At 23.5% G+C, this 57,671-nt stretch carries 39 protein-coding genes, 7 tRNA genes, 2 rRNA genes, 2 other RNA genes and 1 pseudogene (1 of these 51 running past the window's edge); 26 read left to right on the top strand and 25 right to left on the bottom strand.

The features are described from left to right. The first annotated feature begins 215 nt into the window (after window positions 1-215). From mnmG to atpC, 9 genes are all read left to right on the top strand, one after another. Window positions 216-2,117, top strand: coding sequence for a tRNA uridine-5-carboxymethylaminomethyl(34) synthesis enzyme MnmG (gene mnmG, locus WEOB_RS00005; RefSeq protein WP_281263882.1), 1,902 nt, complete (start codon window positions 216-218; stop codon window positions 2,115-2,117). 309 nt (window positions 2,118-2,426) lie between these two features. Then, on the top strand, window positions 2,427-3,251 hold the full coding sequence (gene atpB, locus WEOB_RS00010; protein WP_281263883.1) for a F0F1 ATP synthase subunit A: 825 nt from the start codon (window positions 2,427-2,429) through the stop codon (window positions 3,249-3,251). 58 nt (window positions 3,252-3,309) lie between these two features. Next, window positions 3,310-3,549: a F0F1 ATP synthase subunit C gene (gene atpE / locus WEOB_RS00015; protein WP_281263884.1), complete on the top strand. Its 240-nt coding sequence runs from the start codon at window positions 3,310-3,312 to the stop codon at window positions 3,547-3,549. Between the two features lie 181 nt (window positions 3,550-3,730). Then, window positions 3,731-4,201, top strand: a complete 471-nt coding sequence (locus WEOB_RS00020; RefSeq protein WP_281263885.1) for a F0F1 ATP synthase subunit B — start codon at window positions 3,731-3,733, stop codon at window positions 4,199-4,201. Window positions 4,202-4,225: 24 nt separating this feature from the next. Next, window positions 4,226-4,759 (top strand): F0F1 ATP synthase subunit delta, encoded by a 534-nt coding sequence (locus WEOB_RS00025; RefSeq protein ID WP_281263886.1) that lies wholly within the window; start codon window positions 4,226-4,228, stop codon window positions 4,757-4,759. Between the two features lie 38 nt (window positions 4,760-4,797). Beyond that, a complete protein-coding gene (atpA, locus tag WEOB_RS00030; protein ID WP_281263887.1) occupies window positions 4,798-6,348 on the top strand; it encodes a F0F1 ATP synthase subunit alpha in 1,551 nt (516 codons plus the stop codon). A 42-nt stretch (window positions 6,349-6,390) separates the two neighbouring features. After that, a complete protein-coding gene (gene atpG, locus WEOB_RS00035) occupies window positions 6,391-7,257 on the top strand; it encodes an ATP synthase F1 subunit gamma (RefSeq protein WP_281263888.1) in 867 nt (288 codons plus the stop codon). Between the two features lie 38 nt (window positions 7,258-7,295). Next, window positions 7,296-8,672, top strand: a complete 1,377-nt coding sequence (atpD, locus tag WEOB_RS00040) for a F0F1 ATP synthase subunit beta (RefSeq protein ID WP_281263889.1) — start codon at window positions 7,296-7,298, stop codon at window positions 8,670-8,672. 30 nt (window positions 8,673-8,702) lie between these two features. Then, the gene (atpC, locus tag WEOB_RS00045) at window positions 8,703-8,957 is read left to right on the top strand and encodes an ATP synthase F1 subunit epsilon (protein ID WP_281263890.1); all 255 of its coding nucleotides are present in this window, start codon (window positions 8,703-8,705) and stop codon (window positions 8,955-8,957) included. Between the two features lie 843 nt (window positions 8,958-9,800). Here atpC and WEOB_RS00050 read toward each other — a convergent pair. From WEOB_RS00050 to WEOB_RS00060, 3 genes are all read right to left on the bottom strand, one after another. Beyond that, window positions 9,801-10,271: a PTS sugar transporter subunit IIA gene (locus tag WEOB_RS00050; RefSeq protein WP_281263891.1), complete on the bottom strand. Its 471-nt coding sequence runs from the start codon at window positions 10,269-10,271 to the stop codon at window positions 9,801-9,803. Between the two features lie 866 nt (window positions 10,272-11,137). Beyond that, window positions 11,138-11,210: transfer RNA gene (locus WEOB_RS00055), tRNA-Lys, on the bottom strand. Between the two features lie 48 nt (window positions 11,211-11,258). Beyond that, window positions 11,259-11,331: transfer RNA gene (locus WEOB_RS00060), tRNA-Val, on the bottom strand. 216 nt (window positions 11,332-11,547) lie between these two features. Here WEOB_RS00060 and gltX point away from each other — a divergent pair. After that, entirely contained in the window at window positions 11,548-12,957 is a 1,410-nt protein-coding gene (gene gltX / locus WEOB_RS00065) for a glutamate--tRNA ligase (protein ID WP_281263892.1), read from the top strand. A 58-nt stretch (window positions 12,958-13,015) separates the two neighbouring features. On the opposite strand, the gene WEOB_RS00070 is transcribed toward gltX, so the two are convergent. Continuing rightward, window positions 13,016-14,206 carry a NupC/NupG family nucleoside CNT transporter gene (locus WEOB_RS00070; RefSeq protein ID WP_281263893.1) on the bottom strand — a complete coding sequence of 397 codons (1,191 nt, stop codon included), beginning with the start codon at window positions 14,204-14,206 and terminating at the stop codon, window positions 13,016-13,018. Window positions 14,207-14,466: 260 nt separating this feature from the next. Between WEOB_RS00070 and WEOB_RS00075 the strand changes: the two genes are divergently transcribed. The 3 genes from WEOB_RS00075 to lgt all read left to right on the top strand — a co-directional run bounded on the left by WEOB_RS00075 (window position 14,467) and on the right by lgt (window position 18,062). Further along, window positions 14,467-15,699, top strand: coding sequence for an Nramp family divalent metal transporter (locus WEOB_RS00075; RefSeq protein WP_281263894.1), 1,233 nt, complete (start codon window positions 14,467-14,469; stop codon window positions 15,697-15,699). Window positions 15,700-16,247: 548 nt separating this feature from the next. Further along, window positions 16,248-16,742 carry an RNA pyrophosphohydrolase gene (locus WEOB_RS00080; RefSeq protein ID WP_281263895.1) on the top strand — a complete coding sequence of 165 codons (495 nt, stop codon included), beginning with the start codon at window positions 16,248-16,250 and terminating at the stop codon, window positions 16,740-16,742. Window positions 16,743-17,207: 465 nt separating this feature from the next. Next, the gene (gene lgt, locus WEOB_RS00085) at window positions 17,208-18,062 is read left to right on the top strand and encodes a prolipoprotein diacylglyceryl transferase (protein ID WP_281263896.1); all 855 of its coding nucleotides are present in this window, start codon (window positions 17,208-17,210) and stop codon (window positions 18,060-18,062) included. Window positions 18,063-18,197: 135 nt separating this feature from the next. On the opposite strand, the gene glk is transcribed toward lgt, so the two are convergent. From glk to rsmI, 3 genes and pseudogenes are all read right to left on the bottom strand, one after another. Beyond that, window positions 18,198-19,163, bottom strand: a complete 966-nt coding sequence (gene glk / locus WEOB_RS00090; protein WP_281263897.1) for a glucokinase — start codon at window positions 19,161-19,163, stop codon at window positions 18,198-18,200. 696 nt (window positions 19,164-19,859) lie between these two features. Continuing rightward, an RNA gene (rnpB, locus tag WEOB_RS00095) (RNase P RNA component class A) lies at window positions 19,860-20,246 on the bottom strand. A gap of 31 nt (window positions 20,247-20,277) precedes the next feature. Then, window positions 20,278-21,155, bottom strand: a pseudogene (rsmI, locus tag WEOB_RS00100) (16S rRNA (cytidine(1402)-2'-O)-methyltransferase). 1,372 nt (window positions 21,156-22,527) lie between these two features. Between rsmI and recB the strand changes: the two are divergent. Both recB and recD read left to right on the top strand, forming a co-directional pair. Continuing rightward, window positions 22,528-26,154 carry an exodeoxyribonuclease V subunit beta gene (recB, locus tag WEOB_RS00105; protein WP_281263898.1) on the top strand — a complete coding sequence of 1,209 codons (3,627 nt, stop codon included), beginning with the start codon at window positions 22,528-22,530 and terminating at the stop codon, window positions 26,152-26,154. Between the two features lie 95 nt (window positions 26,155-26,249). Beyond that, on the top strand, window positions 26,250-28,151 hold the full coding sequence (gene recD / locus WEOB_RS00110; protein ID WP_281263899.1) for an exodeoxyribonuclease V subunit alpha: 1,902 nt from the start codon (window positions 26,250-26,252) through the stop codon (window positions 28,149-28,151). 832 nt (window positions 28,152-28,983) lie between these two features. Here the strand turns inward: recD and WEOB_RS00115 are convergent. The 3 genes from WEOB_RS00115 to WEOB_RS00125 form a co-directional block, all read right to left on the bottom strand. Then, the gene (locus WEOB_RS00115) at window positions 28,984-30,000 is read right to left on the bottom strand and encodes an AI-2E family transporter (RefSeq protein WP_281263900.1); all 1,017 of its coding nucleotides are present in this window, start codon (window positions 29,998-30,000) and stop codon (window positions 28,984-28,986) included. A 1,169-nt stretch (window positions 30,001-31,169) separates the two neighbouring features. After that, entirely contained in the window at window positions 31,170-32,267 is a 1,098-nt protein-coding gene (gene fbaA / locus WEOB_RS00120) for a class II fructose-bisphosphate aldolase (RefSeq protein ID WP_281263901.1), read from the bottom strand. Between the two features lie 82 nt (window positions 32,268-32,349). Beyond that, the gene (locus tag WEOB_RS00125; protein ID WP_281263902.1) at window positions 32,350-33,546 is read right to left on the bottom strand and encodes a phosphoglycerate kinase; all 1,197 of its coding nucleotides are present in this window, start codon (window positions 33,544-33,546) and stop codon (window positions 32,350-32,352) included. Between the two features lie 902 nt (window positions 33,547-34,448). Between WEOB_RS00125 and recC the strand changes: the two genes are divergently transcribed. Beyond that, complete coding sequence (gene recC, locus WEOB_RS00130; RefSeq protein WP_281263903.1) at window positions 34,449-37,811, top strand: exodeoxyribonuclease V subunit gamma; 3,363 nt, start codon at window positions 34,449-34,451, stop codon at window positions 37,809-37,811. 75 nt (window positions 37,812-37,886) lie between these two features. On the opposite strand, the gene rpsI is transcribed toward recC, so the two are convergent. The 3 genes from rpsI to WEOB_RS00145 form a co-directional block, all read right to left on the bottom strand. Continuing rightward, window positions 37,887-38,279, bottom strand: a complete 393-nt coding sequence (gene rpsI / locus WEOB_RS00135) for a 30S ribosomal protein S9 (protein ID WP_281263904.1) — start codon at window positions 38,277-38,279, stop codon at window positions 37,887-37,889. A gap of 15 nt (window positions 38,280-38,294) precedes the next feature. Continuing rightward, a complete protein-coding gene (gene rplM, locus WEOB_RS00140; RefSeq protein ID WP_281263905.1) occupies window positions 38,295-38,726 on the bottom strand; it encodes a 50S ribosomal protein L13 in 432 nt (143 codons plus the stop codon). Window positions 38,727-38,846: 120 nt separating this feature from the next. After that, window positions 38,847-39,467, bottom strand: a complete 621-nt coding sequence (locus WEOB_RS00145; RefSeq protein WP_281263906.1) for a Fe-Mn family superoxide dismutase — start codon at window positions 39,465-39,467, stop codon at window positions 38,847-38,849. Between the two features lie 554 nt (window positions 39,468-40,021). Between WEOB_RS00145 and WEOB_RS00150 the strand changes: the two genes are divergently transcribed. Beyond that, window positions 40,022-40,093: transfer RNA gene (locus WEOB_RS00150), tRNA-Thr, on the top strand. 418 nt (window positions 40,094-40,511) lie between these two features. Here the strand turns inward: WEOB_RS00150 and WEOB_RS00155 are convergent. The 6 genes from WEOB_RS00155 to murB form a co-directional block, all read right to left on the bottom strand. Beyond that, a tRNA-Thr gene (locus WEOB_RS00155) sits at window positions 40,512-40,587 on the bottom strand. Window positions 40,588-40,607: 20 nt separating this feature from the next. After that, a tRNA-Gly gene (locus WEOB_RS00160) sits at window positions 40,608-40,682 on the bottom strand. Window positions 40,683-40,728: 46 nt separating this feature from the next. Beyond that, window positions 40,729-40,813 (bottom strand) — tRNA-Tyr (locus WEOB_RS00165). A gap of 31 nt (window positions 40,814-40,844) precedes the next feature. Next, window positions 40,845-40,917, bottom strand: a tRNA-Thr gene (locus tag WEOB_RS00170). 284 nt (window positions 40,918-41,201) lie between these two features. Next, window positions 41,202-41,789, bottom strand: a complete 588-nt coding sequence (locus tag WEOB_RS00175; RefSeq protein ID WP_281263907.1) for a biotin--[acetyl-CoA-carboxylase] ligase — start codon at window positions 41,787-41,789, stop codon at window positions 41,202-41,204. 85 nt (window positions 41,790-41,874) lie between these two features. Then, window positions 41,875-42,897, bottom strand: a complete 1,023-nt coding sequence (murB, locus tag WEOB_RS00180) for a UDP-N-acetylmuramate dehydrogenase (RefSeq protein ID WP_281263908.1) — start codon at window positions 42,895-42,897, stop codon at window positions 41,875-41,877. Between the two features lie 601 nt (window positions 42,898-43,498). Here murB and ung point away from each other — a divergent pair. Then, window positions 43,499-44,161 (top strand): uracil-DNA glycosylase, encoded by a 663-nt coding sequence (gene ung / locus WEOB_RS00185; RefSeq protein WP_281263909.1) that lies wholly within the window; start codon window positions 43,499-43,501, stop codon window positions 44,159-44,161. 11 nt (window positions 44,162-44,172) lie between these two features. On the opposite strand, the gene grpE is transcribed toward ung, so the two are convergent. Further along, on the bottom strand, window positions 44,173-44,772 hold the full coding sequence (grpE, locus tag WEOB_RS00190; RefSeq protein ID WP_281263910.1) for a nucleotide exchange factor GrpE: 600 nt from the start codon (window positions 44,770-44,772) through the stop codon (window positions 44,173-44,175). 475 nt (window positions 44,773-45,247) lie between these two features. Between grpE and smpB the strand changes: the two genes are divergently transcribed. Then, on the top strand, window positions 45,248-45,742 hold the full coding sequence (smpB, locus tag WEOB_RS00195) for an SsrA-binding protein SmpB (protein ID WP_281263911.1): 495 nt from the start codon (window positions 45,248-45,250) through the stop codon (window positions 45,740-45,742). A gap of 65 nt (window positions 45,743-45,807) precedes the next feature. Beyond that, window positions 45,808-46,201: a transfer-messenger RNA gene (ssrA, locus tag WEOB_RS00200) on the top strand. A 331-nt stretch (window positions 46,202-46,532) separates the two neighbouring features. Here the strand turns inward: ssrA and fmt are convergent. Together fmt and def are read right to left on the bottom strand one after the other, a co-directional pair. After that, window positions 46,533-47,489, bottom strand: a complete 957-nt coding sequence (gene fmt / locus WEOB_RS00205) for a methionyl-tRNA formyltransferase (protein ID WP_281263912.1) — start codon at window positions 47,487-47,489, stop codon at window positions 46,533-46,535. Window positions 47,490-47,574: 85 nt separating this feature from the next. Then, complete coding sequence (def, locus tag WEOB_RS00210; protein WP_281263913.1) at window positions 47,575-48,018, bottom strand: peptide deformylase; 444 nt, start codon at window positions 48,016-48,018, stop codon at window positions 47,575-47,577. A 670-nt stretch (window positions 48,019-48,688) separates the two neighbouring features. Between def and tsaC the strand changes: the two genes are divergently transcribed. From tsaC to rrf, 4 genes are all read left to right on the top strand, one after another. Next, window positions 48,689-49,252, top strand: coding sequence for an L-threonylcarbamoyladenylate synthase type 1 TsaC (gene tsaC, locus WEOB_RS00215; RefSeq protein ID WP_281263914.1), 564 nt, complete (start codon window positions 48,689-48,691; stop codon window positions 49,250-49,252). Window positions 49,253-49,336: 84 nt separating this feature from the next. Beyond that, window positions 49,337-50,161, top strand: coding sequence for a shikimate dehydrogenase (aroE, locus tag WEOB_RS00220; RefSeq protein WP_281263915.1), 825 nt, complete (start codon window positions 49,337-49,339; stop codon window positions 50,159-50,161). A gap of 767 nt (window positions 50,162-50,928) precedes the next feature. Next, window positions 50,929-53,940, top strand: a 23S ribosomal RNA gene (locus WEOB_RS00225). Between the two features lie 83 nt (window positions 53,941-54,023). Then, window positions 54,024-54,139: ribosomal RNA gene (gene rrf / locus WEOB_RS00230) — 5S ribosomal RNA — on the top strand. Between the two features lie 188 nt (window positions 54,140-54,327). On the opposite strand, the gene dut is transcribed toward rrf, so the two are convergent. Continuing rightward, window positions 54,328-54,789, bottom strand: coding sequence for a dUTP diphosphatase (gene dut / locus WEOB_RS00235; RefSeq protein WP_281263916.1), 462 nt, complete (start codon window positions 54,787-54,789; stop codon window positions 54,328-54,330). Between the two features lie 443 nt (window positions 54,790-55,232). Between dut and rpmB the strand changes: the two genes are divergently transcribed. Next, complete coding sequence (gene rpmB / locus WEOB_RS00240) at window positions 55,233-55,436, top strand: 50S ribosomal protein L28 (protein ID WP_281264056.1); 204 nt, start codon at window positions 55,233-55,235, stop codon at window positions 55,434-55,436. Between the two features lie 67 nt (window positions 55,437-55,503). Continuing rightward, on the top strand, window positions 55,504-55,659 hold the full coding sequence (rpmG, locus tag WEOB_RS00245; protein ID WP_281263917.1) for a 50S ribosomal protein L33: 156 nt from the start codon (window positions 55,504-55,506) through the stop codon (window positions 55,657-55,659). Between the two features lie 795 nt (window positions 55,660-56,454). Here rpmG and gloB read toward each other — a convergent pair. Together gloB and rnhA are read right to left on the bottom strand one after the other, a co-directional pair. Further along, window positions 56,455-57,261, bottom strand: a complete 807-nt coding sequence (gene gloB / locus WEOB_RS00250; RefSeq protein WP_281263918.1) for a hydroxyacylglutathione hydrolase — start codon at window positions 57,259-57,261, stop codon at window positions 56,455-56,457. A 189-nt stretch (window positions 57,262-57,450) separates the two neighbouring features. Further along, window positions 57,451-57,671, bottom strand: the end of a protein-coding gene (rnhA, locus tag WEOB_RS00255; protein ID WP_281264057.1) for a ribonuclease HI. The gene runs 247 nt beyond the window's last position; 221 of the gene's 468 nt are visible here — the last part of the coding sequence; the start codon falls outside the window, past its right edge; its stop codon occupies window positions 57,451-57,453.

Genomic DNA, 57,671 nt, shown 5'->3' on the forward strand with positions numbered 1-57,671 from the left:
TTTTTTTTTTTTTTTTTTTTTTTTTTTTTTTTTTTTTTAAAGAAGGGGAAAAGATTTTTTATAAAAATGTAAATATTATTAATTTATGTTCAATTCTATGAGGAAAAGGTAAAGTCAGAGATAGAATTCGAATTGAATTATGAAAATTAAAGTTTATATCTTAGATAAGAATATTTTTTATTTTTATTTCACAATCATTTTGGAGCATGTAATAGATGTTGTATTCTGAAAAATTTGATGTAATTGTTGTAGGAGGAGGGCATGCTGGTATTGAAGCTGCAGTGGCAGCTTCTAAAATTGGATGTCGTACTTTATTACTTACATATGATATTGATACAATTGGACATATGCCGTGTAATCCAGCAATTGGGGGTGTGGGGAAAAGTAATTTGGTTAAAGAAATTGATGCTATGGGTGGTATTATGGCTCATATCGCAGATATTGCAGGGATTCAATTTAAAGTGCTTAATTCTAGTAAAGGACCAGCTGTACGAGCAACCCGTGCACAAGTAGATAAAAAAATATACAAAAAAGCAGTTCTTTATGAGTTAGCAAAACAATCTAACTTGGTAATTTTGCAGCAATCAGTAATAGATTTAATAATTTCGGGTAATCAAATATCAGGTGTGATAACTCAAATAGGAATGAAATTTTTTTCTAGTTCGGTTGTTTTGACTATTGGTACTTTTTTAAATGAAAAAATTTACATTGGAATCCATCATTGTGAATTTATGCAAAAAAAAAATGTTTTCTCAAATTTTTTGTCAAATTATTTTCATAAATTACCATTTAAAATACGTAGGTTTAAAACTGGAACACCACCACGTATTTCTGCAAAAAGTATTGATTTTTCTAAATTAAAAATTGATTATGGAGATAATCCTACTCCAACTTTTTCTTTTTTAAATTCTGCAGATTTACATCCTAAACAAGTCCCTTGTCATATTACGTATACTAATAAAAACACTCATGATATAATCCAAAAAAATTTATATCGTAGTCCAATGTACTCTGGTATTATTCAAGGAATAGGTCCTCGTTATTGCCCATCTATAGAAGATAAAGTTGTTCGTTTTAAAGATAAAATTTCTCATCAGATTTTTTTGGAACCAGAAGGATTAAACAATGATGAAATTTATCCAAACGGTATTTCAACAAGCTTACCTTTTGATACACAAATTAGTATAATTCATTCTATAACTGGTTTAGAAAGTGCAAATATTATTCGTCCAGGTTATATTGTTGAATATGATTATATTGATCCCAGAGGTCTTAAACTAACTCTAGAAAGTAAATTTTTTCGAGGTTTATTTTTTGCTGGTCAGATTAACGGTACTAGTGGCTATGAAGAAGCAGCATCTCAAGGAATGCTAGCTGGAATAAATGCCGCTTGTTTATCTATGGGGAGAGATAGTTGGGTTCCTAGAAGAGATCAAGCATATTTAGGTGTATTAGTTGATGATTTGTGCTCTTTAGGAACAAAAGAGCCATATCGTATGCTTACTTCCCGAGCAGAATATCGTTTATCATTAAGAGAAGATAATGCTGATATTCGTTTAACAGAGATTGGTAGAAAATTAGGAACCGTAGATGATGTTCGGTGGAATTTTTTTTGTAATAAATTGGAAAATATTGAACGTGAACGACAAAGATTAAGAAATATTTGGATACGATGTGATATAAAAAATGAAGATTTTAAAAAACTTGGTTTTTTGTTAAAATCTTCCTTGAGTCATAGAAAAAAGATTAACGGAGAAGAATTGCTTCGTTTTCCTGAAATAAATTATGAATTTCTTACAAGTTTATTGCATTTTTCCCCTTCCGTTTCAGATAAACAAGTATCTGAGCAAATAGAAATAGATGCAAAATATTATGGCTATATTATTCGTCAAAAAAGAGAAATATTTCATTGTTCTCATAATGAAAATTTGCTTATTCCAAGTAACATAAATTTTTCTATGATACCAGGGCTATCTAACGAAGTTGTTTATAAATTAAATAAGTATAAACCAGATACTCTTGGTCAAGCTTCTCGTATTTCTGGTATAACACCTGTCGCTATTATTATTTTATTGACATGGTTAAAAAAAAAGAAAGATATTGGTTGCAATATTTAAATTTTTGGTTTAGAATTCCGTATTTGCATTTATCGTAATTTAAAATAGCTTTTATTTTTTATTTATATAATTTATTTTTAATTTTATATTTTTTATTTTTTAAATTTTAAGATTTTATATGTTTTATTATTTTTAAGTTTAGAGTTTTTTGATGTATTATTAAATATTTGAATTTTTAGATTTGGTTTTGTAATTTTTATACTATTTTAGGCTTTTTCTTATTTGATTTAAATAATTATCAAAAGTTGTGTTTTTATTTTATTTCAAAAAATAATGTTTTAATATTTTACAAGGATTATTTGAAGAGTTATGTTTGTATTTGAAGAAATTTGTAATTTAAAAAGTTATATTAATAATCATTTGAATCATCTAAGATTTAATGTTTGTACTCTAAGGTTTTCTGAACCTGCTTCTTTTTTTTCATTTGAAGTTGTTAATATTGATTCTATGCTTTTTTCTATAATTGCTGGAGTTGTATTTTTTGTAACTTTTTATAATTTTTCTAGCAAAATTTGTTCGAAAAGTGTTCCTGGAAAGTTGCATATTTTTATTGAGTTAGTGGTAGAATTTGTTGATAAAAATGTAAAAGAAATGTTTCATGGAAAAAATAAGTTAATTGCTCCGTTATCTTTAACAATTTTTGTTTGGATGTTTTTAATGAATTGTATAAGTTTGTTACCTATTGATCTTTTTCCTTTTTTTGTTGAAAATATTTTTAAATTTCCTTCATTTCATATATTACCTTCTTCTGATGTTAATATTACTTTGTCAATGGCTCTAGGTGTATTTTTTCTTATTTTATTTTACACAATAAAAGAAAGAGGAGTTTTACATTTTGTTTTTTCTTTGTTATTTAAGCCATTTAATAATTTTATTTTTATTCCTATTAATTTTATTCTAGAAATTGTTAGTTTATTATCTAAACCAATTTCTTTATCTCTTCGTTTATTTGGAAATATGTATTCTGGAGAATTAATCTTTATTTTAATATCTGGATTGTTACCTTGGTGGTTGCAATGGATTTTGAGTGTTCCTTGGGCTATGTTTCATATTTTTGTTATAGTATTACAATCTTTCATTTTTATGGTTTTAACTATTATATATCTTTCTATGACATTAATTTCGAAAAAATGAATATACGAAAATTTTATTAAATAAAAATTTTAAAGATATATTATTTGGAGGATTTTATATGGAAAATGTAAACACAGATGTTTTATATATAGCTGCTGCTTTAATTATGGGTTTGTCAGCTATAGGGGCTTCTATTGGTATTGGAATGTTAGGAGGAAAATTTTTAGAAGGTGCAGCTAGACAACCAGAGTTGATTCCTGAATTACGTACACAGTTTTTTATTGTTATGGGATTAGTGGATGCTGTTCCTATGATTGCAGTATCTATTGGTTTATATATGGTATTTGCTATTTCATGAATTTTGATAAAAATTTATAATATTATGATAAAGTTGAAAAAATGGAAAATACATTTTAAATTGTATGTTTACTTTAACATGATAACCTTAATAAGTTGAGTATATATTTTGATTGATTTAATGAAATTTTTTAAAGTTTTATTTAAATTTATAAGCGTATTTTTTTATTAGGAAAATGCATATGAGTATTAATTCTACAATTTTTGGTCAAATTATTTCATTTATTATATTTGTTTTTTTATGTATGAAATATGTTTGGCCTCCTTTAATATCAATGATTGAAGATAGGAAAAAAAAAATTTCTGATGATTTAACTTCTATTAAATTAGCTAAAATGAAATTAAAAATTTCTAAGGAAAAAATAAAAAAAGAAATTATTAATGCTAAATTGGAAGCTAAATTGATTATTGAAAATGCTAGTCAGTATAAATTAAAATTATTAAATGCTGCTGTATTTGAAGCAAAAATAAAAAAAAATAGAATAATTGAAGAAGCATATTCTAAAATTAATTTAAGAAAAAAATATGTAGAAAAAGAATTACGTAAAAAAATAATAACATTAGTTATGTTAGCTTCAGAAAAAGTTATTCAATGCTCTATGGATACAGATAAAGATAATAAAATTGTAAATAAAATCATTTCTACATTATGAATATTGTAAGTGTTTTGAAATAACATGCATAATATAACGATAGCCGCTCCTTATGCAAAAGCAGTATTTGAACTTTCTGTTGAACAAAATAATGTAAAAGAATGGCAATTTATGTTGGAGTTTTCTTCTCAAATTAGCCAAAATGCAAATATTCGTTTTTTGTTGTTTCCGAATTTTATGTCGTCAAAACGATTGACAGATATTTTCCTTGATATGTGTGGTTCTAATCTTAATATATTTGGTAAAAATTTTATACGAGTTATGGCTGAAAATAATAGATTATTACTTTTACCTTATGTTTTAAAAAAATTTATTTTTTTCCGATTAAAATATGAAAATATTAAAAAAGTAAAAGTTATTTCTGCCTTTCCTTTAACAGAAAGACAAAAAAGAAATATTACACTTTTTATGAAAAAAAAATTATTATCTAAAATTTTATTAAATTGTAAAATAGATAAATCAATTATTTCTGGTATCATTATTCAATGGGAAGATTTTTTTATAGATTATAGTGTATTTAATCGCATTAAATGTTTAGAAAGTTTTTTACAATATTAAAGTCTAGTTTTATTTTCGTTAAGGAGTATAAATTTTATATGGAACTAAGTGCTATTGAAATTAGTGAAATAATTAAAAGTAAAATTTCTAAATTTAATATTGATTCAGATGTTTGTAATAAAGGAATTATTGTATCAGTTAGTGATGGAATAATTCGTATTCATGGTTTAACTAAAGTTATGCAAAGTGAGATGATTTTGTTACCTAATAATTGTTTTGCTTTAGCTTTAAATTTGGAACGAGATTTTGTTGGTGCGGTTGTTATGGGTTCATATTTAGACTTAAAAGAGGGAATGACAGTGAAGTGTACTGGTAGAGTTTTGGAGGTTCCTGTTGGTAATAAATTTCTTGGCCGGGTGGTTAATACCCTAGGTATTCCTATAGATGGAAAAGGATTAATAGAACATGATAGTTTTTCTATTGTTGAAAACACATCTCCTAATGTTATTGAAAGGAAAAATATTAATCAACCTTTACACACAGGATATAAAACTATTGATATTATGGTTCCTATTGGTCTGGGACAAAGAGAGTTAATTATCGGGGATAGACAAACGGGAAAGTCTTCTTTGGCAATTGATATTATTATTAATCAAAAAAATACTGGTGTTAAATGTATTTATGTTTCTATTGGACAAAAAGCTTCTTCTGTTATTCATAATATAAATAAATTGCGTGAAAACGATGCATTAAGAAATACCATTGTAATGGTTGCTTCTTCTTCTGAATCTGCTGTTTTACAATATTTAGCACCATACTCAGGTTGCGCAATGGGAGAATATTTTCGTAATAAAGGAGAAGATGCATTAATTGTATATGATGATCTTTCTAAACAAACTGTATCATATCGACAAATTTCTTTGCTTTTACGTAGACCACCTGGGCGTGAAGCTTATCCTGGGGATGTTTTTTATTTACATTCTCGTTTATTAGAAAGAGCTTCTCGTGTTAATGAAAAGTATGTAGAGAAATTTACTAACGGAAAAATAAAAAATAAAACTGGTTCATTAACTGCTATTCCTATAATTGAAACTCAATCTGGAGATATTTCTTCATTTGTCCCTACAAATATTATTTCTATTACTGACGGACAAATTTTTTTAGAATCCAGTTTGTTTAATTCTGGTATTTTTCCTGCTATTAATCCTGGTATATCTGTTTCTCGTGTTGGTAATTCTGCTCAAACTCATATTATGAAAAAATTTTCTAAGGGAGTACGTACTTCATTAGCACAATATAGAGAGATAGAATCATTTTCTCAATTTTCTTCTGATTTAGATGATGTTACAAAAAATCAGCTTATTCGCGGTAAAAAAATTATTGAATTATTGAAACAAGAACAATATTCTCCTATGTCTATATCTCAACAAGCTATAGTGTTATTTGTATTAGAAAATGGATATTTAGATGATGTTGATTTAGTGAACATTAAATATTTTGAAAAAAAATTAGTAGAATACGCTTGTTGTGAATATAATCAATTTATGCAGAAAATTGATAAAAACGGAATATATAATAGTGATATTGATAAAATGTTTAAATTAATTTGTGATACTTTTAAAGAAAAAATTTTTAATAATTTTTTTTAATAAATTATTTATTAACTAAGATATAAGAAGATAAAATTCAAGATGACAAAAAGAGAAATATATAATAAAATTTCTGTGTTTAAGCGTGTAAAAAAAGTCACTAAGGTTATGGAGATGGTTTCTGCATCTAAAATGAAAAAATTGCAGAAATTTGTTAAAATTATTACTCCATATGAAAAAAAAATATGCGAAATTGTTCAACGTATGTTGTTAAATAATACGTTGAACCATTCCTATATGATTACAAAAAAAGTGAAATGTGTTGGGTATTTCGTTTTTTTTACTGATCATGGTTTAGTTGGTAGTTTTAATATTAATTTGTTTAGAAAATTAATATTTGATGTGGTGAATTGGAATAAAAAGGGTGTAATGGTAGAATTATTATTATTTGGGAATAAATGTGCATCTTTTTTTAAAAATATTGATGGAGTACGTATAATTTCTAAAGTTGTTGATATAGGAAATAAACCTAAATTATCCAAATTAAATTCTTCGATACAAATTATGTTATCTAGATATGAAAAAGGAAAATTAAATAAAATATATATTGTTAGTAATAGATTTATTAGTGTTGTTTTACAAAATCCAAGTATTATACAAATTTTACCTATATGTGATGTGTTCGATAAAAATTGCATAAAAAAATATTCGTTTTTGCATTATTTATATGAACCAAATTTTGAAATTTTATTTAATGTTTTATTATTTAAATATATAGAAACAAAAGTTTATTTTAGCATGATTGAACATTTAATATGTGAACAAGCTTCTCGTATGGTTGCTATGAAAACCGCAACAGATAACGGGGATAATTTATTGAAAGAATTAAAGTTAATTTATAATAAAATTAGACAGAATTCTGTTACGACAGAAATTTCCGAAATTATTGCAGGTGCTTCTTTAGTGTAAATGTAATTTAAATTTTATTTAAATAAAAGGATGTTATTATGGTTGTTGGAAAAATAGTACAAATTATAGGAAGTGTGATTGATGTTGAATTCCAACAAGATTCTGTTCCAAATATTTTTAACGCGCTAGAAGTGCAAAGTAATGTTAAATTGATATTAGAAGTAGAACAACATATTGGAGGTGGTGTAGTCCGTTGTATTTCTATGGGCCCCACAGATGGGTTATGCCGCGGATTATCAGTAATAGATCTCGATCGTATGATTGAAGTTCCAGTAGGAAAAGCTATTTTAGGTCGTGTTATGAATGTATTAGGGGAACCAATTGATATGAAGGGGAAGTTATGTGAAAAAGAAAGATGGCCCATACATAGATTTCCTCCTAAATTTGAAAATTTAAGTAGTTCACAAGATATTTTAGAAACTGGTATTAAAGTTATTGATTTAATTTGCCCGTTTATTAAGGGGGGGAAAGTTGGTTTGTTTGGAGGAGCTGGTGTAGGAAAAACTGTAAATATGATGGAATTAATTAGAAATATTGCAGTAAAACATTCTGGGTATTCTGTTTTTGCTGGTGTAGGGGAAAGAACACGTGAAGGGAATGATTTTTACTATGAAATGATTTCTTCTAAAGTTATTGATAAAGTTGCGTTAGTATATGGACAAATGAATGAACCTCCTGGAAATAGATTTCGAGTTGCATTATCTGCTTTAACTATGGCAGAAAAATTTAGGGATGACGGTCAAAATGTTTTATTATTTATAGATAATATTTATCGTTATACTTTAGCTGGTACTGAAGTATCTGCTATTTTGGGTCGTATACCTTCTGCAGTAGGATATCAACCTACATTATCGGAAGAAATGGGGATTTTGCAAGAGAGAATTGTTTCTACTCGAAATGGTTCTATTACCTCGGTACAAGCAGTGTATGTTCCTGCTGATGATTTAACTGATCCTTCTCCTGTTACAACATTTACACATCTTGATGCAGCAATAGTTTTGAGTAGAAATATTGCTTCTGTTGGAATTTACCCAGCTGTTGATCCTTTGGAATCTAGTAGTCGTAATTTAAATTTAGAGATAGTTGGTAGAGATCATTACGATGTAGCGAAAAAAGTACAGTCTATTCTACAACGTTATCGAGAATTAAAAGATATAATAGCAATTTTGGGAATGGATGAATTATCTGAAGAAGATAAAATGATTGTTTCTCGTGCTAGAAAAATTCAACAATTTTTTTCTCAACCCTTTTTTGTTTCAGAAGTTTTTACATCTATTTCTGGAAAATATGTATCGTTAAATGATACAATTCGGGGTTTTAAATGTATTATTGATGGTGAATATGATGATTTTCCTGAACAATCATTTTATATGATAGGCTCTATTGATGAATTAAAGAAAAATACCAAAGTGTAAAATGTTAAATTTATTTAAGAAAATAATATAATGCGAACTTTTTTTTTAAATATCATAAGTCTTGAAAAAAGAATTTATTTTGGATTTGTACAAAAGATTCAAGTTACAGGTTTTTATGGAAATTTAGAAATTTTTCCTAGACATGTTTCTTTTCTTACTCTTGTTAAATCTGGAAAAGTATTTTTTGTCCAAAAAAATGGTGATAAAAAATATATTTATCTAACTGGTGGAATATTGGAAGTGTATAATGATGTTGTTACAATTTTATCTGAAGTTTCTATTTAATAAAAATAATTAATAAAGAGAAATTTGTAAGATTTAAAAGAATAAAGCGATATTTAAAAAATTTAATTAAATGAATATTAATTTATTTTTTATTAAATTACTTGTAATATTAGGATTAATTTGTAAATTTTTAAAAATATTAAAGTTGATTTTTATTGATAGATTTTATCAAAAAAGATAGTGTTGATTTTATTATCAAATTAACAATAGTGTTTTATAAAATTTTATATGAATAACTTGCAAAAGAGAAGTAAATTTTTATATTATGGATTATTTTAATTTTAATATTTTATGTGTATATTGTAAGAAATTTTATGTAAATTATTTCGTAGAATATGTATTATGATTTATAAAGATGTCATAAATTAAATTTTATTAAGTTTTAGACTTGTATAATAAAATTAAAACGGGAGTAAAATGTTTAACTGAAACAATTTTATAATTTAAGATGATATAAATATAAGGTTTTTTTGTATAAATTTATTATATATTAAATTTAATTATTAATAGATGAAGGTTTGTATCATTTATTTTGAATTTATTATGTGTTAAATAAATTTTTTTATTATTAATAACAATTAATTTATGTGTTTATAGGTAAGCAAATATATTATTTTAAGTATTGTTTGTTTTGTAGAATTTATTTTAAATATATTTCGATTAAATATTTTTTTGAATAAAATAAATTTAAATATTTTATTATAAAAATATTTTTTGTATAAAATGTGGTTTTTAGAGTTTTTATTTTTAGAGTTTAAATAAATTTGTTTTAATTTTTTAAATGTTTTATATTTTTTTATTAGTATCAATATTATTTAATTATGTAAGTTTTGTTTATAAATTCTATTTTTCAGTGATTATTTTGTATAATCTTTCGTTGTTATGTGTGCATCGCAAAAGACGATACAGTTTTTTGTTACTTAAATGTTGTGCAATTAATGATAACTTGTATAAGTTTCTATTAAGTGTTTTTTTTGAAATTAATATTGAAAATAATAAATCTACGGGTTGATTGTCAATAGAATCAAAAAAAATTGGTTGTATAAGTCTAATAAACACCCCTATTGTTTCTTGTGGTATGTTAATTTGTATAGTTCCATGCGGAATGGCTATTCCGTTTCCTATTCCTGTGCTCCCCATTTTTTCTCTGGTTACAACAGCATTATATATAATTTTTGGTGTTATTTTTAATTTTTTTGCTGCTATTTCACTAATAATTTCTAGTGCTTTTTTTTTATTTTGACAGTATACATTACCTCTCGTACATTCAATACTTAGAATTGAATCAATTTTTGTGAATTTGTTTTTTTTCATAATTTATGAATACATAAAAAATTTTTTGGAATTTTGTAAAATATTGTATTTAATATGTAACATATAATTTATAATATTGATTTTTGTATAATTTAGATTTTAGATAATGTCATTATTTGTTAATTTTGTTGTGAATTTACATTTGAAGATGAAAAAATTTTTTATTAAAAATTGAATAACAATTTGTTTCTGAAAATAGTTTTTGCAATTTAGTTTACATAATAAATATTGTCTTAAAATATATTGTATAATTAGAATTATACTTTATATAATAGGATTATAAATATAATATTAAGAGTAAAGCGTATTTTTACAAAAGAGAAGTTATTCTAGCATATAAATTTATTTTTTTCTATATTAAATTTTATTTTTAAGAAAATTCATTTCTTCTTATGAAAAAATTTAATTTAATGTTTGTATGTATTAAGTTTATTTTTATATTATTAATTTAAATTTTTTACATATACAAATTTTTATTTAAGATAATTTATATTTTATATATAAGATGTTTATTTTATTAAATAAAATTATTTTTTGTTTATTTAAACAACATATTTAACTATTTGATAATAGTTTCATATGATTGTATATTTTAATTTATGATATGCGTAATTATTTTTTTAATTTAATATTTTTATTATGTAAAATTTTATATATTTTTATAAATTAGGTTTTGTTAAAAGTAAAATAAAATTTAGAAAAATTTTAAGAGAATGGATTATTTTCGAAAAGTTGCTTGAATATTTATTTTATTTGAATTTAAAAATTAATTTCTAAGCTTAATTTAATCATTAGTTTACATATTTTATATAATTTATTGTAAAAATTTAGAAAAATTTATACAAAATTTTTTTAAGTTTATGTTTTGGGTCGTGCAGGACTTGAACCTGCGACCAATTGATTAAAAGTCAACTGCTCTACCTACTGAGCTAACGACCCAAAATTATTTGTTAATTTTGTTATCATTAATTATATATAAAATACTTATAGGTGATGACGGAATTGAACCGTCTCCCTCCTCCTTGTAAAAGAGGCGCTCTCCCGATTGAGCTAATCACCTAATAATTATTATAAATGACTTATTTAACGAGTCAATAAGTTCTTTATAAATATATATATTTTGTAACTGTTATAAAATATTTTTTTAAATAAGATTTAATTATTTTAATTTATTTAAGCTAAATCATGTTTATGATATTATAATGATAGAAGTGAAAATTTTATATTAAATTTGTGTATTCTTAATATTAAAGAAAATAAGGATATAAGTATAATTATGAATGTTAAGACTCGTTTTTCTCCTAGTCCTACTGGATTTTTGCATTTAGGTAATATTCGAACCGCGCTTTATTCATGGTTATTTGCTAAAAATAAAAACGGAAAGTTTATATTACGAATAGATGATTCTGATTGTAAACGTGTAAAAAAAGAAGCAATAGAAAATATTATGGAAAGTTTAATATGGTTAAATTTACGTTGGGATGATAGACCTTATTTTCAAAGTGAACGTTTTGATCGTTATAATTTTATTTTGGATAAAATGATATTAGATGGTTATGCATATAAATGTTATTGTTCGCGTAATCGTTTAGATGAATTGAGAAAGAATCAATTATTAAAAAAAGAAAAACCACGTTATGATGGTTATTGTCGTTATAATATGAATAAAAGAAAAAAAGTTGTTGAAAATAATTCATTATTTGTTGTACGTTTTTGTAATCCAATTAAAGGAAAAGTTGTTTTTTATGATTTAATTCGAGGAATTATTCAATTTAATAATCAAGAATTAGACGATTTTATTATCAAAAGAAGTGATGGATCATTAACGTATAATTTTTGTTCTGTTATTGATGATATTGATATGAGTATTACACATGTTTTCAGAGGTGAAGAACATATTAATAATACTCCAAAACAAATTAATATTTTTCATTCTTTAAATGCATCAATTCCAAAATATGTTCATTTATCCACAGTATTTGGTGATAATAAAAAGAAACTTTCAAAACGTTGTCATTCTATGCAAATTATGCAGTTTCGTGATGATGGTTTTTTACCAGAAGCGTTATTAAATTATCTTATTCGTTTGGGCTGGTCACATAAAAATCAAGAGATATTTAGTATAGAAGAAATGATACAATTGTTTGATATAAATTGTATTAATAAGTCTTCTAGTATTTTAAATAAAAAAAAGCTTTTGTGGTTAAACAAATATTATATTAGAACTCTTCCAGCAGAAAAAGTTGTTACATATTTAAAATGGTGTATGGATAAACAAAATATTTCTGTTAAAAATTATCCCAAAATAGTAGATTTAGTAAATATTTTTTGTGATCGATTTTATACATTAAAAGATATGGCAATTAATTTTCGTTATTTTTACCAAGATACTGAATATATCAATTCTAATTTAATTAAAAAATATTTATCTAAAACTACAAAAAAATCATTGAAAATAGTATCTGAAAAATTAAATTGTATTAAAAAATGGACAAAAGAAGAAATTAGTTTAGCTTTAAATGAAACAGCAAAAGAATTAAATGTTAAAATTAATGAAATTAATATGCCTGTTCGCGTAGCAATTACTTCAATGGAATGTTCTCCAAATATTTCATTAATTATTTATATTATTGGTAGGAAAAATTCTGTTAAAAGAATTAATATGGTTTTAGAGCTCATACAATGAATATTATTTTAAATTAAATTTAAAAAAATTTTATTTTAAAAATTAATTTGTAGAATGTTTAGGTTGAATAAATCAATCCCGTAATAGCAGAAGAAAGTACACTAACCAAAGTAGAGCTATAAATAAGTTTAAATCCATATTTTGATACTATTTCTCCTTGTTTTTTATTTAATGCTTTTATAGCTCCTGAAATTATTCCTATTGATGAAAAGTTAGAAAATGAAACTAAAAATACTGATAAGATTGCTATAGAACGAGGTGATAGATTATGGGATATTTTTTGCAAATCAATCATTGCTATAAATTCATTTGATATTAATTTTGTTGCCATTATAGAACTTACTTGGAAAATTTCTGTTTTAGGTATTCCTAGGGACCAAGCAATGGGAAAAAAAATATATCCTAATATATTTTGAAAACTGATACCAAATATTGTATTAAAAATTGTGTTTATTGCAGATATTAATGGAATAAATGCGATTAACATTGCTGCTACAATCATTGTTATTTTACACCCTATTAAAATATGTTCTCCTATTATTTCAAAGAAACTTTTTTTTGTACATATATTATATATTGTTAATGATTCTTTTTTGTATGTTTCATATGGATTTAGTAATGATAGTATAACAAATGTACTGAACATATTGAGTATTAATGCAGTTATTACATATTTTGGGGATAAAATTGACATATAAGAATTGATAATGGACATAGAAGTAGTAGACATAGCTGTTGCGGATATGGTAAATATTTGTTTTTTTGTTATTTTTGTAATTTTATCTTTATAAATAATAAAATTTTCTGATTGTCCTAACATTAATGTACTGATAGCGTTAAAAGATTCTAATTTTCCCATTCCATTAATTTTTGATAAAATAGTTCCTATAATAAAAATCAAAAATGGAAGTAAACGAATGTATTGAAGAATTCCAATTATAGAAGAAATAAAGATAATTGGACAGAGTATATTTAAAAAGAAAAATGCTAAATTTTGTTTGTTCATATTTCCAAATATAAATTCTGTTCCTTCAGAAGAAAATTCTAATAATTTGTCGAAGAAAGAAGAAAAAAATTTTATAGAAATTAATCCTGTTTTTGAGTTTAAAAGAAAATTAGCTAACAGAATTTCTACAAATAATGTTTGAATAATGAAACGAATTCTAATTTTTTTATAATTTTTATTTGCTAACATTGATAGAATTATTATAAGTGTAAGTGATAATATGAAATGAAAAATATGAAACATAAATTTCCTCTTTATTGAATAAGTTGTAAATTTGTTTTTGTAAAAAATATTGTTTAGAGTTATATGACATAATTTTTAAATAAAATTTAATAGGTATTTTACGTAGTAAAATTCATAAAGAAATGATATCTTAGATTAAAATTAATAGATACTATAAAATTTAATATGTTTAATTGTTAATATTTGTTTTTAGGTTTTTTAGGATTAATTATATTTAAAATTTTTTAATTTAGAAATTATTTAATAGATAGGATTATTATATGGTAAATGAACAATTAACAAATAATTTTAATAAAATAAAAAAAAGAATAAAGTTTTCTTTACTTGGACCAGCTTTTATTGCAGCTATTGGTTATATTGATCCTGGAAATTTTGCTACTAATATTCAAGCTGGAGCGAATTTTGGTTATAAATTATTGTGGGTGGTAACTTGGGCAAATATTATGGCAACAATTATTCAATTATTATCTGCTAAATTGGGAATTGCTACTGGTAAAAATTTAGCTGAACATATACGAGATTGTTTTCCTAAACCAATAGTTTGGATATATTGGGTGCAAGCGGAAATTATTGCAATGGCAACTGATTTAGCAGAATTTATTGGAGCTGCTATCGGATTTAAAATGTTATTAGGGGTGTCATTAATGCAGGGAGCAATTATTACTGGTATTTTTACTTTTTTAATTTTAATGTTGCAAAATTATGGACAAAAGCCTTTAGAATTAGTTGTAGGAAGTTTGTTATTATTTGTTGCTTTAGCTTATATTATAGAGTTGTGTTATTCGAAGCCTGATTTATATAAATTAAGTATTGGTATTATTTTTCCTATACTTCCTAATAATGAAGCAATATTTTTAGCTTCTGGTATTTTAGGAGCGACAATTATGCCGCATGTGATTTATTTACATTCTTTTTTAACACAAAAAAATAGCGGAACACGTGGAGAACAATATGCATCTACAAAATTAGATGTTGCTATTGCTATGACAATAGCAAGCTTTGTTAATTTGGCTATGATGGCAACGGCTGCTTCTACGTTTCATTTTAATGGACACACTAATATTGCTGATTTAGATGAAGCTTATTTAACATTGTCTCCATTGTTAAATCATACCGCTGCAACAGTATTTGGATTAAGTTTGATAGCTTCAGGTCTTTCTTCTACAGTTGTTGGAACTATGGCCGGGCAAGTGGTTATGCAAGGGTTTATTCGATTTTATATTCCTCTTTTTTTAAGACGAATAATTACAATACTTCCATCTTTTATAGTAATTTTACTTGGTTTAAATCCAACTCGTATTCTTATTATGAGTCAAATGCTTCTTAGTTTTGGTATTGCTTTAGTTTTAATTCCATTACTTATGTTTACTAGTAATCGTTTTTTAATGAAAGAAATGGTAAATACTACGACAATTAAAATATTAGGCTGGACTATTGTTGTAATTGTAATTAAATTAAATATTTATTTATTGATTAAAACTGCTTTGGAATGAAAGTAATTTTGGTTATTTAAATATTTATATAGTTTATTTTAAATAAAATATTTTTATATTTATCTATGTTTTATTAAGTTAATTTTTGTTAAAATAACGATTAAGGATGAATTTAGATTTTATTATTTTGATTTATATGTATGTATAAATTGTCTATATTAAATTTTATAAGTTTATATAAAATATGTTTTGAACAATTTTGTTATTGAAATTAACTTAACATAAGTTAATTTCGATTTTTTATAAATTATTAAAAATTTTTATTAATGAGTTTAGTAAAATTATTTTTAAGAATTTATAGATGAGTAAGTATTTTATAGAAATGTTTTTTAATACAGTATATTTGTAGGAATTTTTTATATTTTATTTAAAATATTACAAATTAATTTTATTTTAGATATTAATATTTGGATACAATAATATTGAATTTAAATTGTGAATTATTTTTTTTGATATTGATTTGTTAATAGTTATATTTTTAGTTTTATATAAAAGAATTAAATTTAGAATCGGGTATTTTGTATAATTAATGTAGTGAAGAGTATATTATGATTCAAAAAAAATTTGATGGATATCGCGCTAATGTTGGTATGGTGATTAGAAATTTAAGTGGAAAGGTATTATTGGCTAAAAGATGTAAAAAAAATTCTTGGCAGTTTCCCCAAGGGGGTATTAATAACCAAGAAACTGTTTGTGAAGCGATGTATAGGGAATTGTTTGAGGAGGTTGGATTGAAAGAAAAAGATGTTTGTATATTGATGCAGACAAAACATTGGTTACGTTATGATATTCCAAAAGAATTTATGAAATCAAATAATAATTTTATGATGTATATTGGACAAAAACAAAAATGGTTTTTTTTACAACTTGTTGTTTCGGACAAAAATATTAATATTAAATGTAATAATTTTATAGAATTTGATAAATGGCGTTGGGTTAGTTTTTGGTATCCGATTAGAAAAATTATTTTTTTCAAAAGAAATGTTTACAGAAAAGTTTTAAAAAAATTTTCTAGATTTTATATAAATAATTTTGTTGAATAATTTAAATTTATTGATTTGTTTTTTGGTATTTTATTTAAAAATTTACAATATTTGGTTAAAATGTATATAGAAGGAAAAATTTTGTATATAAATATTGTTTAGTGTATTGATGTTACTTTATTTAAATAAGTTTATTAAAATAGTTGTTTAAATTTTAAGATTTTTTTTGAAAGTATTTTTGGAGATTAAGGTTTTTGGATATTTGTTTTATTATTTTGAATATTTTGAATATAAGAAATTGATTTTTATAAATATTTTTATGTTTAATAATTATATAAATTGTATAAAATTTATGTAATATTTAATTTTAATTTGTATATTTTTTTGAATTATATAAATAACATATGTTTGTTTAAATGAAATTTTCATTTTAGAATTACAAATTAAGTATTTATATGTATTTTACATACTGTTTTATAGTGTGAATATTATTCAATTTGATATAATTTTAATTTTGGTATTATAATGTATTATTTTATTTTTCCGTTATTTGATCCAGTATTTTTTTCTTTTTACGATATATCTTTTCGTTGGTATAGTTTAATGTATTTGATTAGTTTTATTTTTACTCAATGGTTAGTAAAAAAACGGATTAAATATTTTTTTTATAGTACAAAATTTTCTAAAGAAAAAATTACAAATTTAATTTATATTTGTTTTATAGGTATGGTTGTAGGGGGTCGTATTGGTTATGTATTGTTTTATAATTTTTCATTTTTTTGTTCTAACCCTTCATATATTTTTAAAATATGGAATGGAGGTATGTCATTTCATGGCGGTTTGTTGGGTGTTATTGTTGTAATATTTTGTTTTTCTTTTAGAAAAAAATGTTGTTTTTTTTATTTTACCGATTTACTATCTCCTATAGTACCATTTGGTTTAGGGGTGGGAAGATTAGGTAATTTTATTAATGGGGAGTTATGGGGTAAGGTTAGTATTAATAATTCATTAGCAATGTTTTTTCCAAGTTCTCTAAATTCTGATATTAAATTTTTGTATTTACACCCTGAGTTAAATGAATTTTTTAAATATTATGGTATGTTTCCGAGACATCCTTCTCAGTTATATGAATTATTTTTTGAAGGAGTATTGTTGTTTATTATATTAAATATTTTTATCAGGAAAATTAGACCTGTAGGAAGTGTTTCTGGTTTGTTTTTAATTATTTATGGTGTTTTTCGTATATTTGTTGAGTTTTATAGAGAACCTGATTATTTATATAATGATTTTAGCATGGGGCAAATTTTGTCTTTTCCTATGGTTTTTTTTGGAGTAATAATTATGATTTGGTCATATTATCCATTAAGAAGAATTTTATAAAATTAAATATTATTTTTATAAATATTTTGTTTAATTTATAAAGTAATTTTTGTTTTTGAGAAATAACATCTGTAGTTAAATACTTAATTTTAATAGAATTTTTATTTTTATTTTTTGAAAATAATGTAAAAAATTTTATATTTTATATCCCATAATTTGTCGTATATGAGTACCTGCTCCTAATAAGCCGGGTTGTTTATGTTTGATTAAATATACGGGAATATTTTCTAGATATTTTTTAAAACGTCCCTTGTCCTCGAACGCGCGCCTAAAATTAGATTTATAAAAAAATTTTAGAAATTTTGGAATAATCCCTCCAGCTATATACACGCCTCCAAAAGTACCCATATTTAAAGCTAGATTCCCCCCAAATCTTCCCATTAATGTACAAAATAAAGTTAATGTTCGTATGCTGTCAAAGCATGTTTTTTGTATTGCTTTATACGTAATTTGTTTTGGTAAAAGATTTATTGGTGATCTTCCTTCAGATTTTACAATAGCTTTGTAAATATTTACTAATCCTGGACCAGATAAAACACGTTCTGCTGAAACTCGTCCGAATTCTTCTCGTAATATAGAAAGAATATTGTCTTCTTCTTTGCTACTTGAAGCAAAATCTACATGTCCTCCTTCTCCTGGAATACTAACCCATTTATTATTAATATTTATTAAATGACTAACTCCTAACCCTGTTCCTGCTCCATAAATTGCTATAGGTTTTCCTTTTATTGCATTATTTCCACCAAATTGAATGATATCTTGTTTATTTAACATAGGTATAGCCATAGATATTGCGGTAAAGTCATTTATGATTTCTAGTATGTCCAATTTAAGATTGGATTTCATATTTTTAATAGAAAATTTCCATGAATGATTAGTCATAGCTATCCAATCTTCTGTAATTGGACAAGCAATTGCAATACACGCCATTTTTATTTTTATTTTTTGATTTTTTAAATAATTAAAAATGGTTTCTTCTGGGTTCTTATAATCTTTTCCAGAATAAATAGAAATTTTATAAATATTTCCAGTATATATATTGCACAGTGCTAGTCTGATATTAGTTCCTCCAATATCTCCTACTAGAACATAAGTTTTCATTTTTCGCTCCACTTATTATGTATTAAATATATTTGTGAAATTTTATAAGAAGATTTTATTTAAATTTGTATTTATTTTAATATATTGTTGTGAGTATAAGTGGTGTTTATATTGATATTTTAAATATAATTTTTATGTAAGTTTAATATAAAATATTATTTATTTAACTAATTATTTGTATTAATTATTATTTTTATATTTTAGATTGATTTTATTAATCCTGTAAATATGTTTTTAATTTTATTAATTTAAATTTATATTTAGTTATGTAAAATTTTGATACAAAATTTTTGTAAAATTATTTTTGTTTATTTAGTAATGATTTTATTGTTTATTATACTTTATTGTAGTTAAAATTCAAATTAATATAGTTATCATATAATAAAGAATTAAAAGATTAATTTTAGAATTTGGTATATTTATTGTTTTTTTGCAAATATTTTGGTTAAATTTGGAATTTTTTCAACATATATGTGTGTTGTATAACATATTGATTTTATAGAGAAATTTGTAGATTAATTTTTAATTATGTTTTGATATATTTTAATGTTTAGTTTTTCTTGATTTATACAAAATCGAAAAAATTTTCATATGCTTTATAAAATTGATAATAAGTGAACTTATTTGATTATTTGTTTAAATAATTAAAATTTTTTATTATATTTAAACAAATTTATTAGAATTTGAATATAAAAATTTTAGAGTTAGCTGTTAAGCCGGGTTCTGTCAAGGACAGTCATTAATCTAAGATTAATATTCGCATATTAATTCCAGCGGCTTACCTAGGATATTGATTTGGACTTTAAAATATTGTTCCTGATTTAGCCTTGCTCCAGGTGGAGTTTACATTGCTACGTTCTGTTTCCAGAAGTACGGTGTGCTTTTACCACGCCTTTTCACCCTTACCTGTAATTATTTTATTAAAATAATATTTTGGCGGTTTATTTTCTGTTGCACTTGTCGTAAGTTTACACTTCCCAGATGTTATCTGGCACCATCGCCCTGTGGAGCCCGGACTTTCCTCTCTTTATTTTTCGTGTAGTTTATTTTTCAAAAAAAAGAGCGACTGTCTTAGCTAACTCTTTAAAATATGTATATTTGGATTTTATATATGTTATGAATGTATAAAGTTTATAAATTTTTTATAAAGTATGTTTTTTTTTATATTAAAAATTTTTCCTGCTAGTCTTGTGGATTTGTTTAAAGATAATTCTTTCTTTAGAATAGAAATTGCACGTAGTGCTTTGGATAGAATCTTTTCTTCTTCTTCTTTTTTTTCTGTATTATATCCCTCTAATAATAAAACTATTTCTCCTTTTTGTAAATCTTTATTTTTTTTTACTCGTTTTAGTAATGTTTTTATGGGTTCTTTGTAAAATTTTTCCCAAATTTTAGTTAATTCTTTTGCTAATATGATATTACGATTTGGCCCAAAAACAAACATTATATCTTTTAATGTTTTTAATAAACGATGACATGATTCATATAAAATTAAAGTTCTGGATTCTTTTTTTAATTTTATTAAATATTGTATTCTTAATGTTTTTTTTCTAGGTAAGAATCCTTCGTAGCAAAAATTGTGTGACGGTAGCCCAGAAGCAGAGAGTGCTGCTATGGCTGCACAAGCTCCTGGTAATGGTGAAACGGTAATTTTATTTTTGTAGCATTGGTTTACTAGATAATATCCAGGGTCATTAATAAGAGGAGTTCCAGAATTTGAAACTAAAGCTACATTTTTTCCTGAATTAAGTTTTTTTATTAATTTATGAGCTTTTTTTTTTCATTATAATTATGTAAGGGAAATAATTTTTTTTTTTTTATAGAAAAGTATTTTAATAATATATTTGTATGTTTAGTATTTTCAGCGGCAATAATATCAACGGTTTTTAATATGAATATAGCTCTATTGGTAATGTCTTGAAAATTTCCAATAGGTGTAGCTACTACATATAATGTAGATTTTGGGTTTTGTAATTTGGCATTTTTTTTCATAATTTTTATATTTTATAAATTATATGTAAAATTGAATTTATTATGATAATAGTATTATATTACTAGAATGTTAAATTTTATATATTTGATTAAGTTTATTTGTAAATAAAAGGGTAATTTGAATCAGTATTATATTATTTTGAGAATATTATTTAAATATTTATTAATCATGAATATAATGTTAGAGATTATATCTCATATAGATAATCTTATTTATTAAAATTTTTTGTTTATGTTTTGTATTTAATATTATTATGAAATATTTTATAAATATATGTGATTAGATACAAGATTTATTTAAAAAAATCAAAAAATTTATTAATATTTATGTTTTTGAATATAAAATAAAGGATTTTAAAATATAATTGGTATTTTATAAAAGTTTAAGTGTTTATTTATTATTTTGAATTTAATACAATTAATATTGTTTTTTAATATTACATGATAAATAGATATTATTTAAATAAAGAAAATAATAATTTTATGTTATATGGTTTATATTTGTTGTATATTAACGATATAACATAGATGTTTTTTAAATGTTAATTTAATAATATTAGAAATAATAATATTTAAGTTTATTTTATTTATAATTAAGAATATAAATAAATTATTTTATTTTTGTTTTTAACGATTTTGAATTTTATTAATTGCATATTTTTTAATTATATATTGATTTTTTAGTTTTATTTTTATGTTTTTAAAAAAATTTGTAGTGATTTATTTGAATATTAATAAAATTAAATTGGTTTATAAAATTTTTTATATATGTTTTTGAGAAAAATTTTTATTTTATTTTAAATTTATAAAAATTAGTTTTATTATTTTGTATGAAATTTTTGATTTATTCAAATTAAAATTTATTTTGTGTATTTTATTATTTATGGTTTAAATTTATTATTAAGATGTATTTTATATATTATATGAATAAAATTAGTTTATATTATATAAAAGATTGTGGATTTAAATTTTTAAATATTTGATTTTATAAAAATTTTTTAATTTTGTGCAATTATTTTGTAGAGTGATTTTATAAAATTTGATATTGTTAGTAATGTTTTATATCAAATAAAGTGTTTATTTTTTAAAAATATGAATATATTTTATTGTAGTTTGTTTTTTATCAAATTTATATTATGTAAATGTAATTTATTGTTTAATGATTTAATTAATTTTATTTATATTTTCTTTATGAAAAAGTGAAGTTGTACAATTTATGTTTTAATATATTCAAATAACATAATAAAATATGTTTTGATTTTATGGGTATGTTGAAATTGAAATATATGTATCTTATGGATAATGTTAATGATAAAGATTGTATGAATGAGTTTTAATATTTGAATTGAAATTTTAATGTAGAGGATTCAATATGTTAAAATTAATTACTAAAAAAGTATTTAATCCATGTAAGTTACGTTTAAGAAAAGGAGTATTTTTAGTAGAAGCATCTGCTGGAACTGGGAAAACTTTTTCAATATCAATTTTATATTTACGTTTGTTAATTGGACAGTGTGATAAAAAAAATCTTTATAAGAATTTTTTGGAAGTAGAAAAAATTTTAATTTTAACATTTTCCGAATCAGATATTAAAGAGTTTCGTTATCGTCTAAAAAAAGAGATTCGTTGTTTTAGGATAGCATGTATTCGAGGATATAGTTCTAATAAATTGTTTTCTGAATTATTAAAACAGATAATTAATATTGACTTAGTTATATTACGCTTATTACAAGCAGAAAATAATATGAATAATTCTTCTATTTTTACTATTTATAGTTTTTTTTGGAATATTTTAAAAGCTAATCCAATTGAATCAAATATATTATTAAAACAAAAATTACTTTTAGATGAACGTTATTTACATAAAAAAGCGGTTGTTAATTTTTGGCGTCGTTATTTTTATCCATTGAATACAAATTTAATAAAGATTATACAAAAATATTGGAAAGATCCTAATATGTTATTTATAGATTTGAAACCTTATTTAATTGGCAAGTTACCTATTATATGCTATTTTTCTAATATAACTGAATCATTTGAAGAAAGATATAAATTAATAATTTCATTTATTAATAAATTTAAAAAACAGTGGTTTAAAGCTTCTGTTAATATTTGCGATATATTTAAATATTATTGTTTTAATAAAATGAAATATACTGAAAAAAATTTTTTATTTTGGTTAAAAAAAATTGATACTTGGACACGTACAAAAACAATAGATTATGAAATTCCTAAAGAATTAAAATATTTTAGAAGTATGATATTAAAAAAAAATGTATATATTGAAAAAATAAACTTTTATAAAATACCATTTTATTTTTTATTTAAAAATTTATCAAGATTATATCATAAAATTTTTTCGTTTCGTGAATTAATATTAGTTTTAGCTTTAAAAGAAGTGCGTAATGAAATTAAAAAAGAAAAAGATATACGCAGACAGTTAGGGTATAATGATTTAATTCTAAAGTTAGATTGTCTTTTAAATTCTAAGTATAAAAAAAAGTTGGTTGATTTTATACAATTTCATTATCCAGTAGTTATTATTGATGGATTTCAAGATATAGATTTAGAACAATATAATATTTTGTATAAAATATATTGTAAAAATATTTTTTATGGTTGTATATTGTTTTTTTTTTCTGATTTTAAACAATCTATGTATTTCATTTATACTTCTAATATATTTACTTATATGCGTATTAGAAAAGAAATTTGTTTTAGATATACATTAGATATTAATTATCGTTCTTCTTTAAATTTGATTTGTGCAATTAACCAATTATTTTGTTCTTTTCCTGTTCCGTTTGTTTTTAAAGATATTTCTTTTTTTCCATTGAAATCTTGTGTATATAAAAATAATTTTCGATTTTTTATAAACAAACAAATGCAACCAGCAGTACATTTTTTTTTTAAATCTGGTTGTGCTATTACAAGTGATGAATATTTAAAGGTTATGTCGTATCATTTTTCTAAGAAAATTTACGATTTATTTATTTCTTGTATTAAGGAAGAATCATATTTAACAGATTATTTTGGTAATAGATTATTAAAATTATCTGATATTGTTATATTAGTGCGAAATTCAAATGAAGCTAAAATTATTTATGATTCTTTACAGAGATTTATGGTTCCGGTTATTTTTTTTTCTAATTTTAATAATAGTGTTTTTGAGACAATGGAAGCTAAGGATATATTGTGGATTTTACAAGCAATATTAACTCCTGAGGATCATACAATATTTTATCGCGCGTTATTTACTGACATATTAGGTTATAGTACAGTTTTTATTAGAAATATACGTGATAATAAAAATAATAAAGAAAAATTAATTGAAAAATTTATTTTTTATCGTTCTATTTGGAAAAAACGTGGTGTTTCTTTTATGTTGCATACGATGTTGATTCATCATGGTATGATTAAGAATTTGCTTTCCTTAGTTGATGGGAGACAAAGATTTATTAATGTTATGCATATAATGGAATTATTACAAAATGTTTCTAGAAATTTTGATAATCAGCAAGCATTGATTCGTTGGTTAACTGCACAAATCGCAAACCCAGATTCTGGTTTAAAGAACCAAAAAGTTAGATTATATCAATATGATAATAACGCAGTAAAAATTATGACAATATATAAATCCAGAGGATTAGAATTTCCTTTGGTTTTTTTACCATTTATTGCAAATTTTCGTTTAAGAAAATATTTTTTTTTTCATGATAGAAAAACTTATGAAAGAAAGTTAGATTTTCGTTGTGTTAATGAAAAAAATTTTTGTTTTTCAGACGAAGAAAGATTAGCGGAAGATATAAGATTATTATATGTAGCAATAACTCGTTCTATATACTATTGTTGTATTGGTATTTCGCCAATATTTCATAGTAGTTTATATAATAATTATAATGATGTAAGTAATGTTCATTTAAGCGCTATAGGGTTTTTGATACAAAAGGGTAAATATGGGGATTTTGATTTTCTTCACAAAAGTTTAATGTTATTAGAAAAAGAATCTAATAAAAATATAACTTTTTCATATGTTAGATTGATATCTAATAAGAGATTTTTTGGATTGAGAAAAGATTTTTTATTTTCTGTTGGAAAAAAATTTACTTTTTTAGGGGAAAATAAAAATATTAATGTTTTAAATAAAATTTCAGAATTGAATTATAATAAATGGTTTATAACAAATTATTCTAATTTGATTTGTAATGATCGTTTACATGTGAAAAATAATTTACAAAAATTGAATTTACATTTTTGTATAAAAAACGATGATAAAGAAAAATCCAAAAAATTATTAAATTCATTTACTTTTCCAAAAGGAAGATTATCAGGGATATTTTTACATGATGTTTTTGAGTGTTTAGATTTTACTTGTTCTTTAAATAAAGAGTGGTTGTGTAAAAAAATGATTAGATATAATATTGATATGATTTGGCTTCCTATATTAATAAAATGGATAAAAGATATTATTTATTACCCTTTAGATGGAAAATCATTATCTTTATCTTCTATATCTTCAGATGTAAAAAAATCTGAATTGGAATTTTATTTATCTGTTAAAAATATAGTTAAATCTTCTGATTTTGATGATATTTGTAAACGTTATGATATTTTGTCTAATCGTCGTCCAAAAATTGATTTTTTTCATATTCATGGTATGTTAAATGGATCTATTGATTTAGTGTTTTTTTGGAATAATCGTTATTATTTATTGGATTATAAATCAATTTGGTTAGGAAATGAATATGTTGATTATAATACTAAGAACATGGAGGAAGCTATGATTAATCATAAGTTTGATTTGCAATATCAAATATATTCTATAGCTTTACATCGATTTTTGAAAATAAAATTATTAAATTACGATTATATTCATAATTTTGGAGGAATATATTATTTGTTTTTGCGAGGTATGAATAGGAAGTTTATGGGTTGTGGTGTATATTATTGTTGTCCAAATATAAATTTAATTGATAAATTAGATAATTTGTTTTGTTAGAATATAATAAAGTGTATAAGTTTACATTTTATGTAGAATAATATTAGTTTTTGCATTTTTATGTTTAAATTTTATTAAAATGTAATGATATTACAATGGAAAAATTTTTTTTTGCGGCAGAAGAATTAGGTTTGTGTCGTTCGTTAGATATTTTTTTTGCTAAAATGTTAACAAAATATTTATGTTCCACAAAAAAAGAAAAAAACGCGTTAATGTTGGCTTCTTTTTGCGTCAGTATGTATCAGGGTAAAGGCCATGTTTGTTTTCCTATACGTTTTTTAACACCTGAGTATATTTTTGAAGGGGATTTTTTGGATTTATCGGAAAAAATGTGGAAAAAATCTGGGGTTTTTTCTATCAAAGAATGGAAGACGGTATTGTTTTCATCCTCTATAGTTAGTAATGGAATGGATATTATAACTCCCCTAATTTTAGATAATGAAAAACTTTATTTATATCGTATTTGGAAAAATGAATGTATGGTTGCTGATTTTTTCAGTCAGTCAAATGTTATGTTTGATTTTAAAAAGAAAGTTGAGTTATCAATTTTATTAAATAAGTATTTTCCTCAAAACGATGTTTGTGTAAAATTTGTTGATTGGCAAAAAGTTGCAGCAGCAGTTGCAGTTACTCATAGAGTATCGTTAATATGTGGTGGACCTGGAACTGGAAAAACTGCAATAATTGCAAAGTTATTAATGATATTGTTATATTTTTTTTCTCCATTACGAATTGTAATGTCAGCTCCTACAGCAAAAGCTGCATTAAAAATGGGTGAATCTCTTTATTATTTTATACATACTTTAAATTTGGATAATGAACAAAAAAAATTTTTTCCGAATATTGGAATAACTTTACATTCTTTATTTAATATGAAAAGAATTTTTCATGAAAAATTGTTTTATAGTAATATTAACTTTGTAGATATTGATGTTTTAATTATTGATGAAATTTCTATGATTGATTTAAATATGATGAGTATTATTATTTCTTCTTTATCATCAAAAATAAGAGTAATTTTTTTAGGAGATAGATATCAATTACCTGCAATAGGTATAGGATCTGTGTTAAAAGATATTTGTCAAATCTATAATTTTGGTTATAGTTTCAAAAGAAGTAAAGAATTATGTGAATTAACGGGTTTTGATATATCTTGTAATAAAAAAAAAAGGTATTTTGGTTTTTCTGATAGTATTTGTTTTTTACAAAGAAATTATCGATTTGATGAATCTTCTGGTATTGCTAAATTAGCAAATTATATTAAAAATGGGGATTATTCTACTGTTTTGATGTTGTTAAAAAATAATGCATTAAAGAATGTTCATTATTGTTTTATGGAAAATTTAAATATATATGAAAATATGCTAAATTTTTCTATAAGTGTTTATAAAGAGTATTTGTTTCGAATTCATAAATTTGATGACCCAAAGATTATTTTAACTTTATTTAATAAAATTCGTTTATTATGTGTATTAAAAAAAGGTCCGTTTGGAATGTTTGATTTGAATATGCATCTTGAACAACTTTTATGTAAACTAGGATTTATTTCATATCAAAAATATGGCTTATGTGATAATTATATAGGAAGACCAATTATGATTTTAAAAAATACACCTCTTTTAGGATTATATAATGGGGATATTGGAATAGTATTGTCTAAATCTTTAGAAAAAGAAGATTTTGAGGTGTATTTTCTTTTATCTAATAAAAAAATAAAAAAAGTTAGTTATAGTATTTTACCAAAACATGAGACAGCTTTTGTTACAACAGTACATAAATCACAAGGATTAGAATTTGATAATGTTATATTAGTTTTACCTAATTTTGTTACACCGTTATTAACACGAGAATTATTGTATACTGCTGTTACTCGTTCTAAAAAATGTTTAACTATATATGGGACTAATAATATTTTGCGGTATGCTATTCGAAGAAAAACAGTTAGAATTAGTGGTCTTATTGAAAGAATTAAAAAAAACATTAGTTTTTTTCGTTAGATTAAAAAATTAAATTTAAGTTATCATATGTAGTAATAAAAAATAATTTGTTTTTTATTATTTTTAATAATGTGTTTTGTTTTGGATTTTTTGTGTTTTATATTAAGTTTATTACGTTTTGTTTTTGTTTAGTTTTGATATTAATAAGTTTTTATAAAAAATTTTATAAGTATTAAAGAATTGGGTATAGTTTTAATATGTTTATGATTTTTTTATGTTTTAGTATATTAGTAATTTGAATTATTTTGCATTATATTTGAATTAATTTAATATAGTATTTATTTGATTATTAATTTTTATTTTTATTTTTTGTATTTTATTTTTTTTATTTTTCACTTTGTATTTATGAAGATTAAGAGTGTTTATTTGTATTTTATATATGAATGTTACAATAAATTTGTATATTTATGTTAATTTAATTAGTTGTATTTTGTATTAAATAATTATTTTTTAAATAAAATGTTTTATATTTTTTAATTTAATAGTTATTTTGATATAATAAAATAAATTATTAATTTTAATTGTATAAATTAATAAGAAAATCTAAAATATTTTAGAATGGATGTTTTATATAGTTAAATAAATGGTATTTATTGTAAAATTTGTTAATTTGAGTAATATCAAAATTTGAAAAATATTATGAATTTTTTATTAAAGCATATTTTATAATTTCTGTGATAAAATTATATTTTATTGTTTTAAAATTCTAAATGTATTAGAAATTATTTCTTTTTATGAAAAATAATTTTATATAATTTATGAGTGATATTTTATAAAGTAAATTATTTTTTTTATATTATTTATTATATAACATATAGTTGTTTTGGTTTTATTAAATTAAATTTTGTTTTTTTAATTCTATTTTTAAATAAGCATAGTAAATTGGTGCTATTATTAACCCTTCTAAACCAAATATAGCGTCGAATAATAACATTATAAATAATAATTCCCATGATTTAGCTTGTATTTGATTTCCAATAATTTTTGCGTTTAAAAAATATTCTAATTTATGAATTAACACTAAATATAAAATCATGGTCCCTGCTGTATTAAGAGAAATTGATAGTGCTGATATGGTAATAATGAAATTTGAGATTAAATTTCCGATTATTGGAAGAAGTCCAAATATAAATGTAAGTGTGATGAGTGTTTTTTTGTAAGGTAAATATGTTTTAAATAAGGGGAATATTATTAAAATAATCATTGATGTTAAAATGGTATTTATTAATGATATTGTGGTTTGGGCAAAGACGATATTTTTAAATGCTACAGATAAATAGTATAAACGTTGCAGTAATTGTTTAATAAAATATGTTTTTTTTTTAGAAGGTTTATTAAGTGTAATAATTATGCCGATAATTAATCCAATAAAAGTCATAATTAATTCGTGTAAAAATACACTTCCCATATTTTTAATAGTTATTAAATTAGATTCAATTAAATTAAGAATTTGATTTTTTAGTTCTATTTCATTTTCAGGAAAAAAAGGAAAAAGAAAGTTTGGAATGTGGGTTTTTATATTAGTAAAAATATTATTTATTTTTGCAGAAATATTATTTTCATGTTGAATATCTGTTTGTAAAAAGTGTATGACATTTATTATTCCTATCGTCATAGTGGAAACAATTGTTGAAAAAATAAAAATTATGATTATTAATTTTGTATATCTAGTATTAACAAAAAATTTAAAATAGAATGTAATAGAATTAATAATTTCATAAATTAAAAAACCGGAAATAAAGCAAGATAATAAATGTAACGGGATGATTAATATCATAGATGAAAACATTATAAGATAGGAAATAATTTTTAATTGTTTGTGTGATATAAATATTTTTTGTTTTTTCATTTTTTTCTGAAATTATATGTGAGATATTGATAATGGTGTTTATTAAAAAGTTTTAATATAATTAAAATATATTGTGAATACTTAAATTAAGTAGTAAGTATTTAATTTAATTAAAACTATTTTATATTTGTAGAATTTTTATATATGTTATATATTTTGTTTATTATATATGATATTGGTATAAAATTTGTTTTTATGTATTTTTAAAATTGAATTTTAATTAAACAAATTTTGAGTAATGTTTAATGTATTTTTTAAAATATTTGGAAAGGGTTTTAATAAAATAAAATTGTAAGTGTATTTTAAAATTATTTTGCTATATATTTTGAAAATGAAAGTGTTTTTATGGGGAAATATAAAATATTAGATTTTTTTGTTTTTTATTTTTATAATTTTTAATTTGTTTGATTGTAAAAATTAGATTATATTTATAATATGTGAGAAAATGTTGTTTTGTTTTATATAAAAATGAAATTAAATAAATATTTAAAATAAAATTTTGCTGTATATTTTTTTACATTATGGAGAATTTTTTTATTAATGAAAAATTTATAAAAATTTATTAAAATTTATAGTATATTATAAAATATATTTTCATAGTATTATAATAAAATTTTGTAATATTTTTCGAATTTTGTTTTTATGTATTTTTAAAATTATGAATTTAATTTTTGTTATAAATTATATTTTGGTATGAAGTATCGTTGTTATTTAATATTTTGAATTTAAAGTTATATAAAACATGTATTTTATATTTTAAATGTATTTTTATAGATTTTCATTTGTTGATTTAATTTAATTTGGGTTAGTGATTTTTTTTGTGTTTCATTGTTGATTAAATTTTAAGAATGATTTTTATAAATATATTATGAAATTGTAAAAAAGATTTTTACTTTAGATAACATTGTTATGTTTTTGAGAGCTTATTGATTTTAACGAATAATTTGAAATTGTAAAAATTTTTCGAAAATTTATGATATTGTGTTTGTTATATAGTTTTTACAAACAGTTTTTATGTGGATAAATCATTTTTTTAATTTTGTAATTTTGTAATAAAAATTTTTATTTTAATATGTAATGTAATTTTTTACAAAATAATTGATTTAACTATTTTTATTTTTTATATTTGTAATATTTAAGTAGTATAAGTGTAATTTTTATAAAGAAATTTAATATTTATTAATAACATTCATAGAATTTATAGAATTTGTTTCTTTAAATGCTATATTTAATCTATTTATTATAGAAAGTTGACTAAATCTTATCCAAGTACGAGGATCGTAGAATTTTTTATTCGGTTTGTTTGCATCTAAATCATTTCCTATTTGTTTTTTTAAAAAATTTTTGTTATTTTTATAATAGTTAAGTATTCCTTGCCAAGTTGCCCATTGTATGTCAGTATCAATATTCATTTTGACAACTCCATAACTTATTGCTTCTTGGATTTCTTGAATGGTAGAACCTGAACTTCCATGAAATACAAAGTTTACAGATTTGTTTGGTAATTTTAGCATTTTAGAAATATGTTTTTGTGATTTTTTTAAAATTTTTGGTAATAATTTTATATTTTTATTATTATAAACTCCATGTACATTTCCAAAAGAAGCAGCGATAGTAAAATGTTGATTAATTTTATTTAGTTTTTTATACGCGTAAATTACGTCTTCTGGATTAGTGTATAATTCAGATTGATTTATTTTCGTGTTATCTATTCCATCTTCTTCTCCTCCTGTGCATCCTAGTTCTATCTCTAAAGCTATATTTATTTTTTTCATTTTTTTGAAATATTTTTTGCTAATTTTTATATTATTCTCTAATGTTTCGCTTGATAAATCAAGCATATGTGATGAAAATAATGGTTTTCCGGAATTTTTGAAGTGTTTTTTGCTTTTTTGTAATAAACCATCAATCCAAGGTAAATTTTCTTTTGTACAATGATCAGTATGTATGATAACTGGGATATTGTAATATTTTGCAATGTTGTGTATATGTAATGCCCCAGAAACAGCTCCTATTATAGAAGGAGTGTGTGTTTTTGAAATATTTAACCCTTTTCCAGCTATAAATGAAGAGCCTCCATGGGAAAATTGTATAATAATAGGGGAATTTGCTTTGCATGAAGCTTCTAATACAGCGTTTATGGAATCTGTTCCTATGCAATTAATAGCGGGAATGGCAAAATTGTTTTTTTTTGCGATACAAAATAATTTTTGAATATCTTTTCCAAAAATAACTCCTGATGAAATTTTATTTATAATTTTGTTCATATTGTTTATCCTAAATTAATGTTAGCTTTAATGCTAAATTAGTAGTTTTTTATTTTATATAGAGTTAATTATTTAATAGTTTTTAAATATCATTTTTATGTAGTTTTTTGTACTTTAGAGAAAGTTCATGTATTGTTGGAAGTATATTTCCAGTAAGAAATTCAAGAAATGCACCTCCACCTGTAGACATGTATGATATGTTTTTAGTAATATTAAACATTTCGATAGCAGATAATGTATCTCCCCCACCTGCTATGGAAAATGCATTCTTATTATTTGCGATAGCTTGACATAATTTTTTTGTTCCTTTTTGATAATCAATGTGTTCAAATAATCCTATTGGTCCATTCCATATTATAGTTTTTGCATTTTTTATGATATTTTCTAATTGAATTATTGATTGGTTTCCTATATCAAGAATTTTTTCATTGTTTTGAATATTATGAATAGATTTTTGTATTTTATTTATTGTGATTTCTTTTTTGTTTTTAGATACACTAACATCCATTGGAATAACAATATTATTATTTTTTAATAATTTTTTAGCATCATGAATAGAATTTTTTTCATATATTGATATTCCAATATTGTACCCGTGCGCCGCTATGCATGTATTAGCAATTCCCCCTCCTACAATTAATTTATCAACTTTTTTTGATAAAAAGTGTAATAAATTTAATTTTGTAGAGATTTTTGATCCTCCAACAACAGCGATAATTGGTTTTTTAGGATTGTAAATTGCTTTTTTTAAATAATTTAATTCTTTACATAAAAGTGGTCCAGCACAAGAAATAGGAGCAAATTTGATAATTCCATATGTGGAACTGTGTTTTCTGTGCGCCGCGCCAAATGCATCCATGACGAATATATCGCATAATGATGCGTATTTTTTAGATAAGGAATCGTCGTTTTTTTTTTCTCCTTTGTTGAAACGAACATTTTCTAATATGATTAATTCACCTTCATTTAGTTTTATTGATTGATTTAAATAATTCTTAATTAAATGTATTGAAATATTAGGAAGGTTATTTTTAAACCATGCTACAATTGGTTTTAATGAGTAATTTTTATCTTCTTTTCCTTCTTTTGGAGATCCTAAATGCGCTAATAAGAGTACTTTTGCTTTTTTTTCTAACGCTATTTTAATTGTTGGCAATGCTGCGCGAATTCTAATATCGGATGTTATTTTGCCTTTTGGATTCATTGGAACATTTAAATCAGAACGAATTAAAACACGTTTTTTTGACAGATTTAAATCTTTCATTTTTATTATTTTCATGGTAAGTCTCAAATTATAAAAGGTTTTTTAGTAATATTAATAATTTTAATTTAATATTGTTTAGGTGATATGGAAGATACGTTTAGTTTAACATTATTGTGTTAATTATTGTAAATAATTTTATGTTACAGGGTTTTTTCTGTGTGATTTTATATTAAGTTTTGTATTGATTTTTTATGTTTTAATATTTATGTGAGTATATATTATATATTTTATAAAATATAATTTATATTATCATGTTATTTGTTTGATATTTATAATATAAATTTATGTTATCGTGTTGTAGATTAATTAAAATTGAAAATATATTTTTAATATTGAAAATAAGATTTTTAAGAATTTGTGAGCTTGTTTATATTTTATAAAATGTTTTAATCGTTTTGATATATGAATATTAGAATACGTTATTTATTTTGATTATTATTTGTTTATCGATTGTTGGTTTATTTTAAATTTTATCATATATTAAATTTGTGTGTTGAGAAATATTATTTTTGAATAAATTTCATGCGATGTAATAATTGATAATGTATTATATAAATATTGTTTTAATTAAAATTAATATATTTTATAATTAAAATATTTTTTAATAGAATATGAAATTATTTTTTTGAAATTTATATAATAAAAAGATTTTGTTTTAATAATTTAAATGTAATTTAATTTTAGATTATGTTTTATGTTTTTGAATAAAATTATATCTTATATAGTTTAATAAATTAGGAATTTTTGTTAAATGAAAATTTTATATTCTTGAATAAGTTAAATGATGTATTTATTAGGATTTTATGTTGTTTGCAATGTTTTTTAATTTTAAGTTATTTAAATTAATGGTGTGCATTTTAAATTTAAAAAATTTAATGTATTTTGTAACTTTAATTTTAAATTAGGTATTATGAAGAATGTTTTTTGTATATAGAGTTAATAAATTAGATATATTTTTGAATATTGTAATAGAAATTATAAAAAATGATTTATCGTGTAATTTTTTTCAGTCTGAAATTTTTTTAATAGAAGATAATAAAACGGAAAAATGGGTTAAATTAATGTTATCCAAATATTTTGGTGTTTTTGGTAATATTAAGTGTTATTCAGCAAATGATTTTGTTTGGAAATTATGTTCTTATATTTTTTCTGAAAATGTTATTTCTTATCGTTCTTTTTCATATACAATGTTAACTTGGAAAATTATGAAGATATTATCGTGTTTATTTGAAAAAAAGGAACATTCTATATTTAGTACATATTTATGTATGAATCAAGATGAATATAAATGTTTTCAGTTTTCTAAAAAAATGGCTTTATTATTTAATAAATATATGATATTTAGACCTGATTGGTTAGTAGTTTGGGAAAAAGGTGAATTAGTTGATGGGATAAGTAGTATTTATCAAAATTGGCAAGCTTTATTATGGAGAGAAGTAATTAAAATAACAAAAAGTCTTGGGGATTCGGTATTTCATATTGCTAATTTTTATAAAAAGTTTACTTCAGTTTTAGGAAAAAAGTTTAAAAAATCTTCTAAAATTCCGAAAAGAATTTTTGTTTTTGGAATTCCCTCTGGGTTAATTTTATCATATTTGCGTGATATTAGTTATTATATTGATATTCATTTACTATTTATTGATCCATGTGTTTGTGTTGAGTTTGAAGATTTTGGTAGAGAATTTTTTGATTTTGATAATATATGTTGTGATTGTTTTTATTTTGATCATCAGAAAATACAATATAGTTTATTAAAATATGATTTTTATACAAAAAGAAAATTAAAAAATTTTTTTTTATTTTCATGGAAAAAGCTAAGAAAAGAATGTCTAACTTTGTTGTTTTCAACATTACGTCATTTTCATAAAATAGATTTGTTGCAGGAATTAGAGGATAATACTAGTATTCTTTCTATCATTAAAAATGATATATTTATTGATCAAAATTATAGTGAAGAAAAGTTTTTTAAGAATAATGAAAAAGTTAAATCTGATAACATAAAAAAACGTATTTTATCTAGAAAAGATCATTCGTTCAATTTGCATATTTGTTATAATATACAAAAAGAAATAGAAGTTTTATACAATACATTGTTGAATATGATGTTAAATGATTCAAAATTACGACCTGAAGATATATTGGTAATGGCACCTGATATTAATTTATATATTTCTGAAATCGAAAAAATTTTTAACAATGTTGATTCACAATATTGTATTCCTTATTCTATATCCGATCAAAAAATTGAGTATGCGCATTCAATATTTTTTGCATTTTTAAAATTATTAAGATTGCCAAACAGTGAATGTATTGCTGAAAGTGTTTTAGAATTGTTAGAGTTGTCGTGTATAGCAGATAATTTTTCCATTAAATTAGATGATATTGATTTAATTCGTCATTGGGTTTTCGAATCTGGGATTCGGTGGGGAATTAATAATGATATTTATAATGAATTAATGTTACCTGTTTTTAATAAAAATACGTGGGAGTTTGGTTTAAATAGAATGTTGTTAGGTTATTCTATAGATAATATTCAATGTAGTTGGGATGGTATTTATCCATATTCCCAATGTAGAGGGGAAGATTTAGAGTTGATTGGTTGTTTGTCAAAATTTATATTTAAATTAAATTATTGGCGTAAGTATTTGTTTCGTAAAAGAATGTTAGAAGAGTGGGAAAGTTTTTTTTTTAAAATAACACATGATTTTTTTTGTTTTAACTCTGATGTAGAAAAATATTTTATTGTATTAAAAGGGTATTGGAATGATATATTATATTCTGGTTTAATAGTAAAATATAACAAACCAATATCGATAGAATTGATATATGATGAATTAGTGAATCGGTTAAATGATGGTAAAGTGTATCAGAAGTTCTTGGGTGGAGGTATTAATTTTTGTTCGTTATTTTCTAATTTTTCGTTTTCTTTTAAAGTTATTTATTTGATTGGTATTAATGAAATAATGTATCCCAAAAAATCATTGTTGGTTAATTTTGATTTAATGAAAGGTAATATGAGGTGTGGTGATTTTTTTGAAAAAAAAAGTGATCGTTATTTTTTTTTAAATTTAATTTTAGGGGCGGAAAAATTTTTGTATATTAGTTGTACGGAAAATTTTTATGGTGTATCTTATTCTTATCCTTCTGTGATAGTTAATGAATTACTTGAATATATTTCTTATAATTTTTGTCTTTCTGGTGATGAAAATGTAGATGAGAAAATTTCTATTTTTCACGTTAAGAGACATTTATGTCATATACATATGAATGTTTCTTATATGATAGAAAAGGAATTTTCATATAAAGAATTTAAAAAAGAATATAAAGATGTATTTATAAAAAAAAAGAATAAGGAGAAAAAAAATAGAAGTGTATTCTTTCAAGATATATGTGTTTCGAATAGTTTAATTATACCTTTTAGTTCATTACAATATTTTTATTCGCATCCAATTAGAGCTTGGTTTAAAGAAAGATTATCAATTTTTTATGGGAATTTTTTTAAGTTTCAGAAATATGAATCTTTTTTTGTGGATTATTTAACTCGTTATAAATTAAATGATTATTTATTATTTTCTTTGCTTAATGGTAAAAATGGTAATTTTATTTATGAAGTAGCAAATGGTATTGGTATGTTGCCATATAATTCTTTTGGAAAGGTTTATTGGGAAAAACAGTATGCTAATATGTTATTCTTAGCTAAGAAAATACAAAAATATAAATTAACAATTCCTAAAACGTTAGAAATTAATTTAGATATTTTTAATTTTAAAATTATTGGGTTTTTGCCTTTTGTTCGAGAAAATGGTTTGCTTCGTTGGAAACCGAAAAAACTTACTTTGAAAGATATTTTATTGTTATGGTTGGAACATTTAGTTTATTGTGCATCTGGGGGAGTTGGAGAAAGTAGATTATTTGGGGTAAATAAAAAGTGGGTTTTTCGTTCTTTATCTTGTAATGAAGCAAAAGAGTTATTGGTTCCTTTTTTATTGGGATATCAACGTGGTATAATTACACCTTTGTTTTTAGTATATGATTTAGCAGAAGTTTGGTTATCATCTTGTTTTGATAGAAAATCTAGAAAAATTAATTGGGATAAAAATATTCAAAATAAGTCTATTAATTCTCTTATTTTATCTTGGTATGGTAATTCTTGGAATAGGGGTGCAAATAAAGATTTGTATTTATATAAGATGATAAAGAATTTAAATAATGAGTATATTGAAGTAATTATTTCGGAGGCAGAACAGTATTTGTTTCCTTTATTATTTTTTAAAAAGTAACTTCACAAATAAAGTTTTTGTGTTTTGTGTGTTTAATATATTTTGTGTTTTTGTTTTAATATATTTTATGAATTTTTATCTTTTTGAGAATTGTGGATGTTTACGGGATTTATGTAAACCTACTTTTTTTCTTTCTACTTTTCGTGCATCTCTTGTAATGAATCCCATTTTTTTTAAGTCTATATAAAATTGTTTGTCATATTTTATTAAAGCTCTAGTTATTCCGTGCCGAATTGCCCCCGCTTGTCCAGAAGTACCCCCCCCTTTTACAGTAATATATAAATCTAAATTTTTTATGTTTAGTTGTTTTATAGGTTGACAAACTATCATTCTGGAAGTTTCTTTTTTGAAGTATAGAGTTAATTTTTTTTTATTTATCAGTATATTTCCGATTCCTTTTTTTATAAAAACTCTAGCTGAAGAACTTTTTCTTCTTCCGGTTCCATAATAATATTGCTTAGTATTCATTTTTTCGGATAATATTTATGTAAAATTAATAAGTTTCGGTTTTTGTGCTTTATGAGCATGTTTGTTATTTTCATATATTTTAAGTTTTTTAAACATAATTCGACCTAATACACCTCTTGGTAACATGCCCTTTACTGCTATTTCTATAATTTTTTTTGGATTTTTAGTTATCATTTCTTGAAATGTTCTTTTTTTTATACCACCGACGTATCCAGTATGATAAAAATATATTTTGTTTTTACGCTTTTTTCCTGAAATATAAATTTTTTTTGCATTTAATACTATAAGATAATCTCCTGTGTCTATGTGTGGAGTATATTCCACTTTATGTTTTCCCCGTAGATAATGCGCCAGTTTACTGGATAATCTTCCCAATGTTTTTCCTGTTGCATCTACATAGTACCAATTACGTTTTATATTATTTGATTTTATTGAAAAAGTTTTCATATAATTAAAATTAGTTATAAAATTAATTTTTAGTTGTTTTGCAGTTAAGTGTATAATTCATTTTATTTATTTAAAATATAAACGTAATAAAGAATAAATTTTATATAAAGTAATAAAATTTTAGACATTATTAAATTGTTTTTCTACTTCTTCCCAATTAATTATATTCCAAAACGCTTTTATGTATTCTATTTTTCTGTTTTGGTATTTTAAATAATATGCGTGTTCCCATAAATCTAATCCTAAAATTGGATATCCTGAGTGTCCAGAAATTTCTTTTCCCATGAGTGGATTGTTTTGATTAATAGTAGATATTATTTTTAATTTGTTATTTTTTTTTATTATCCATACCCACCCTGAACCAAAATGATTCATTGCAGTTTTTTCAAAAATGTTTTTGAAATTATTTATGCTATCAAAATTTTTTTCTATTTCGAATTTTAATGTAACATTTATTGGTGTATTTTTTTTTAAAAACTTCCAAAATAAGCTATGGTTTAGGTGTCCTCCTGCATTATTTTGTAAGAAAATTTTTTCATTTTTTTCAGGGATTATGTTTAGTTTTTTTACTAAATTTTCTATATTTAATTTATTTAATAGAGGAAAGTTTTTTTTTGCAGAATTGGTATTATTAATATAAGTTTGGTGATGTTTAGTATGATGAATTTTCATGGTTTCTTTGTCTAAAAAAGGTTCTAAATCATCATAATCGTAAGGTAAAACAGGTAATTTAAAATCCATTATTTTTTCCTTTGTTTCTTTTATTTTGTTTTTATTTATTATTTAATAAAGTACTTTATTTTTCAAAATCAATATATTTTATGATTGAAAATATGAATAATATTATATGAAGATTATTAAGAATGCAATAAGATATTTTTAATTATTGTTTTACAATATTTTTAGTTTGATATTTGTGAATTTAATTTGAAAGAATTTAGTATCGTTTTGTTTTTTGATGTGTTACATTAGTTATTGAAAATTATTAGTTTGTATTTGTGGAATAGAAAATGATAATTTTAAAGTTTTTAAATGTGTTTAATATTAATATATTAAATATAATTTTAATAAATTTTTAATTTTTATTTTATGTAATGTATTTTAATTTTTAAAATTTGTTTAATTTGTTTTGGTTTATAATATTACAGTTATATATTTAAAAATTTTGTATCAAATATGAATTAAAATTGTTTATTTTAGTAAAAGTTATTTTTATGAGTATATTTTTTATTTTTTATATTATTTTTTTGTATAAATATTAGTTATTTTATTTTAATTTTAAATTATTAGATTTCGCCGATATAGCTTAGTTGATAAAGCAGCGTATTCGTAATACGAAGAGATGGGTTCAATTCCTATTATCGGCAATTTAAGATAAATACAAATTTATTTGTATTTATCAAAAAAGATATTTTTATAAAATTTTGTATTTTGTAGATGTTTTTTGATTTTATATTCTTATTTTAAAGTTTATAATATTAGTTATTTTAGAAATTTAAAGTTTTATTTCATAATTTATTAGTATAATTATTTGGTTTATATGTTTATTGTTGATTTAATTGTATTGATTGAAATAGAATTTCAAATTTTTTTAAAATAAAGTCGAGTTTTATTTTGTGGTTTTGAAGGAAAATGAATTATATTAGTTTAAAGTTAGTTTTTAAATTTTGATGAAATTTTTTATTCTTATTATGAAAAGCTTTTTTAGAAATTACATTAGTTTTATGCTGTAAGATATTAAATGGGTATTATGATGTAATTTTTTTGATTGTTTTTACATCAATATGCTGATAGGCAGATTCGAACTGCCGACCTCACCCTTACCAAGGGTGTGCTCTAAAACCAACTGAGCTATATCAGCAATTTATTTGTTGAATTTTTTGGAGCGGGTAATGGGAATTGAACCCATATTATTAGCTTGGAAGGCTAATGTAATAGCCATTATACGACACCCGCTTTTTGTGTATTAAATAGTATTTTTCAAGATTTATAATTTTGTTTTTGGTGGGGGAAGGATTCGAACCTTCGAAGTTTATTATAACATCAGATTTACAGTCTGCTCCCTTTAGCCACTCGGGAACCCCACCGTTTGTATTAATATCAAATAAAATACAATTTTGCCAACAAAAGGAATTGAACCTTCAACTTACTGATTACAAATCAGTTGCTCTACCAATTGAGCTATGTTGGCAAAACAATTGCAGTATAAATTTTATTGATAATATTTTTGTGTTTTGTAAAATTTTCAATTTTAGTTTCAGTATTTTGATAGGTTATTTATGTATTATAAAGATTTCTGTATTGGAAATTTTTTTGAATGCAATTGTACAATTATGCAAATATTCAACTTATTAATCTTATATTTTACATGTTTTACGAGATTTAATCAATTGTATTTTAGTTAATATAATTTAATAAGTAATTTTTATTTTTCAATTTAAATGTTTTGAATAATAAATGTATAATTTTAAATATTTAAGTTTGATTTATTTGATTTATGAAAGAAAAATTTTTATATTTTTTTTCAAATTGTTGTAATTCTATTCGAAGAATATTTATGAGTTTTGCGGCTAATATGTTCCTATCGATTTTTATTCCTGTTTCTTGAAGGTTAATCCAATTTTTTTGAAAAATATAATTTTTAATATTTTTTTTTATATTAACATTAATTCCGATTCCAATTATAATGTCTGTTGTGTTTTTGGTGTTGTTATAACATTCGATTAATATACCTGCAAGTTTTTTATTATGTAAATAAAGATCGTTTGGCCATTTTATTTTTATTTCATTGATTCCTAATTTTTTTAATATGTTTTTTGTTATAAGACTAACTATTATACTTAAATATTCAGTTTTTTTGATTTTTTTATTCAAATGCCAATAAAGAGATAAACATAAATCTTTTCCATATGATGATATCCATTTTCTTCCATATTTTCCTCTCCCATGTGTTTGATGTTCAGCTATACAAGCATATCCCAATTGTAAAGTTTGTATTTTATCTAATAAATATTGATTAGTGGAATTAATGATAGGGAGAATAATTAATTTTTTTTGGAACAAATTGTTTAATATAATTTTTTTATTTAGAAAATTTTGTGACATTTATATAGGTTTTATAGTAAGTAGATTATGTTTTTTTTGAATATTATATAAATATATTATTTTTTTTATAATTATAAATTAATTGTACTTCTAGTTTTAATTTCAAGGAAAATTTTTTTTTAACTTTTCTTTGAATATATTTTGCTAATTCAATAATATTTTTTCCATCAGCATTTCCAGTATTGACAAGAATGGATGCATGTTTTTTGTAAACTGCTGCGTTTTTTAAACGGAATCCTTTTAATCCACAATTTTCAATAATCCAAGCTGCTAAAAATTTTATTTTTTTATTTTTTTGAATGTAATATGGTATATTTGGGTGTTTTTTTATTATTGCTTGGGCTAGTTTTTTATTAATAATAGGATTTTTAAAAAAACTTCCTGCGTTTCCTAATGATAATAAATTTGGAAATTTATTTTTTCGTATTTTGCAAATTGTATTATAGATGTTTTTTGGTGTTATAGTTTTTTTATTTAGGTGTTTTTTTAATTCGTTATGTGTAAGTATTGGTTTCCAGTTTTTTTTTAGACGTATTCCGACTGCTGTAATTGCGTATTTTTTTGTAAAATTATTTTTTTGAAAGATACTTGTACGATAACCAAATTTGCATTTGTATGCGTTTAATCGGATTTTTTTTCCTGTTTTTAGTTCTATTATGTCTATATATTGACATATTTCATGAAATTCAATTCCGTAAGCTCCTATATTTTGAATTGGAGCAGACCCTACACAACCAGGAATTAGTGCCATATTTTCTAATCCTGGTATGTTATTGTATATGGTATGTTTTACTAAATTATGCCATGTTTCTCCGGAATTGGAATGTATATTCCATGATGTTTTTTTTTCACGTATTATGATTCCTTTTATTCTATTTAGTATAATAGTTCCAAGAAAGTTTTCTAAAAATAAAATATTGCTTCCTTTACCTAAAATTAAGCTGAATTGTTTGTTTTTTTTTGTTTCGTTCCATAACTTGAATAATTCTAATTCTGAGTTTGCAGTAACTACATTTTTTGCTAGTGCGTTTATGGAAAAAGTGTTTAATGATTGTATTTTGTACATGTTTTTGTATTTATTTTGATGTATTATTTTGTTTATGTGATTTAATTTTGTTTTTTAATATACGTATATTTGTTTAATAATGTTTTTTGAATATGTTAATTATAAGATTTGATTTTATGTTTAAATTTTGTTTTTGTACATTTTATATATTATAAAATTTTTATTTTTTAAAAGTTTTATGTGAAAGTTATTGTGATAAATTTATCATATTTTATGATGTTTTTAAATGATGGTTTTTGTTCAGTTTATTTTTGTGTTTAACATATAGATAAAATATTCTAAATTTTGAGGAAATTAGAAACTGATATATTGTTAGATGTAATTATTTTATATAAGGTTTTGGTTTAATCGTTTAGTTTATTTATTGATTTATTTTGATACAAAATGATTTTGTATTTATTGTGTAATTATTTATAAATATAATAAAGAAATATGTATTGTGATGTTGATAAAAATTTTATATTTTATTAAAAGGTAATTTTTGATTTTTGTATTTATTTTTTGTATTGAAATTTGATAATGAAAATTAATGAAATTATGATTATAAAATTATAGTATAATATGAGATATTATTTTTTATAACATATTTTGGGATATTTTTTTGAACAATATTTTAACTTGGCGTGATGTTCTTTCACATGAAAAAAAATTACTTTATTTTCAAAAAATTTTTTCTTTTCTTAACGAAAGATATAAATTAGGGGTAGTCATATATCCAGAGAAAAAAAATATATTTAGGGCTTTGTGGTTAACGGATTTAATGAATGTTAAGATTGTTATTTTTGGACAAGATCCTTATCATAATTTTAATCAAGCAGATGGTCTTTCTTTTTCTGTAAATCCTGGTGTTTTTCCTCCTCCTTCTTTATTAAATATTTATAAAGAATTGTGTAGAGATATTCCTGATTTTGTAATTCCGAAATGTGGATGTTTATCGAATTGGGCAAATCAAGGAGTTTTATTATTAAACACTATATTAACTGTGGAACATGGAAAAGCGTATTCTCATGCAAATTTAGGGTGGGAAATTTTTACTGATAAAATTGTGAAGATACTTAATGTGTATAGAAAGGGGATAATATTTTTATTGTGGGGATTGCAAGCGAAAAAAAAAGAAAAAATTATTGATTGTAATCGCCATTATATACTAAAGAGTTCTCACCCTTCTCCTTTTTCTGTTAATAAAGGATTTTTTGGTTGTAGACATTTTTCTAAATCTAATTTTTTATTACAGAAGCAAGGTATACAACCTATACATTGGTAATTCACAAAAGATTATTTTTTTAATTTTTTTGATACAGCTACCATAGCTGGTCTAATTAATCTTCCATTAAGTATATAACCTTTTTGTATCATCATAATCACTTTGTTTGGTTCATGTTTTTCGGATTCTATCATAGTCATTGCTTGATGAATATCTGGATCGAAAGGTATATTAATTTTTTCAACGGATTCTAATCCAAATCTTTTTACAACATCTAGAAGTGATTTTAATGTTAATTTTATTCCTTCTATGTCATAATGGGATTTTTTGTTATTATTAATAGATGTATTTGATATTTCTAATGCTCGTTCTAAATTATCAATTACAGGCAGTAATTGTGTTGTGAAATTCTCTAATGCAAATTTATGTGCATTGCTTATATGTTTTTCGCTTCTTCTTCGTATGTTTTCGATTTCTGCTTTTGCGCGAAGTAGGTTGTCTTTTTCTTTTTTTAAAGCTATTTTTAATTCCAGGATTCGTTCTATGTTTTTTAGATTTTCATTATTTTCTGTATTTTTTATGTTTTTAGTTTCTTTATTTTGTTGTGTTTCTTGTTTTTTGTTTTCTTGAGAGTTTGCTTGTGTTTCATTTTCTTTTTTTTCGTTTATCATAATATTTTCTCTTTGTTAAATTATTTTGTATATGTGATTGTAAATATTATAAAATTAAATTAGTAAGGATTCAAGAAAAACGTATGAAGAATTTTTTATGGAAATGTTTTTATTTTATAAAATTATATGAATAGAAGTTTTATGTGATAATAGTGTATTTTATTTTAATTTTGTATGGACAAATTTATTATTTTAAATTATATTAAGTTTCATTTTTAATATTTATGCGTCTAATTTTCATAGTTTTATTTTAAATTTTAATTAATTTATGTTATCTTATGTTGTGTTTTGGAATTTTTATTTGTAAGATTTTTAATTCAGTTATTTGTTGTTTTTTTTTTTTTTTAATTTATACTGATATTAAATTTAATTTATTTTTTTGTAGTTTCTATTTTGAATTAATAGATTTTTTTATAAAACTGTGATAGTTTTTTATAGTTTTAAGTAATGAGTTTATTTTCGTTGTTATATTTAATTGTTTAATGAGGAAATTAAAATATTAAAGAATCAAGATTTTCGAATAATTATTAGAAACAAGTCTATTTATAGAGAATTTTCAATATCAAAAGAAATTGAAGCTGGAATTTTATTGAAAGGATGGGAAATTAAGTCATTGCGGCTAGGATCTGTTTCTATTAATAATAGTTATGTTTTTTTTAGAAAAAATGAAGTTTTTTTGTTAGGTGCAAATTTTTCTCCTGAGAGGTCATCTGCATTATATTTTTTTTGTGATTCTGTTCGTCAGCGTAAGTTATTATTAAATAAATATGAAATTAGTTATTTAATCGGATGTGTTAGTAGAAAAAGATGTAAAATTGTTGTTATTTCAATGTATTGGAAAAGATTTTTAGTAAAAGTAAAACTTGGAATTACAAAAGATAAAAAAAAATATGATAAACGTTTTAGTAAAATTGAATTTGATTGGAAAAAAAGTAGAGCTTATATTATGAAACAAAATAAAAGATTTTAAGATTAGATTTATATGATACAAGAAAAGTTTCTATTTTTTTAGATGAATTTTGATATAAAGATTTAGGGGCTGATTATGGATTTGACGGAATTTGAATAATATATGAGGCATGTCGAGGTAAGATTGGACTCGTAAAATATCTTAATTAAATAGTTGCAAATTATAAAAAATATGAACCTGTTGCTTTAGCAGCATAATTGGATTAAAAACCAAGGGTTCCTTTGTTTTTCTTGTTTGTCTTTCTCTTTAGATTAAGGAAGCAAAGTCATTTGAATATAAGAGAATGCATGAGTATTTTCCTAAGATACGAATGTTATTATTTTATTTAGGAGAACTATTAATGCAAATCATTGTGATTTCTTAATAGTATAAGTGTAGTTGTTTGTAATGAATAAACATGTAAATCCTTAGATATTTGTAGATTTTCGGACGCGGGTTCGAATCCCGCCAGCTCCATTTATATATTATTCTATAATTTTTTAATTTTATATAATTATTAAGTTTAAATTTATTGTTTTTTGAGAAGTATTTTATTTTTATGAAATTTATGTTTTTAGGATAGACTAGATTAGTCTTATTTTAATTTTTTTGTGGTATTGGATTTTTAATTTTTTTATTTGAATTTTACGATATAGTAAAAGAAGAAGGAATTTTTTTATATTTGATTGAAATTGTTTTTTTGATTTTTGTTTTATTTATTTTAGTAAAACGAGAAGGAAAATTTGGAAAGGAAGAAATAAATTATTAGAGTTTGAAAATATTTATTTTTAAAGTTATGTCTATTTTAAGATTATTGCAAGATATTTCCTATAAATATCCACTTATTTTTTTTTGAATTCATCATATCAGAGAAGTGAGTTGGTTTTTTGTTTTCTGTTTGTAATCTTACTAAAATAAGTGTTTCGTGTCCAGTAGAAACATGGATTCCTTGTTTATTAATATGTGTGATTGTTCCAGGTTTTTTTAGAGATATTTTTTTATCAATTGTAGCTTCCCAAATTTTAATTCGTTTTTCATTTATTAGAAAATAGCTTATTGGCCAAGGGTTGAATGCTCGAATGTATCTATCTAATTTGTATGCGGGAAGATTCCAATTAATTTTAGTTTCTGATTTTTGAATTTTTTTTGCATAAGTAGAAAGATCATGATTTTGTGGTGTGGGTTTAATTTTATTATTTGAAATTTTTTCTAGTACTTTTAGTAAGGCAGTAGATCCAATATTAGATAGTTTTAAATATAAAGATTCAGTGGTTTCGTTGTATTTAATATTACAAAATTTTTTATACAATATATCTCCTTGGTCTAATTTTGAGTTCATTTGTATAATTGTAATTCCTGTTTGTTTGTCTCCTGCAAGTATTGCTCTTTGAATTGGAGCAGCTCCTCTCCATTTTGGGAGTAAAGACGCATGTATGTTAATGCATCCAAATTTAGGTATTGTGAGTATTTTTTTAGGTATGATTAATCCGTATGATACTACCACCATAATATCTGCATTTAGTGTTTTTATTATTTTTTCCCATTTTTTTGTTTTATGGAATGAATGTGGTTGAAATAAATTTATATTATATTTTTTTGATAGTTTTTTTACATTATTATTTTTTGATGTTTTTGTTCGACTTAAAGAATGATTTGGTTTAGTAAAGATACCCACTATGTTGTGTTTTGATTTTGTTAATAATGTATTTAAATGATTTGCAGAAAATTGTGGTGTTCCTGCAAATATAATTCGTAGTATTTTATACATAGGAAATAAAAGAATGATTTTAAAAACTTTCGTATTTTACCATAAAATTAATGTTACGATAAAGCGTTAAGTTAGGTTTTATTTGTTATAAATAATCAATAAATAATTTTCCTACCAAATGGTCTATTTCATGTTGTATACAAATAGAAAGTAAATTATTTGTTTTTATTTCAAAATATTTACCATATTTGTTCAAAGCACAAATTTTAATTTCTTTAGCTCTGGTAACCAAACCATATTTATTTGGTATTGATAAACATCCTTCTTGCATACTTATTTCTCCGTTTTTTGTGAGTATTTTAGGATTGATTAGTACTATTTTTTGTGTTTGATTATGAGAAATGTCAATAACAATGATTTGTTTTTGTATATTTACTTGTGTTGCAGCTAAACCGATTCCTGAATGAAAATACATAGTTTCAAACATGTTATTTGTGATCTTTGTGATTTTTTTATTAGTTTTTGTAACAGGTTTAGCTATTTTTCGTAATCTTTTATCTGGATGATGTATTATTTTTAATAATGGCATTTTTGTATTTTATTATAAAATAATTTGTTAAATATGATATTGATAATTTATTATGATGTGTATTAATAATATATATTTTGTATAAGAATTATTTTATTTCAAAGTATTATTCTGCAATATTATAATATAATTTAAATATTTTTAGTAATTTTATTATTTATTGGTGTATAAATGATTAATGTTTTGTATTTGAACTATTTTTTTGATAATTTATAAAATGTTTAGATGAATATTTGGATTAATTTTTAATTTTATTGGAAGTGTTTATATGTGTTGTTTAATGTGAAATTTTGTTGTCAATGGTATATAATAAAATACGGGAATTTAGGTATATTTTATATTTTAAAGTTTTTAATTAAATAAGTATTTAAATATATACTTGATGGTTTATTAGGTAAAACCTAATATGTTAAAACAGTATTTTATTATATGGATTGAAGATTCAGAATTTTGTTTCGAGAAATAATATGCAAATGCTTTTATTAATATATTAGAGGTTTATTGTGAAATTTTAATGCAGAATTATATTGTTAAGTATTTTGTGTTTATAAATTTTTATTAATTTTTATCATTATTTATTATTTTACCACAAAATAAAATGATTAATTTGAAGTTATTTGGTTAATTTTTTATTATATTGAATTTATTGTTAATGTTTCGATAAATAATTATGATTGCATGTTTTTATTCGGATTTAAAAAATTTGGTACAAGCGCTACATAGTGGTCAAATTATTGCTTACCCGGCAGAATCTGTTTTTAGCTTAGGTTGTGATCCGGATAATGTAATAGCAGTTAAAAAATTATTATCTATAAAGAGAAGATCATGGGAAAAAGGTTTAATTTTAGTTGCTGCTTGTTATGAACAGTTACAAGGTTATGTAGACGAAGAAAAATTGGATAGTAATATTAGGTTTCGAGTTTTTTCTAGTTGGCCAGGACCAATTACATGGGTATTCCCATCCCGTATTACTACTCCTTGGTGGTTGACTGGAAAACATAATTCTTTAGCGGTAAGAGTTAGTTCTTTTTTTCCCATCAAGATGCTTTCTTTGATGTTTGGTAAGCCTATTGTATCTACTAGTGCTAATATAACAGGACAATTTCCTGCTAAAACTGTTTATGAAGTTCGAAAGAAATTAGGTAATGCTATCCCAATTATGCAAGAAGATGTTGAAGGAAGACTAAATACTTCTTCTATTTTGGATGTTGTAAGTGGTAAAATTATTCGATAAATTTTATGAAATTATCAATGTTATATGTTATATTTGAATGAAGAGGAGTTTTGATAATAAATTATATTGAAGAGCGGATGTTTTATGGAAAAATTTTTTAATGTTTTTGGTAATCCTATCAAACATAGCTTATCTCCAAAAATTAATTTTTTATTTTCTTTAGAAACTGGAATTAATTTTTCCTATGGAAGGGTATTGGTTCCTTTAGAAAAATTTGAGGAATTTCTGAAATGTTTTTTTAAATCTGGAGGTTTAGGGGCAAATATTACTCTTCCATTTAAAGAAAGAGCTTTTTTGTTATGCGATTCTTGGACTGATCGTTCTCTGGCATCTAAAACAGTTAATACAATTAAAAAAAAGGAAGATGGTTCTCTTTTGGGAGATAACACTGATGGAGTTGGATTGTTGTATGATTTGAAACGTTTGTGTATGATACATAAAAATGATAGGATTTTATTATTGGGTTCTGGAGGCGCTTCTCGTAGTGTGATTCCTTCTTTATTATTGTATGGATGTGAAATAATTTTAGTTAATCGAACTTTTTTACGTGCAAAGAATTTATCGAATTTTTATCGTGATTTGGGGAAGATTGATGTGATTCCTATAGAAGATTTGACTAGTGATTTGTATTTTGATTTAATTATTAATGCTACATCAATAGGAATACATAATAATTATGTACCGTTTCCTATAAATATAATTCATTCTAAGGTTTTTTGTTATGATATGTTTTACCATATAGGGAATAATGATACTTTGTTTCTTTCATGGTGTAGAAAACATGGGGCGATAAACTTAGCTAATGGTATTGGAATGTTAGTGGGGCAAGCTGCATATTCTTTTTTTTTATGGCATAATGTTTTTCCTTCAATTTCATTAGTGTTAGATAAATTAGAATATGATTTATAAAATTCTGTAATTATAAAAATAATGTTTTATAATAATATTAATTATTTTAATTTTGTATTTTATAACATTTGTGTAGTTTGAAATATTATATATTGGATTGTATTTATGTATTTTGTTTTTTTGAGAAATTTTATATAATTTATATTTAAAGTGTTTTGTTTTTTTGAAAAATTTAATTCTTTAAATTAGTTTTGATAATATAAAGAATTATTTTTTTTATGTTGAATAAATTTGAAATTGATTGTTTTATTTTTATCAAGTAATTAAAATATGATGTGTAGTTATTGAAAAGTTAAAGATTTTATTTTTTATATGTTTTATAAACAGATTTTTTAGTTTTTATTTTTATATATTTTATATTTTAGTTTTTTAGTTCAGTATGTTATAAAAATAGAGTTTTTCTATTTAATTTTGTTGTATTAGTTTTTTGATTTTATGAAATTTTATTTAGAGTTTTGAATGATTGTTATTTTGAAGTTAAATATGTTTGTAAGTAGAAATTATTGTTTATTTTTGAAAATAAGAGTTAGTTTTTTAAAAAAATGTGTTAAAATTGTTATTTGTAATTTTATTTTAGTATAGTTTTGTTTATGTAGTTCTTTAAAAATTTGGTGAAAAATAAAATTTGTATTTAAATTTTTAAATTTAAATCATATTTTATGAGTCTCTTTTGCGATAAATAAATTGTAAAATTTTGCTATTATTTTAAATATATTTAATTTTTATTTAATTTTTAGCAAAAAGAAAAGATATCTTAAAGTTGTGAAGTTAAGTGATGTAAGCGTATACGACGGATGCCTTGGCAGTCAAAGGCGATGAAGGACGTGCTAATCTGCGAAAAGTTCCGGTAAGTCGATATGAGGCGTTATAACCGGTAATATCCGAATGGGGAAACCTAATACACAAAGTATTATCATTAGGTGAATTTATAGCTTAATGAAGCGAACCAGGGGAATTGAAACATCTTAGTATCCTGAGGAAAAGAAATCAATTGAGATTCTCTTAGTAGCGGCGAGCGAACAGGGAAAAGCCTAGAGTTATTTTGCGATCTGTATAATTAAAAGAACAGTCTGGAAAGTCTGGCGATATAAGGGTGATAGCCCCGTATTTGAAAATATATAGTTTTGTATAACTCGAGAAGTAAAACGGGACACGTGATATCTTGTTTGAAGATGGGGGGACCATCCTCCAAGGCTAAATACTCTTGACTGACCGATAGTGAACTAGTACCGTGAGGGAAAGGTGAAAAGAACCCCGGCTAGGGGAGTGAAATAGAACCTGAAATCGTATACGTACAAGCAGTAGAAGCATTATATAAATGATGTAACTGCGTACCTTTTGTATAATGGGTCAGCGACTTATATTTTGTAGCAAGGTTAACTGTGTAAGGGAGCCGTAGGGAAACCGAGTTTTAAATGAGCGTTAAGTTGCAAAATATAGACCCGAAACCCGGTGATCTATCCATGGGCAGATTGAAGATTAGGTAATACTAATTGAAGGATCGAACCGACTAATGTTGAAAAATTAGCGGATGACCTGTGGTTAGGGGTGAAAGGCCAATCAAACCGGGAGATAGCTGGTTCTCCTCGAAAGCTATTTAGGTAGCGCCTCATGAAATCATCTTTAGGGGTAGAGCACTGTTTCGGTTAAGGATCTTACCAGATTACTAATCCGATGCAAACTACGAATACTAAAGAATGCTATCATGGGAGACACACGCCGGGTGCTAACGTCCGACGTGGAAAGGGAAACAACCCAGACCGACAGCTAAGGTCCCAAAGTTATAGTTAAGTGGGAAACGATGTGGAAGGGCTTAGACAACCAGGATGTTGGCTTAGAAGCAGCCATCATTTAAAGAAAGCGTAACAGCTCACTGGTCGAGTCAATCTGCGCGGAAGATGTAACGGGGCTAAATTATACACCGAAGCTTCGGCAACAATAAAATTATTTTTTGGTTATTTTTGTTATATTACTTTTGTAATAAAATAAAATAATTTGTTTATAAATGATTTTTTGTTGGGTAGGGGAGCGTTCTGTAAGCCTGTGAAGATATATTGAAAGATATGTTGGAGGTATCAGAAGTGCGAATGCTGACATGAGTAACGATAAAGTGGGTGAAAAACCCACTCGCCGAAAGACTAAGGGTTCCTGTTCAACGTTAATCGAAGCAGGGTGAGTCGACCCCTAAGGTGAGGCCGAAAGGCGTAATCGATGGGAAACGGGTTAATATTCCCGTACTTTTATATGATTGCGATGGGGGGACGGAGAAAGCTAGGTTCGCTGGATTACGGTTGTTCCAGTTTAAGCGTGTAGATGAAGAAAGTAGGAAAATCCGCTTTTTTATTTTAAACATTGAGGCGTGACGACGAGCTATTTTATATAGTTAAGGAATCAATGCTATGCTTCCAAGAAAATCCTCTAAGTGTAATATTATATTTAAATCGTACCCTAAACCGACACAGGTAGTCAGGTAGAGTATACTAAGGCGCTTGAGAGAACTCGGGTGAAGGAACTAGGCAAAATGGTGCCGTAACTTCGGAAGAAGGCACGCTAGTAGGTAAGTGAGAAGGATATCCCTTTTAGCTGAAACTAGTCGCAGATTCTAGCTGGCTGCAACTGTTTATTAAAAACACAGCACTGTGCAAACACGAAAGTGGACGTATACGGTGTGACGCCTGCCCGGTGCCGGAAGGTTAATTGACGGGGTTATCAATTAATAAGTATTATTTTAGTTATTTGAGAAGCTCTGTATCGAAGCCCCGGTAAACGGCGGCCGTAACTATAACGGTCCTAAGGTAGCGAAATTCCTTGTCGGGTAAGTTCCGACCTGCACGAATGGCGTAATGATGGCCAGACTGTCTCCACCCGAGACTCAGTGAAATTGAATTCGCCGTGAAGATGCGGCGTACCCGCGGTAAGACGGAAAGACCCCGTGAACCTTTACTATAGCTTGATATTGTGCATTGGGTGTTAATGTGTAGAATAGGTGGGAGGCTATGAAGTGTGAACGCTAGTTTGCATGGAGCCGTCCAATGAAATACCACCCTTTAATATTCGATGTTCTAACTTAGGTCCGTTATCCGGATCAAGGACAGTGTCTGGTGGGTAGTTTGACTGGGGCGGTCTCCTCCTAAAGAGTAACGGAGGAGTACAAAGGTTAGCTAATCACGGTCAGAAATCGTGAGGTTAGTGTAAAGGCATAAGCTAGCTTAACTGCGAGAGTGACAACTCAAGCAGGTGCGAAAGCAGGTCTTAGTGATCCGGTGGTTCTGTATGGAAGGGCCATCGCTCAACGGATAAAAGGTACTCCGGGGATAACAGGCTGATACCGCCCAAGAGTTCATATCGACGGCGGTGTTTGGCACCTCGATGTCGGCTCATCACATCCTGGGGCTGAAGCAGGTCCCAAGGGTATGGCTGTTCGCCATTTAAAGTGGTACGCGAGCTGGGTTTAGAACGTCGTGAGACAGTTCGGTCCCTATCTACCGTGGGCGTTGGAAGATTGAGAGGGGCTGCTCCTAGTACGAGAGGACCGGAGTGGACACACCTCTGATGTTCGGGTTGTTATACCAATAGCATTGCCCGGTAGTTATGTGTGGGAGAGATAACCGCTGAAAGCATCTAAGTGGGAAACTTTCCTCAAGATGAATCTTCCCAGAAGTTTTAATTTTTAAAACTTCCTAAAGGGACGTTAAAGACAATAACGTTGATAGGTCGGGTGTGTAAGCGCTGTGAGGCGTTGAGCTAACCGATACTAATGACCCGTGAGAACTTAACTTTGCAACATTTAAGATATTTTATTTCGTTATATATTGAATGTAATATTGTGTTTTTGTAAAATAGGTTTTTTATAAATATAATTCCTGGCAAATATAGCACAATGGACCCACCTGATCCCATTTCGAACTCAGAAGTGAAATATTGTAGTGCCGATGGTAGTGTGAAATTTTTTCGCGCGAGAGTAGGGAATTGCCAGGTATTAATTTTAATTTTATAAAAAATTTAGTAGTGTGTGTTTTAAAGTTTAGTTGTATGAATATATTTAAATATGATTTTTATATTGAGAAAATGAATTTTGATTTTTATATGTAAGATATATTTTTGTATAATTTTTTTAATTTTAATATTTTAAAATAATAGAGTTTATATTTTTGGAATTTTATGTTTTATGATGTTCCTGAGTGTCCAAATCCTTTTTTTTTTCTTTTTGTAGTGTATTGAAACGAATTCACTATATTAAATTTTATTTTAATAATTGGAATGAAAATTATTTGCGCTATTCTAGAATTTGGTTTTATAAAAAAATTATGTTTTTTTCTATTCCATATTGATAACATTAATTCTCCTTGATAGTCAGAGTCAATTATTCCTATTGAATTTCCAAGTATAATTCCACTATGATGTCCTAATCCTGATCTTGGAACTATTATTGCGGCAATATTAGGATCCATAATATGAATTGCTATTCCTGTGGGAATTAATTTTGTTTGATTAGATTTTAATTTTATAATATTGTTTATACAAGCTCGTAAATCTAATGCAGAAGATCCTGAAGTTGTATATTTTGGTAGGTGAAACTTATTTTTGGTATTTTTATTTAATATTTTAATATCAATTTTTTTTATCATATTATATAGTATTTTATTAATTTTTATAAATAAATTTGATAATGTAGTATTTGTGTTTTAAAAAGATTGTTTGGTTCATTTTTTTGTAATTTTGTATGAGTAAGATTGATTTTAATTATTTTTTTATATTAATGTATTGCATAAAGGTAAATCATTTTATAAAATAATATCATAGAGTTTTGTTATTTTTTATAAATTTTTAAGTTTAATTTTATTTTATATATTTTTGTGTTGGATTAGTTTTTATTTTTATATATTTTTATGGTATTTATAAAATTTTTAGTTTTGTATGTTTTTGATAGTTTTGAATATGATTTTTGTTTTTATTGTTGTGAATTATATTATAAAGTTGTAATTATTTTTTGTTTTGCGAGTTGTTTTTTATAGATTTTAGGTGTAATGATATATTTTTAAATAAATGTGTGAAAAATGGGTTCAGTGGTATGTCTAGGATTTGTTATATCTCAAAAAAGAGACCTATGAAAGGTAATAGACGTTCGCATGCTATGAATGCAACTAAGCGTCGTTTTTTACCTAATTTGCAATTTCATCGTTTTTGGATAAAAAATAAAAATCGTTATGTAAGATTACGTATAAGTACTAAAGGTATGCGTATTTTGGATAAGAAAGAGAAGCTAGATTTTTAATCCAAAAATGTATAATTGTTTTTTGATTATTTGATATCACTTATTTTATTAATTAGGATTGTATTTTATGAGTAGAGTGAATATTATGTTAGTATCTTCCGTTAGTCATCATTATTATACAACTACTAAAAATAAACGTATTAAAAGGAAAATTGTGTTAAAAAAATTTGATCCTGTAATTCGTAAACATGTATTATATAACGAAAAAAAAATTAAAAAATAGATTTTAAATAATTTTGGTATCAAAAGTAGTTTTGTATCGTGTGAATATTAAGAAGAGTGTTGTTTATTTGTGATATGGAAAATTTTATATATGTGTAATGTTTATATAAAATTTATTATTTATAATACTAATTTATTTTTGATATTAAATTTAATTTTTACTTTTTAAAATTGAATTATGGTGGTATTTATTATTTTAAAGTAATAATTTTATTTTGCATTTATAAATGATTTTTATATAGTATTATTTTTGTAAATATATGAAAATGAGAATTTTGAAGTAAAATTGATATGGTTTTTTTATAAATAATATAATGTTAATTTTTAGTTTTATGTTTTTTGTATAGAAGGTAACAGATTTTTAAAATTTATTTATATATTTTAAAATATTTTTATATTATGTTTTGTTTTTATTTTAACAGATAGAGAAAGATTTGGTTATTAATAATATAGCGAAATATGTAAAATATTTTATTTATATGTATGAGATACTTTATTTTTATGGTTGATATGATTTTTTTATGTACATTATATGTGTTTTCTAAAATATTAAATACAAATTTGATTTTATTTGTTGTTTTAATAGAAATTTATAGGTTGTATAGTCAATATTTTTTAGTAATAAAAAAATTTTTAAAATTATAGAGTTTTTATTATGGTTAGTATTTATTAATATGTTTTTTATTTTTTTATATATTAAAATAAGCATATTATGTAGTTTTTTATTTTTTTAAATATGTTATTTTATCTTATTAAAATAATTTTATGAAAATTTGTTTTAAGTATTTAACGTATTTTATTTTATTTTGTTTTTATTTTTAAATTTGTGAAAATAGTCAAAAATTTTTTTTCTTTTTCGTAATTCTTTTAGCATGCACCATGTTTTATTATGTTTTAATTTAAAATTAAGTTTTTTTTGTAAGTTAATATTGTTGCAATTAAAATAAATGTTAATTTTTTTTTCTATATATAATATGGTAGGAAGTGTAGGTTGTTTTTTTAATCTCATATAATATATTTTTTTTTGGTATGATTTAATGTTTAAATCATTAGGTAGAATGTATGCAGAAAAATTTATGTTATTTAATGTGTATTCGTGTGATGGAAAAAGTAAAGTGTCATTTGGTAAGTTTGAAATTTTTTTTATTGATTTGTACATATTTTTTTCTTTTCCTTTTAGAATATTTCCGCATCCTGCAGAAAATATTGTATCTCCACAAAAAAGAAGAGGGTGTTTATATTCATTACAGTAATACCCTATATGTCCTAGTGTGTGTCCTGGCAATGAAATAATATGAAATTTTTTATTTAGTAATTTTATTTTGTTTTTTTGGTTTAATATTTTGGTTGTTCCTTTTTTTTTGGTTTCTTCAGGTCCATAAACTTCTATAGAAAATATTTTTTTTAATTTTGGTACTGCGTTTGTATGGTCGTTATGATGATGTGTTAGTAGTACAGCAATGGGAGTTAATTGATTTTTTTTAATTGTTTTTAGCGTTTTTTTTATATCTCCAGGATCTATTATTAGACATTGTTTATATTTATCAAATAAGATCCAAATATAATTATCCATATCAGAATGGATTCGAATGAAGTTTTTCATTATTTTGATTAGCTTATAATGTTTGATATTTAAATTATATATTTATTGATTTGTAAGTATGTGTTAATAAAAATTTAATTTTTATCTTTAAATAATTTATTACAGAATAATTTCTGTATAATTAATAATATTAATTGTAATAGAAAATTTTTAATATTTTAGTCAGGTATTAATTTTTATATTTTAAGTTTATATTAATTTGTAGTTAATATCTTTAAATATAGGATTATGAGCTGCTAAACGTGCTAATTTATCACAATGTTCGTTTTCTTTGTATCCAGAATGGGATTTTATCCAATTCCAATGAATATTTTTATTTTGTATTGTTAAATCTAGTTGTTTCCATAAATCTATATTTTTAATTAATTTTTTTTTGGAATTTTTCCAATTGTATTTTTTCCATGTTTTTA

It is taken from the genome of Candidatus Westeberhardia cardiocondylae, assembly GCA_001242845.1.
In the GTDB taxonomy this organism is placed as follows: domain Bacteria; phylum Pseudomonadota; class Gammaproteobacteria; order Enterobacterales; family Enterobacteriaceae; genus Westeberhardia; species Westeberhardia cardiocondylae.

Excerpts from the sequence above, each read along its gene's own strand:
- mnmG (WP_281263882.1), top strand. The coding sequence starts at position 216 with ATGTTGTATTCTGAAAAATTTGATGTAATTGTTGTAGGAGGAGGGCAT.
- atpB (WP_281263883.1), top strand. The coding sequence starts at position 2,427 with ATGTTTGTATTTGAAGAAATTTGTAATTTAAAAAGTTATATTAATAAT.
- atpE (WP_281263884.1), top strand. The coding sequence starts at position 3,310 with ATGGAAAATGTAAACACAGATGTTTTATATATAGCTGCTGCTTTAATT.
- WEOB_RS00020 (WP_281263885.1), top strand. The coding sequence starts at position 3,731 with ATGAGTATTAATTCTACAATTTTTGGTCAAATTATTTCATTTATTATA.
- WEOB_RS00025 (WP_281263886.1), top strand. The coding sequence starts at position 4,226 with ATGCATAATATAACGATAGCCGCTCCTTATGCAAAAGCAGTATTTGAA.
- atpA (WP_281263887.1), top strand. The coding sequence starts at position 4,798 with ATGGAACTAAGTGCTATTGAAATTAGTGAAATAATTAAAAGTAAAATT.
- atpG (WP_281263888.1), top strand. The coding sequence starts at position 6,391 with ATGACAAAAAGAGAAATATATAATAAAATTTCTGTGTTTAAGCGTGTA.
- atpD (WP_281263889.1), top strand. The coding sequence starts at position 7,296 with ATGGTTGTTGGAAAAATAGTACAAATTATAGGAAGTGTGATTGATGTT.
- atpC (WP_281263890.1), top strand. The coding sequence starts at position 8,703 with ATGCGAACTTTTTTTTTAAATATCATAAGTCTTGAAAAAAGAATTTAT.
- WEOB_RS00050 (WP_281263891.1), bottom strand. The coding sequence starts at position 10,271 with ATGAAAAAAAACAAATTCACAAAAATTGATTCAATTCTAAGTATTGAA.
- gltX (WP_281263892.1), top strand. The coding sequence starts at position 11,548 with ATGAATGTTAAGACTCGTTTTTCTCCTAGTCCTACTGGATTTTTGCAT.
- WEOB_RS00070 (WP_281263893.1), bottom strand. The coding sequence starts at position 14,206 with ATGTTTCATATTTTTCATTTCATATTATCACTTACACTTATAATAATT.
- WEOB_RS00075 (WP_281263894.1), top strand. The coding sequence starts at position 14,467 with ATGGTAAATGAACAATTAACAAATAATTTTAATAAAATAAAAAAAAGA.
- WEOB_RS00080 (WP_281263895.1), top strand. The coding sequence starts at position 16,248 with ATGATTCAAAAAAAATTTGATGGATATCGCGCTAATGTTGGTATGGTG.
- lgt (WP_281263896.1), top strand. The coding sequence starts at position 17,208 with ATGTATTATTTTATTTTTCCGTTATTTGATCCAGTATTTTTTTCTTTT.
- glk (WP_281263897.1), bottom strand. The coding sequence starts at position 19,163 with ATGAAAACTTATGTTCTAGTAGGAGATATTGGAGGAACTAATATCAGA.
- recB (WP_281263898.1), top strand. The coding sequence starts at position 22,528 with ATGTTAAAATTAATTACTAAAAAAGTATTTAATCCATGTAAGTTACGT.
- recD (WP_281263899.1), top strand. The coding sequence starts at position 26,250 with ATGGAAAAATTTTTTTTTGCGGCAGAAGAATTAGGTTTGTGTCGTTCG.
- WEOB_RS00115 (WP_281263900.1), bottom strand. The coding sequence starts at position 30,000 with ATGAAAAAACAAAAAATATTTATATCACACAAACAATTAAAAATTATT.
- fbaA (WP_281263901.1), bottom strand. The coding sequence starts at position 32,267 with ATGAACAAAATTATAAATAAAATTTCATCAGGAGTTATTTTTGGAAAA.
- WEOB_RS00125 (WP_281263902.1), bottom strand. The coding sequence starts at position 33,546 with ATGAAAATAATAAAAATGAAAGATTTAAATCTGTCAAAAAAACGTGTT.
- recC (WP_281263903.1), top strand. The coding sequence starts at position 34,449 with ATGTTTTTTGTATATAGAGTTAATAAATTAGATATATTTTTGAATATT.
- rpsI (WP_281263904.1), bottom strand. The coding sequence starts at position 38,279 with ATGAATACTAAGCAATATTATTATGGAACCGGAAGAAGAAAAAGTTCT.
- rplM (WP_281263905.1), bottom strand. The coding sequence starts at position 38,726 with ATGAAAACTTTTTCAATAAAATCAAATAATATAAAACGTAATTGGTAC.
- WEOB_RS00145 (WP_281263906.1), bottom strand. The coding sequence starts at position 39,467 with ATGGATTTTAAATTACCTGTTTTACCTTACGATTATGATGATTTAGAA.
- murB (WP_281263908.1), bottom strand. The coding sequence starts at position 42,897 with ATGTACAAAATACAATCATTAAACACTTTTTCCATAAACGCACTAGCA.
- grpE (WP_281263910.1), bottom strand. The coding sequence starts at position 44,772 with ATGATAAACGAAAAAAAAGAAAATGAAACACAAGCAAACTCTCAAGAA.
- fmt (WP_281263912.1), bottom strand. The coding sequence starts at position 47,489 with ATGTATAAAATACTACGAATTATATTTGCAGGAACACCACAATTTTCT.
- def (WP_281263913.1), bottom strand. The coding sequence starts at position 48,018 with ATGCCATTATTAAAAATAATACATCATCCAGATAAAAGATTACGAAAA.
- tsaC (WP_281263914.1), top strand. The coding sequence starts at position 48,689 with ATGATTGCATGTTTTTATTCGGATTTAAAAAATTTGGTACAAGCGCTA.
- aroE (WP_281263915.1), top strand. The coding sequence starts at position 49,337 with ATGGAAAAATTTTTTAATGTTTTTGGTAATCCTATCAAACATAGCTTA.
- dut (WP_281263916.1), bottom strand. The coding sequence starts at position 54,789 with ATGATAAAAAAAATTGATATTAAAATATTAAATAAAAATACCAAAAAT.
- rpmB (WP_281264056.1), top strand. The coding sequence starts at position 55,233 with ATGTCTAGGATTTGTTATATCTCAAAAAAGAGACCTATGAAAGGTAAT.
- rpmG (WP_281263917.1), top strand. The coding sequence starts at position 55,504 with ATGAGTAGAGTGAATATTATGTTAGTATCTTCCGTTAGTCATCATTAT.
- gloB (WP_281263918.1), bottom strand. The coding sequence starts at position 57,261 with ATGAAAAACTTCATTCGAATCCATTCTGATATGGATAATTATATTTGG.